Source organism: Egibacteraceae bacterium (genome assembly GCA_035540635.1).
Taxonomy (GTDB): domain Bacteria; phylum Actinomycetota; class Nitriliruptoria; order Euzebyales; family Egibacteraceae; genus DATLGH01.
In genome coordinates, this window is sequence record DATLGH010000099.1 from 1 (window position 1) to 44,419 (window position 44,419).

Consider the following 44,419-nt stretch of genomic DNA (forward strand, 5'->3'; position numbering starts at 1 on the left):
GCGCCCCACATCAGGCATGGGCCGGTGCCCGACCCCGGCGAGCCCCGGCCCATGCCTGATGTGGGGCGCTACCGCTTCGCTGCCTGAGCGCCGGTCTGGGGCGCTACCGCTTCGCTGCCTGAGCGCCGGTCTGGGGCGCTACCGCTTCGCTGCCTGAGCGCCTACCACCCGAGGGCGTCGAGACGGCTGGTGACGCCCCCGACGTAGCCGGCGCCGAAGTGCTCGACGTGCACGAGCAGGTGGTAGAGCTGCAGGGCGGGACGGCGAGCCTGCCAGCCCGGCTCGAGGGGCCACGCGGCGATGTAGGCGTCGACGAGGGCCGCGGGGAAACCGCCGAAGCAGTCCATGAACGCGAGCTCGTACTCGCGGTCGGCGTAGCACACCGCGGGGTCGACGAGCCAGCGCCCGTCGACGACGTTGCCGCTCCACAGATCGCCGTGCACGAGGCTCGGCTCGGGGTCGTGGTCGAGCAGCGCCTGCAGCGGCCCCTCGCAGGCGCGCTCGAGTCGCCGGCGCACGTCGACGGGCAGCGCCGACGCGCCGAGCCACGGGCGGATTCGGTGGTTGACGTAGAAGTCCGGCCAGTCCGGGCAGGGGTCGTTGCGCTGCGGCAGCCAGCCGATGAGGTTGTCGCGGTGCCAGCCGAACGCTGTCCCCGTTGACCGGTGCATCCGCGCGAGCGCCGCGCCCAGGCCGGGCCAGTCGGGCGGGCCCCCGACGGCGGCCAGGACGAGGACGTCGTCCTCGGCCGCGAGCACCTCGGGCACCGGCGCGCCGGCCTCCGCGAGCGCCGCGAGGCCGTCGGCCTCCACCTCGACGGGGTAGGGAGCACGCTTCACGACGACCTCCCGGCCGTCGGACAGCCGGGCGCGCCACACCTCGCAGATCATCCCGCCGCCGAGGGGCCGCCCTCCGCCGGCCACGAGGCCCCCCGGCAGGCTCGGCACGCTCATGAGCGGGGCCGGGACTCCTGCTCCTCCTCCAGTGACTGGAGGTGGGCGACGACGCCGCGGGCGCCGGCGCGCACGATCTCGACCACGCGCGGGAAACCCTCGTCGCCGCCGTAGTAGGGGTCGGGCACGTCCTCGCCGTCGGCGTCGGGATCGAACGACCGGAAAAGGGCGACCTTCGCCTTGCTCTCCTCATCCGGCGCGAGGGCGCACACGTCGGCGTAGTTCGCGCGGTCCATGACGAGCACGAGGTCGAAGCGGTCGAAGTCCTCGGCCGCGATCTGGCGGGCCGTGCCGCTCAGGGTCAGGCCGACGGCGGCGGCTGCTGCCCGCATCCGCTCGTCAGGGGGATCACCGACGTGCCAGTCCCCCGTTCCCGCGGAGTCGATCTCGAGGTCGAGCCTGGCCTGCTCCGCCGCCTCGTGCAGCGCCGCTTCGGCAGTCGGCGAGCGGCAGATGTTGCCGAGGCACACGAGAAGGACGCGCATGCCGACAGGCTATAGGCTCCCGCCGATGACCCTTACCGAAGGCGCTGCCGCTCCCCTGTTCACGCTCCTCGACCAGCACGGCGACAAGTGGTCGCGGGCGCTGGGGGTCGCGCGGTCGCTGTAGCGCTGCGCCCCCGCACGCTCGAACCGGGCGACACGGTCGCCGTCGTGGCGCCGGCGTCGCCCGTACGGTTCCCCGACCGCCTCGAGGCGGGTATGGCGCTGCTCGCCGAGTGGGGTCTGCGGACCCGGGTCATGCCGCACGTCCACCACGAGGACGGGTTCCTCGCCGGCAGCGACGAGGACCGTCTCGCCGACCTGCACGCCGCCTTCGCCGACCCGGAGATCCGCGCGGTGTGGTGCGCCCGCGGCGGCTACGGCTGCTCCCGGCTCACCGATCGCCTCGACGGCGGGCTGCTGCGCGCCGACCCGAAGCCACTCGTCGGCTTCAGCGACGTCACGGCGCTGCACCTCGCCTTGCACCGGCACGGCGTCGTGAGCTTCCACGGCCCCACCGGCGAGTGGAACGAGCGGCGCACCGGCGGCGCCTCCGCCGCGTCGCTGCGCCGGGCCCTCACCGATGCCCGCCCGCTCGGGGCGCTGCCGACCGGGCCGCTGGAGCGGCTCGTGCCCGGGCGGGCGGCCGGTCCGCTCGTCGGCGGCAACCTGTCGCTCCTCGCCGCCGCCGTCGGCACCCCCGACCAGCCGGACACCCGCGGGTGCCTCGTGCTGCTCGAGGACGTCGGCGAGCGGCCCTACCGCATCGACCGGATGCTCCGCCAGCTGCTGCGCGCCGGCCTCGTCGAAGGCGCGGCCGGCCTCGTATTCGGGGCGTTCTCCCGCTGCGAGGAGCCCCGCGGTCCCTGCGCCACCGTGGACGAGGTGCTCGCCGCCTTCGCCGCCGAGCTCGGTCTGCCCACGGTCGGCGGGGCACCGATCGGCCACGGCCCGGGCCAGCTCACCGTGCCCCTGGGCGTGGCCGCCGAGCTCGACGCCGACCGCGGCACCCTCACGGTCATCGAGCCCGCGACGTCCCCCTGAGCGGATCGGGGCAGGGCGCCGTCAGGCGCCGGGGATCGGCATGCCCTCGCCGACCCGGCGGAGGACCCGGCCGGTCACGCCGTCGGCGGTCACCCACTCGGGCACCCGGCCGTCGCGGTCGACCGGCAGGAGCGCGAGGGCCACCGCGCCGTCGTCCGTGGGGGCCGTGCTCGTCACGGTGCCCGGTTTGGCCCCGCCCTCGGCGGCCAGCGACGCGCCCTCGCTGACGGGGCCGTCGAAGGCCACAACCGCGAGCGTGCGCCGGGGCCGGCCGAGGTTGTAGATCTTCGCGATCGACTCCTGGCCCGGGTAGCAGCCCTTCTTCAGGTGCACGTGGGTGGGCAGCAGGCCGAGCTCCTGGGCGCGGCGTCCGGTGGAGATCTCCGTGCGCCACCCTGGCACGCCGTGGCGGATCCGCCACGCCTCCCACTCAGCCATGGTCGCGTCGGGCAGACCGAGCCCGGCGACGCGCTCACCCACCCACTCGGGAGTGCCGAGCAGGTCCACCCCGCCGGAGCGGTCCCGCACCACGAGACCGTCGCCGTGCGGCACGGCCGTCATCGGCTCGTCACGGGCGGCGGACAGGGCGACGGGCTTCGGGCCGCGCACGCTGGCGAGGGCGAACTCGTCGCTCGCGTCGGCGGCCTCGACCTGGGTGAGGAACTTGAACTTCTCCAGGGCCGCGGCGAGGTCGGCGGCGACCTCAGGCGGGGTGACGAGCAGGACATGCTCGGCGTGGACGACGGCCCGGCCGGCGGCCTGCGGGTTGCCCTTCGCGTCGAGGTGGAGGAAGTCCGCGACGGTCCCGGGACGGGCGTCCTGCAGGTACTGGCTCAGCAAGGTGTGGAGATAGGTGAGGCGGTCCGGGCCGGTGACCCGGACGACCCCGGCGGGCAGTCGGACGACCGCGGTCTCGTCGAGCAGCAGCGCCATGTCCCGACCTTACCGCTTGGTAGGTCCCGGGTCGGACGGCCGGCCAGCGAAGTTTCTTCGCGGCTCGTTGCCGCGGGCGCTGGCCGATGGCATCCTTGCCGGACGACAGAAAGGAGGTGGTCCTAGCACATGATTTCTGATAGTCGCTCCGTGACCGTCGAGGTGATGAGGCGCTAGGCCTCACTCGGTCCTACCTGTGGCATCCCGACCGACACCACGTGATGCCTAGCGAATCCCAACTTCGTCGCCCGCTCGTCTCGTCCGTGGGAGCTGGTCACGCCCACCCACCCGGCCTCGCAACGCGACGCTCCGGGGACGCGACATAGACGGCGAGTGTTGGATGCCGGCCGCCCGGGCCTGGGGACCTCCCCGCCCGGGCGGCCCTCCTTTTCGCCCCCTCCCCGCAGCGGTAGGGTGAGCCCTATGGGCCGGTCGATGGTTGTGAAGGTCACCCATGCGCTCGACGATCCCGAGCGCGCGCACATCGGCTGCAACGTCGCCGCGGTGGCGCTGGCCAGCGGCGTCGACGTGCACCTGTTCCTCGCCATTGAGGGCGTCACCCTCGCGCGGGACGAGGTGGCGGGGGAGCTGGAGGTCCCCGACGCTCCGCCGATCACGGACCTGCTCGCCGCGCTCTACGCCGGCGGCACCGTCACGGTGTGCACGCCCTGCGCCACCCGCCGGGGCCTCGCCGAGGCCGACTTCCGCCCCGGTACGCGGATGGCCGGTTCGGCGCTGTTCGTGGAGCTCGCGACCGCGGAGGGCACCCAGGCCCTCGTGTACTGACGCCTCAGGCGGCGCGGCTGCTGTCGGGCACGGCACCGGCGTCGAGCAGGGCGTGGACGTCGGCGGCGGTGGGGACGCCGGCGACCCGGCCGAGGACCGTGCCGTCGACTTCCAACGCGAAGGTCGTCGGCGTGCGCAGCACCCCGTGCGCGCGGGCGAGGTCGAGGTGGTCGCCGACGTCGGCGGCCCGCACGGCCACGTCGTCACGGTCTCCGGCGACCTCCTCGAGGACGCGGCGCGCCATGGTGCACGGGGCGCACGACGGGGCGGTGAACGCCACGAGGAGGCGCCGCTCGGGCGGGGCGCCGATCGCGGCGAGCTCCTCGCCGGTGAAGCGATCGTCGACCGCGCGCACCTTCCCGTCGTGCGCCCGCCACCACAGTGCGAAGGCACCGGTGGCGGCCACGACCGTGGCCAGGACGAGCCACTCGCTCATCGCGACCTCGTTACGACCCGCCCAGCGCTCACGCCGGGCTCCCGCGGGAGGACGACCGCTCGTCGCCCGCCCGACGCGTGCCGAGCGCGCGCCGGCCGATCGCGTACACCTCGCAACCGACGCAGAGGCCGGTCGCGGCGAGCAGCCCCGACAGGGCAACCACGACGAGCACGAGCCCCCACCCGAGGGTCGTTGCGCCGGTGAGCACGGCGGCCAGCCCCGCACCGGTGAAGATCAGGCCCATGAGCTGGGAGAAGCGCGGGCCCGCCTCGGGCTCGGTCGCCGGCGGCGGCCCCCAGTCGAGGCGGCGCTTCAAAAAGCGGAAGACGTTTCCGTAGGGCGACCAGCGCAGCCCTGCGAGCGCGGCCACGGCGAACACCGCAACCTGGAACGCGAGCAGCGCCGCCGACTGCGTGAGGAACGCGGCCGCGAGGACGAGGAAGGTCAGAGCGGCGGAGAACCGGGGACCCCGGACGTCGATCTCCATGGTCGTTGCTCCTTTGCTCACCAGTCGATCACCGCGTCGGCGGTGCGCAGCGCCTCGGCGAGGTCGCCGTCGTCGCACAGCGCGACGCCGGGGACGAGGTCGTCGGGGGCGAGGCCCAGGCGGTCGAGCTCGGCCCCGGTGACGAGCACCGCGACCCCGCTCTCGATGAGGCCACGCAGGTCCTGGGCGCTGGCCGCCGGCGGCAGCCCGACCCCGGCGAGCTGGCCGGGCCGGGTCTCGCCCCCGGCCACGGCGAGCTCGACCGCCGGCCCGCGCAGCACGAGCGTGAGGTCGACGTCCTCAGCGACGGCGTACGCGTTCGCCTCGAGGGCGGGCTCGGTGGCGAGCAGCGCCCCGGCGACGCCCTGCAGCAGGCTGACCACACGACGGGCCATCCCTACGCCTCCCCCGGTGCGCCGCCGGTGCTCATGGCGCACCTCCCGCGGACAGCACGACGTCGGCCGTGCGCACGAACGCCCACAGGTCTGCGTGGTCACCGGTCACGACGCCGGGCGCCTGGCGGTCGGCGACGCCGAGGCGGCGGGCGGCGTTGCCGTCGACGACCCAGTCGAGGGTGCCGCCGTGGACGCCGCGGCGCAGCAGCGCGGCGACGGCCCGCCCGACCTCGCCCGAGCCGGCCGACAGCACCGTCGCGTCGTCGTGGGCGAACACCGTCACCCGGTGACCGCGGTTGAGGACCCGCTCGGCGAGCCTGAGGGCGGTAGCGGTGCGCTCGGTCGTGACGCCGCCGGCGAGGACGAGGGCGATGGTGCGGGGCATCAGCGGGCCACCTCCACTGACGCGCACGCGGCGGTCACAGCCACACCGCCCGGTCGGCGCCGTCGGTGACGAGGTCGGCGATCTCGTCGAGGTCGACGGTCTTGCACCCTTCGGTGACCCGCCGGGCGGCGAGTCCCCGGCGGCGCAGCGCGTCGTCGTGCACGCTCACCTCCACGCCCGCGGCGAGGGCCTCCACGACCGCGTCGGCGTCGGCGTGCCCGGGCCGTGCGAGCGCCGCAGCGCGGTCGAGCAGGACGACCGCGACGGTGTCGCCCGCGCTCGACCAGGCGCGAGCGAGTGCGAGGGCCCAGCGCGGGTCGCGGGAGACCAGGACGGTGTGGCGCATCTACGCGCCCTTCCTGATGAGCAGGCGGATGCCGGGGCGGCCGGCTGCGTCGGTGGCACGCTCCACGCCGAGCAGCTGATGACCCGCACGGTCCGCCCACCGGGCGAAGGCCGCGGGGGACCCCGGACCCTCGGCGAGCACCTCGAGGACGTCGCCGGCACGCAGGCGCGTGACGGCCCGCATCGCCCGTACCACGCCGGTCTCCCGCGGCTGGCCGCGGACGTCGACGCCGTCCACCGGCTGCACGGCGGGTCGGGCAGCCGCCTGTCCCGTCGCGCGCGCACGCCAGACGCGCCCCCGGCCGGGGACCTCCCCGGCGTCGGCGAGCGTGACGGGGACGCCGGCGCCCGCCAGCGCCCCGCAGAGCAGGCCGCGCTCGAGGGCGTCGGCGAGGTCCGGACGGGCCTCGGCGAGCAGGGAGAAGGTGCCGTGCAGCCCGGTGACGTCGACCCAGTCGCGCCCGGCCCTCGCGACCCTGGTGTCGGGGGCCAGCTGCCGCAGGGACCGCAGCGCCCTCTCGGCGACCTCCTCGAGCGTCTGCGCAGGGTCGAGCTGCTGGCGCTGGTGGTCGGCGAGCACGAGGCGGCGGGCCTCGGTTGCGGCCGCGTCGTGCGCGCGGCTGGCGAGGGAGGCCGACTGGCCCTGCTGCCCCGCCGGGGCGTCGAGAAGGCCGGCGAGCAGTCGCACGAGCAGGGAGGCGCTGGCCGAGCCGCCGGGCCCGTTCGCGCCCAGGCCCTCGGCTCCGTCCGGCACGTCGCTGTGCGCCTGGTACAGCTTGGCCGGGCGTCCACCGCCGGGGTGCTTGCGGAGACCGACGCCGACGAGCCCCGCGTCCGCGAGGGTCTCGAGATGGGTGCGGGCGACGTTGGGATGCAGGTCGAACGCGCCGGCCACGTCCCGAACGGTCAGTGGCCCGTCCACGGCCTGCAGGTGCGCGTAGATCGCCGCGCGGGTCGTCGAGCCGAGCGCCCGCGCCACGCTGACCGCCCGTCGACGGGCGGTCGGGCGCTCGGCGAGCGCACCGGACGCGGGGGCCATGGGTTCCTCCTCGGGCAGCGCACAGAGTTTGCACTGACCGGGCCAGTGTTATCCGTTCGGCTCCCACCTTCAAAGGGCAAGTGGTAGTGTAAACAGAGAAAACCGGGTTGTGGACGGGGCGCCGCCGTGGCGGGAAGGGCCCGCCGGCCCGGCGCGCTACAGCGAGGCGAGGCGGGCGAGGGCGTACGCGGCCGGCGCGGCGAGCAGGACCGGCGTGGCGGCGGCGGTCAGCAGGCCCACAGGCAGGCGCGGCGATCGTGTTACCGCCTCCGGGGTGGCCGCGTCGGCGCGGGCGTTCGCGACGGCGTCGTCGACGGCCTCGCGGAGCAGGCCCGCCGCGGCGGCGGCGAGCAGCGCAACCGCCGCGACCCCGGCGGCGCTCGACAGGTTGAACGGCGGATCGGCCGCGAGCGCGAGCCCGCCCGCGAGCAGCAGTGCGACGGCGACGGTCATGGCGCCGGCGGGGACGGCCTTGACCCGGGTGGCGGCCTCCTGGCGCACGGCGTCGACCGCGGTGGCCAGAAGCAGCACCCCGAGGATCCAGCGCCAGCCCTCGGGGAGCCCGCTGAGCAGCAGGAGGCCGCTCGCGCCGAGGCCCACCGCCAGGCCGGCGAGGGCGGTGCCGCCGAGGGCCGCCGTCACCCCGCGACGGCGGCCGAAGGCAAGGGCCATCGCGAACGCGGCGAGGACCCCCGCGGCGACGAAGTCGGGCACCGCCGTCCAGGCGTTGTCCGGCTGGAAGGCGATGGCCGCGGGCAGCCCCACGCCCGGCACCGCCGCGGCGAGCGTGATGGGTCGCGGGCCCGCGCGCGACAGCACCGCAGCGAAGTCGGCGAGCACGACCCCGGCGACGACGAGCACCACGACGGCGAAAACCAGAGCGCCCGCGGCCAGGGCGGCGAGCGTCACCGCCGCGAGCACGGCTGCCGCCGCCGTGTTCGTCATCGGCTCACCCTATACGAACCGGTTGCGGGATGGGCCGTCACGCAGCGACGAGCACACGCCGGGGGCGGACGCCGTGTCAAGCCAGCCAGACGGCTCTCGCCTCGCACCCCCGCTGAACGGCGGCAGGAGCGCAACCTCGCCGCCGTCGGGCACGTCGACCGGGGCGTCGAGCGGGGTGGGGTTGCCGTCGACGAGCACGGCGCACACGGCGAGGCGCGCGGCGAAGCGCTCGTCGTAGCGGGCGCGCAGCTCGTCGAGGACGGTTGGCAGCGGGCCGGGGCTCGCGGTCGTCTCGCTCGTGCCCGCGGCCTCGCGCAGCGCCGCGAACAGCCGCACCCGCACCGCCATCCGCTGCCGCTCCTGTCCTGTCAGGCGTGCCGGTGACACCGTACGGCATCCGGCCATCGGAGGGCCGCCCGCGTTCCGTCAGCGGCCCGGGGCGCTGCGCTAGGCTCCTCGTGCAGCCCCACGTGGACTGGAGGCCGCCGGTTGCATCTCATCGTGCTGTCCGACGCATCGGGGGCGGGCAAGGCCCTGCTGCCCGCGCTCGAGTTCCTCGACCACACCGTCGCGGCCGCGCGGCTGGCACCGGAGTCGCTCGCCGCCGCGGCGCCCGCCGACCTCGTCGTCGTCGACGCGACCGGCGACCTCGCGGCCGCGTCGCAGGTCTGCCGCGCGGCGGCGTCGGCCGAGTCTCCCCGGCCCGTCCTGCTCGTCGTCGGCGACGGGGGCCTGGCAGCGGTGAAGGCGAGCTGGGGGTTCGACGACTTCGTGTCGCCCTCGGCCCAGCCCGCCGAGGTGGAGACGCGCCTGCGGCTGGCCGCCGACCGGGCCCGGGCCGCGCACCGCCAGCACACGGCGAGGGTCGGCGACCTGCTCATCGACGAGGACACCTACATCGTCCGCCTGCGCGGACGGCCGCTGGACCTCACCTACCGCGAGTTCGAGCTCCTGCGCTACCTCGTCGCGCATCCCGGGCGGGTCTTCACCCGCGGGCAGCTGCTCCAGGAGGTGTGGGGCTACGACTACTTCGGCGGCACCCGCACCGTCGACGTCCACATCCGCCGGCTGCGCGCCAAGCTGGGCCCCGAGCACGAACAGCTCATCGGCACCGTCCGCGGCGTCGGCTACAAGCTCGACCCGCAGGGCGTCGGTGAAGGCTCGGCGCGGCGCGACCCCGAACAAGGGGACGGAGGCACGCCCGCTCCCTGAGCGGTCGTCGCCAGGACCTACGCGGGGCGGAGGAGGTCCTCCCGGGAGACGCCCGCCGGAGGGATCTTCTTCTCGTAGCAGACCTCGGTCGACACGGCGGTGAAGCCGGCGGAGCGGTAGAGGGCCACCGGGCCCGCGTGCGAGGCGTCCACGTAGAGGATCGCCTGGCGGCAGCCGCGGTCGTGGAGATGGGCCAGCCCGGCGGCGAGAAGCAGCCGCCCGAGCCCGCGGCCCTGCGCGGCGGGGTCGACGGCGAGGACGTAGACCTCCCCGACGGGCTCATGGGCGGCGACGGGCCCCGCGTCGTGGCCATGCCACTTCGTCCAGTGGAAGCCGAGCAGGTCGTCGGCCCCCCAGGCGAGGATGACGCCCTCGGCGGAGAACCACGGCTGGCGGCGGCGCTGCTCGAGCGTCGACCGGTCCCAGCCCCCCTGCTCGGGATGTCCGACGAAGGCGGCGTTGTTCACCCGCAGTAGCGCGCCGTCGTCGGCGCCCGGCCGGTAGGCGCGGAGCGTCACCCCCTCCGGCGGGCGCTCTACGGCCGGGCGGTCGGGCAGCGCGCGGGTCATCAGCAGCAGCTCGCGCTGGACCCCGAAGCCGGCCCGCGCGGCAAGCGTCGACCGCGCGTCGGCGACCCGGCGCACCCAGAGGAAGAGCGGGCCGCCGCCCGTGCGGGCGATGAGGGTCTGGGTCGCGTCGAGCAGGCGCAGGGCGAGCGCCTCACGGTCCTCGCGGTCGGGGCGCACGACCACCTCCGCGGCCGCCCGCGGTCGGGCGCCCGCGGCGTTCCAGCGCACGTGGGCGTAGCCGACGAGGTCGTCGCCTTCGTGTGCGAGCACGCCGGTCCAGTCCCGGGCACCCGCGACGAGGTGGGCGTACTTGTGCTCACCGACCGGCGCGTGGCCCTCGAGGCGGGTCACCTCGTCGATGAGGGCACGCACCTCGACGAGGAGCGGCTCGTCGAGGGTCGCCGACACCTGGATGCGCACCATCGGCCGCAGCGTACGATGCCCCAATGGACGTCGGCCATCGCCTCCGCGACGAGGGGTACCGCCTCACCCCCCAGCGCCAGCTCGTCTGGGATGTTCTCCGGCGCGCCGACCGCCACCTCACCGCCGAGGACATCCACAGCGCAGTCACCCGGGTGGTGCCCGACTTCAACCTCGCGAGCGTGTACCGCACGCTCGCGCTGCTCGCGGCGCTCGACCTCGCGAAGGAGGTCCGCCTCATCGACGGCAAGGGTCACTGGGAGGTCGCCCACCCCGACGAGGAGTTCCACCTCGTGTGCCGTTCCTGCGGCAGCGTCACCCACCACCGCGGGGGTCTCGTCGCCCAGACCCGCGAGCACCTGGCGACGAGCCACGGTTTCACCGCCGAGAACGTCGATCTCGTCGTCCGCGGCGTGTGCCGGGACTGCGGGCCCCGCTGAGGCCGCCCCCCTGGCTCGCTAGCGGGTCCCCGCGCCGGTGGGTACACTGCGCGCAGCGCGCCGCCGGGAGGTAGTCTGCTCATCCACGGGCCGTTAGCTCAACGGGTAGAGCTCCGGACTTTTAATCCGGCGGAGCGGGTTCGAGTCCTGCACGGCCTACGAGCGTCGGGGCCGCGCAGGAGCAGCACACGAGGACCTGTGGAGCAGCTAGGAGTGCTCGTCACCCTGTCAAGGTGAAGGTCGCGGGTTCAAATCCCGTCAGGTCCGCTCGACTCCCCCCGTCCTGGTCAGGTAGCTCAGTCGGTAGAGCGCTCGACTGAAAATCGAGAGGTCGGCGGTTCGACCCCGCCCCTGACCACAAAGCCACTCCCCGCAAGGGTTTCCCGCTCTCTCGCCCATAACGCGGGCTAACATCGCGCACACTGAGCGGATGTTCTAGACTGAGTGGACCTGTTCGACCCTCTGCTACGCCAGCGGTCGCGCTCGCTGCGGGCCTGCAACCGCTCCCCACGCACGATCGAGACGTACACCGACTCGGCCCGCCAGCTCGCCGCGTTCGCTGCCGCCCATGGTCGGACCGACCTCGACCGGGACCTCATCACCGACTACCTCGCCGGACCTCGCCGACCGCCGGAAGCCGACGACGGTCGCCTTCCGCTACCGCAGCCTGCAGCAGCTCACAAAGTGGCTCGTCGCCGAGGGCGAGCTGACCGCCGACCCGATGGCGGGCATGCACGTCCCGCACGTCCCCGAGCAGCCCGTACCGGTGCTGACCGACGACGACCTGCGCGCCCTACTCGCCGCCTGCAAGGGCACCGGCTTCGCCGAGCGCCGCGACACGGCGATCATCCGAAGCGCCGGGCGGGACTGCCTCCGATCCTGTGCAGGCCGTGGAGCTCAGGACCCGCCGAGGTGCCCGTCCACGAACCCTCGCGGGTTCAGGACCGCCGGTTCCGAGATCTCGGCTTCGAGCAGATCGAGATCGCCGGAAACGAGCATCTCGGCCCCCGCGGTGCGCGCCAGCGCGATCAAGTAGTCATCGCCGGGATCGCGCGTGACGGCCGGCACCTCGGTCGGATCAGCGGCGCTCTCACAGGCAGCCAGTCCGTCGAGCACCCGATCGACCTCCTCGCGATCCAGCCACTCGAACTTCGGACGAGCGGTGACCTCGCGAACCTCTTGCAACAGCTTCGGCGACACGATGACGGTGATCGTCCCGCCGAGGGCGGCCTGCAGGACACGGTCCGGAGCGCTGCCGGGGGTCAGCATGGCCGACACGATCACGTTCGGGTCGACGACGACCCGCACAGGTCAGGACGCGTGGGCACGCCGCTGGGCACGAGCAGCCTTCTGCTCAGCGACGACGATGTCCATGACCTCGCCTTCGGACAGGTCCTGCCACGGGCTCGCGGCCTGCAGACGGCCCAACGCCCGCAGGGCGAGCAACCGACGCAAAGCCCGCTCCACGAGCTCCTCGGTCGCCACGGCGTCCTCGGCCGCGGCCGCGGCCGCACGCTCGTACAGCGCTGAGTCGATCGAGACAGAACGACGGGATTGGCTCACAGCGGAAGTCTACCGGGTCGCCCTTGCACGGACTCTCACTCCCGCCCCGAGCGAGATGCGACCGTGACAACGGCGCTCTCCGCGAGTCCGACGAACAGCTCCAGCCTGGCCGCTTCGGGGTCTTCGACCGCCGGCGCCGGGGCGCGTCCATGGTAGGAGTCAGGCGCACGATCGCGGTCGCATCCCGGGCATCGGCGGGAGGCCAGGGATGAGCTGTCGTCATGGCCAGAGGCGGGCGCCGTGCCGGCGTGGCACGAGGTCCACGCGACATCGAACCCGCCGTCCGGCGAGGTGTGGACGACGAGCTGATCGAGGCCTTCTCGTCCCGCCGCCGCGCGATCACCGCTGCCGTCCAGGACCTGGCCGCCGCCTATCGCGACAAGTACGGCGTGGACGCGCCGCCAGCGGTGCTATCGGCGATGGCCCAGACCGCCTGAGCCCAGACCCGCCAACGCAAGCGCGACCTGGATCCCAGCGAGGCGCTGGAGCGGTGGGAGGCCACCGCCCGCCGCCACGGACGCCAGCTCGCCCGCCTCCCCGAGCAGGTGCTCGCCCGGGCGCAACCTCGCAATCCTGCAGACCACGCCGACCCGCTGGAACGGCTCCTGGCAAGCCTCGCGGACAGCGGCCGGGCGACGTTCACCTGCCACGACCTGCTGCGCGCCGCCCTCGACGTCCTCCCACCCAGCGCGCTGCCCAAGGCAGAACTCCACGCCCAGGTGAGCGGCTGGTCGCCCGGGCAGTCAGCCACCCGGCGCTGGTGGGCGTCACGACGCCGGACGTTCTCGACGCGCCCGCCGAGCTGCAACGCCGGGACGGCACCAGCGTCTATCAACAACCCGACCGGCAGCGCTGGACCCTGGCGGCCACGCTCGACCAGGAGGCCTGGCTGCTCGCCGTCGCCGCCGAACCCACCGGGCGCACACTCGAACGCGACGTCGTGGAGAGCGCCGTCGTTGCGCACGGCCTCGGGCAGGATCAGGCAGGCGCCGTCCGCGAGCTGCTGGGCTCCGACCGCGTAAGTTGACGAGGCGTCCATGGTTGCCACCCCCGACCTGGTCGAGATCGTCGAGCAGGCACGCCGCGCCGGCGGCAAGGTCCTGCTGAAAACGAGAGGTCGGCGGTTCGACCCCGCCCCTGACCACGAGAACTCCCCGACGGGTGGCGCGCGACCTTCTTCAGGAGCGGGCCGGCTCGACCACGACGAGCAGGTCGCCCGGCTCGACGTTGGCGCCCGAGCGGACCGCGACGCGCCGGACCTTCCCGTCCACCGGCGCGCTCACCGCGGACTCCATCTTCATCGCCTCGATGGTGGCGATCGACTGGCCGGCCCCGACCTCGTCGCCCTCCTCGACGGTGACGGTGACGACCCCGGTCAGCGGGGCGGCGACGTGGCCGGGGTCGGCGGGGTCGGCCTTCTCGACCGGCGCGGTGGCCGGCTCGATGCTGCGGTCGCGGGCGTCAGCCGGCCGCGTCTGGCCGTTGAGCGTGCAGAGCACGGTGCGGATTCCGCGCTCGTCGGGTTCGCCGATCGCCTCGAGCGCGATGAACAGGCGCACTCCCGGGCCGAGGTCGACCTCGACCTCCTCCCCCGGCTCCAGGCCGTACAGGAACGCCCGGGTGGGAAGGACCGCGAGGTTCCCGAAGCGCTCGACGGCCTCGGCCCGCGACGCGGCGGGGCCGGGGAACAGCATCCGGTCGAGCAGCGCCCGGCGTGCGGGGCCGGGCTCCGCCAGCCCGGCGCGCTGCTCTTCATCCAGGGCCGCTTCGCTGCTCGAGCGGCTGTGGGCGGACGGTGACGTGGGCTTGCCGCGCAGCGCGGCGGTGCGGAACGGCTCCGGCCATCCCCCCGGCGGCTCGCCGAGCTCGCCCTGCAGGAAGCCGATGACCGACGCGGGGAGGTCGAAGTGGCCGGGGTCCTCGGCGAGGGCGTCGGGGTCGATGCCGCTCGAGGCGAGGTACAAGGCGAGGTCACCGACGACCTTGCTCGTCGGGGTGACCTTGATGAGGCCACCGAGCAGGTCGTCGCAGCGGGCGTAGAGTCGCTCGACGTCCTCGAAGCGGTCGGCGAGGCCGAGCGCCGTGGCCTGCTGGCGGAGGTTGGACAGCTGGCCGCCCGGGATCTCGTGGTGGTAGACGGTCCCGGTCGGTGACCGCAGACCCGACTCGAACGGCGCGTAGAGGTTGCGCACCGCCTCCCAGTAGGGCTCGAGCTCGCCGAGGGCGTCAAGCGACAGGCCGGTCGCGCGGTCGGTGTGGTCGGTCGCGGCGACGATGGCGGCGAGGTTGGGCTGGCTCGTCATGCCCGACAGCGGCGCTGCGGCGCCGTCGACCGCGTCGACCCCCGCGTCGAGCGCCGCGAGGTACGTGCCGAGCTGACCGCCGGCGGTGTCGTGGGTGTGCAGGTGCACGGGCAGGTCGAACGCGGCGCGCAGCGCCCCGACGAGACGCCGCGCGGCCGGGGCGCGCAGCAGACCGGCCATGTCCTTCACGCACAGCACGTGCGCCCCGGCCTCGACGAGGCGCTCGGCGACACGCAGGTAGTGGTCGAGGGTGTAGACCTTCTGGGCCGGGTCGGACAGGTCGCCGGTGTAGCACAGCGTCCCCTCGGCGACGCCGCCGGCCTCCAGGGCCGCTTCGATCGCCGGGCGCATCTGGGCCACGTCGTTCAGCGCGTCGAAGATGCGGAAGATGTCGACCCCCGCAGCCGACGCCTCGGCGACGAACGCGCGGACCATGTCGGGGGGGTAGCCGGTGTAGCCGACGGCGTTCTGACCCCGCAGGAGCATCTGCAGACAGATGTTCGGCACCGCCTCACGCAGCTGCGCGAGCCGCTCCCACGGGTCCTCGTGGAGGAACCGCAGCGCGACGTCGTACGTGGCCCCGCCCCACGCCTCGAGGCTGAGCAGCTGCGGTAGCCGGTGGGCGACGGCCGGGGCCGCCACGAGCATGTCGAAGGTCCGCATCCGCGTGGCCAGCAGCGACTGGTGGGCGTCGCGCATGGTCGTGTCGGTGACCTGCAGGGCGGTCACCTCGCGCAGCCAGCGGGCGAAGCGTGCGGGTCCGAGCTCGGCGAGCCGCTGGCGGGAGCCGGCGGGGGGCTCGGTGGCCCGGAGCTCGTCGAGCTCCGGGAGCTTCGTGCGGGGGTCGGAACCCGCGGGGGTGGTCCCGTGCGGGCGGTTGACGGTGACGTCGGCGAGGTAGGCGAGCAGGCGGCTCCCGCGGTCGGCGCCGGCGCTCACCTTCGTGAGGTGCGGGCGGTCGTCGACGAAGCTCGTGTCGGTTCGCCCGGCGAGGAAGTCGGGGTCGCTCAGCACCGCCCGCAGGAACGCGACGTTCGTCGCGACGCCCCGGACCCGGAACTCGGCGAGCGCGCGGCGGGCGCGGGCGGCGGCGGCCGGCAGGTCGCGGCCCCGGGCGGTGAGCTTCACGAGCAGGGAGTCGAAGTAGGCGCTCACCTCGGCGCCGACGAAGCCAGAACCCGTGTCGAGGCGGATCCCCGCTCCCGCCGCGCTGCGGTAGCCGGTGATGCGCCCGGTGTCGGGCCGGAAGCCGTTCGCGGGGTCCTCGGTCGTGACCCGGCACTGGATGGCCACGCCGCGGGGGCGGACCGCGTCTTGCGACAGCCCGAGGTCGGCGAGGCGCATGCCGGTGGCGATCTGCAGCTGCGCCTGCACGATGTCGACGTCGGTGATCTCCTCGGTGACGGTGTGCTCGACCTGGATGCGGGGGTTCATCTCGATGAAGGCGTGACGCCCGGCCGCGTCGACGAGGAACTCCACGGTCCCCGCGTTGCGGTAGCCGACGACCTCGCCGAAGCGGACGGCGTCGGCGCAGATCCGCGCGCGCAGGTCGGGGTCGAGGTTCGGCGCGGGCGCCATCTCGACGACCTTCTGGTGACGGCGCTGCACGGAGCAGTCGCGCTCGTAGAGGTGGATGACCTCGCCGGCCGCGTCGGCGAGCAGCTGGACCTCGATGTGGCGGGGGCGCACGAGCGCCCGCTCGAGGAACACCGTCCCGTCACCGAAGGCGCCGGCGGCCTCCCTCGAGGCGGTCTCGACGGCGGCGGCGAGGTCATCGGGGTGCTCGACCCGCCGCAGCCCCCGCCCGCCGCCGCCCGAAGCGGCCTTCACGAACACCGGGTAGCCGATCGCCTCGGCGGCTTCGGCGGCCTCGGCGGGATCGTGAAGCGCCTCGGACGCACGCAGCACGGGGATGCCCGCGGCCGCGGCGGCGCGGCGGGCGGTGCGCTTGTCACCCGTGAGCGCGAGCACCTCCGGCGGCGGCCCGACGAACACGAGGCCCTTCTCGGCGCACGCGCGGGCGAACTCGGTGCTCTCCGACAGGAACCCGTAGCCCGGGTAGATCGCGTCGGCGCCCACCCGCTGCGCCGTCGCGACGAGCGTGGGGATGTCGAGGTAGGCGCGGACCGGATGGCCGGGCTCGCCGATCGGGTAGGCCTCCCCGGCCTTCACCCGGTGCAGGGCGCCGCGGTCCTCGTGGGTGTACACGGCGACGGTGGCGATGCCGAGCTCGTAGGCGGCGCGGAAGGCCCGGATCGCGATCTCGCCGCGGTTGGCCACGAGGAGCTTGTCGAGCATGCGCCGCCTTTGCCGCGTCGGCCGCCAGATGCCGACAGGCTAACAGCCCCCGGGTCAGCGGCCGTTGGCGGAGAAGTGCATCCAGTCCTTCGCGCTGCGCCAGTTGCCGCCCCACGGCCAGCCGACGCCTGCGAACGCGGTGGTGACCGCGTCACCGGGCTGGATCATCCCGGGGCGGTGGTGAGCGCGGTCGACGTAGGAGGAGGCGAGCTCGGGCAGGACGACGTCACCGCGCGCGTAGGGGTTGTGGAACGGGTTGATGTCGACGGCCAGGCCGTAGGCGTGCTGCGACCACGAGCCCGACGACACTGTCGAGCGGCACACGAACGCCGTGGTGTTGTTCCCGTCACCGGTCGGGGGCAGGTCGAGCTCGTGCGCCGCGACCACGCGCATCTCCTCGATGGGGAAGCGCGCCTCGTAGATCCGGCGGAACACGCCGACCATCGCGTCGGCGACGCTGGCGTGCACGAGGAGCTCGCCGGCGTGCGGGCGGTCGTCGAACCCCCAGAAGGTGACGGTGAGGTACCGCAGCTCCTCGCGGGCGACGGGGCACCCGGGCGACCACGTCGAGCGGGCGAGCACGGCGTCGTTCGCCGGCTCGATCGTGCCGGCGAACGCGTCCGTCGCAGGGGCAGGCAAGCCGCCGGGGGGCGGGGGCAGCCGGCGGTCGGCGAGCTCCGGCGGGGTCGGCTGGATCTCGCCGAAGCCGTCGGGGCGCCGCGGCAGCACCCGCGTGCCGAGCCACGCCGGGCGGACGGCCGCCGCGGCGGGGGGCTCGGCCGAGTCCGGCTGGGCCGGCGCCGCCGGGGCCGGCTCCGGCGCCGCCCGGGTCGGCGGCGCATCCGCGGGGCCGTGCACCTCCGCCGGCGCCCCTGCTCCACCGGGTGCCACCGCGTCGCCGTCCACGACGTCGCCCGCGGCCGGCTCGGTCGCGGGCGCAGAGGAGCAGCCCGCCACGACGAGGCAGACGAGCACGCTCAGGGCGACGAGACGCCGGGGAGGCGGGGACCGCACGCCCCAACGGTAGGTGGTGGTCGGTCCACGCGCACGTGGCCGCCTCCCGCTGCCTGGGGGGCGCGAGCCCGGGGGCGGCTATCCTCCTCCCCGTCTGCTCGACCTCCGAGCGTCGGCCGCGACGTCGTCCCAACGCGTGCGCGCCAGCCCAGGAGCCCAGAATGCGCTCAGCCGCCGGCGAGACGACCCCAGCCGCCGGCGAGACGACCCCAGCCGTCGTCGTCGCCGGGGACGCGCTCGTGGACCTCACACCGGCGACGACCGTGCGCGGTGGCCGCGCCTACGAGCCCCACCCCGGCGGTTCGTGCCTGAACGTCGCGGTCGGCCTCGGGCGCCTCGGCGTGCCGACGGCCTTCCTCGGGCGCCTGTCGACGGACCGCTTCGGCGGGCTGCTTCGCGAGCACCTCGCCGCCTCCGGGGTGTCGGCACGCTACGTCCTGCCCACCGACGACCTCACGACGCTTGCGATCGTCCACCTCGTCGAGGGGCAGGCGACCTACGCGTTCCACGCCGCCGAGGCCGCCGACCGGGGCCTGCTGCCCAGCCACCTCGCCGGTCTCCCGGGCGGCGGCGCGCTGCCTGACGGCTCGGCGCTCCACGTCGGTTCGCTCGGCCTCGTCCTCGAGCCGGTCGCCTCGACCCTCGAGGGCCTGCTTCGCCGGGAGTCCGGGCGGCGGCTCGTCACCCTCGACCCGAACGTGCGCCCCGGGCTCGTCGCCGACCGCGACGCGTACCGGCGGCGGTTCGAGCGGCAGGTGGCGCTCGTCGACGTCGTGAAGGCGAGCGAGGAGGACCTCGCGTGGCTGTACCCCGGCGTCGCCGAGGAGGACGTCGTCGCCCGCTGGCTGGCCGCCGGCGTGCGGCTCGTCGTCGTGACCGCCGGCGGCGAAGGCGCCCGCGCGACGACACCCGCCGGCGCGGCGCGGGTCGGCGCCCCGCCCGTGGCGGTCGTCGACACCGTCGGCGCCGGCGACGCCTTCACGGCGGGTGTGCTCGCCCACCTCCACGACCACGCCGCGCTCGACCGCGAGGCGGTCGGCGCCCTCGGCACGGACGGCCTGGCCGCGCTGCTCGACGCCGCGGCGGCCGTGGCCGCCGACACCTGCACGCGGCCCGGCGCCGACCCGCCGCGGCGCGCCCAGCTCGGCCGGCCCCCGCGGGGCGGGGGGCCGCCTGAGGCGACGATGCGGATGACCGACCTCGTCGAGCGGGCACGGGCGCTCGCCGTGCCCGGGCAGCGGCGCCTGCTCGGCGTCACCGGCCCCCCCGGCGCCGGCAAGTCGACCGTCGCCGCGGCGCTCGTCGCGGCCCTCGGGCCGCACAAGGCGGTCCTCGTGCCGATGGACGGCTTCCACCTGTCGAACGAGGCCCTGCGGGCCCTCGGTCGGCAGGGGCGAAAGGGCGCCTGGGACACCTTCGACGCCGGCGGCTTCGCGCACCTCCTTCGCCGGCTGCGCGCCGGTGACGAGGCCGTCGTCTACGCTCCCGACTTCGACCGCGACCTCGAGGAGCCGATCGGCTCTGCCCTGCCGGTCCCCCGTGAGGTCGCCCTCGTGGTCACGGAGGGCAACTACCTCCTGCTCGACCGCGGGCCGTGGGCGGGCGTCGGCGGCCTGCTCGACGAGACGTGGTACCTCGACGCCCCCGACGACGCCCGGCTCGCGCGGCTCGCCCGCCGCCACGAGCAGCACGGAAAGCCCCCCGAGCAGGCGCTCGCGTGGGCCCATGGCAGCGACCAGGCCAACGCCGAGCTCATCGCCGCCACCCGCCCGCGCGCCGACCTCGTCGTGCGCCTCGCCGGGTAACCCCCGCCACGCCGCCCGCAGCGCGCCGCCACGCCGGCGAGCGCGACGGCGTAGGCTGGACAGACCGGACACGGTCGGGATGCCGGGAGGCGGGGCGTGGAGACCTGGGTCGTCGTTGGGCTCGTCGCGGCCGTGCTCGTGTGGCTTGCGGCCGTCTACAACCGCCTCGTCGCGACCCGCAACAAGGTGGAGGAGGCATGGTCGGGCATCGACGTGCAGCTCACCCGCCGCGCCGACCTCGTCCCCCAGCTCGTCGAGACGGTGAAGGGCTACCAGCTCCACGAGCAGCAGGTGCTCGCATCGGTGACCGACGCGCGCACCCGAGCGGTGCAGGCGGAGGGTCCACGCGCGTCGGGCCGCGCGGACGACCTGCTCGAAGGCGCCCTGCAGCGGCTGTTCGCCGTCGCCGAGGCCTACCCCGACCTCAAGGCGAGCGAGAGCTTCCTCTCCCTGCAGCGCGACCTCGTCACGCTCGAAGAGGACATCTCGTTCGCCCGGCGCTACTACAACGCGCTCGTCGAGCGGCTCAACACGGCGATCCAGCGGTTCCCCACGATGCTCGTCGCCGGGCCGCTCGGGTTCCGGCCGGCCGAGTACTTCAAGGCCGACGCCGACGCCGCCCACGCGCCCGCGGCGGGGTTCCGGCCATGACGGGCAGCCGCCGTGCCGTCTTCGCGCTGCTCGCGTCCCTGCCGCTGGTGCTCCTCGCCGCTCCCGCAACCGCGCAGGACACCGGCTGGGTGATCGACCGCTTCGACACGACCATCCGGGTCCGCCCCGACGCCGCCGTGGAGGTGACCGAGGTCATCGCGGTCGACTTCCAGGGGCTCGAGCGCCACGGCATCTTCCGCGTCATCCCCGCCCGCTACCGGCTGTCCACCGACGAGGAGCGCGCGCAGGTGCCGGCCGGCCTCGACCCCCAGGACTTCCTCCGGGCGATCGACATCTCCGGGATCCGCGTGACCTCCACCGCCCCCGCCGACACCGAGATCACCCGCCCCAACCGCCTCGGCGAGGCGAACGTGCGTATCCGCATCGGCGACCCCGACGTTACCGTCACCGGGCGGCAGGAGTACCGCATCAGTTACGAGGTACGGGGCGCGCTGAACCGCTTCGACGACGTCGCCGAGCTCGCGTGGAACGCCACGGGCGACGACTGGCCCGTGCCGATCCGCCGGGCGCACGCGGTGGTCGAGGGACCGGAGATCCTCCGAGCGTCGTGCTCCCGCGGCCCGCAGGGTTCCTCGCAATCTTGCGAGGAGACTCCCGTCGCGCCCGCCGGCGGGAGCGTCACCTTCGCGACGGGCGAGCTGGCACCCGAGGAGGGCATGACCGTCACGGTCGGGTTCGCGGCGGGAGCCGTCGACGTGCCACCGCCGATGCTGATCGAGCAGTGGGACCTCGGACGCTCGCTCACCGGAAGCCCCGCCGCTGTCCCGCTAGCCGCCCTCACCTCCCTGCTCGGCTTCGGCGCAGTCGGGCTCCTCGCCTACCGGCAGGGCCGCGACCAGGGCACGAGGGGCGGGCTCACGGTCGACGGCCGGCCCGACCAAGACGCACCGGCCCGGCGCAGCCTGATCGGACCGCGGCCGACGCCGGTGCGCTACCGCCCTCCCGAGGACCTGCGACCTGCGCAGCTCGGGGTGGTCGTCGACGAGCGCGTCGACCCCGTCGACGTGAGCGCGACGATCGTTGACCTCGCCGTCCGCGGCTACCTCACCATCGAGGAGACGCGCAAGGGCCTGCTGGGGCGCAAGCGCGACTGGACCCTGAAGCGCACCGACAAGGTCGACGCCGGACTGCTCGACTACGAGCGCACGTTGCTCGGCGCGCTGTTCAAAGAGGGCCACCGCGTCGAGCTGTCCGACCTCAAAGGCTCGTTCGCCTCCGACTACGAGAAGGTGAGCAAGCGGCTCTACACCGACGCGGTGGCGCGCGGCTGGTTCCCCCGCAGTCCCGAGCACACCCGGACGCTGTGGCTCGGCCTCGGGATCGTGGCGCTCGTCGTGACGGGCGGGCTCGCGGTGCTCGCCTCGCTCTACACGACCGCGGCGCTCGCGGTCGTGCCCCTCGTCGCCGCGGCGCTCGTCCTCACGCTCGCGCACCGGTGGATGCCCCACCGCACGCCGGAGGGAAGCCGCCTGCTCGCCGAGACGCTGGGGTTCCGGGAGTTCATCAGGACGGCGGAGGCCGGCCGCATGGAGTTCGCCGAGCAGGAGAACCTCTTCGTGACCTACCTCCCCTACGCGGTGGTGTTCGGCGCGGTCGAGCGGTGGGCGGCAGCGTTCAGGCACCTCGGCACGGCGGCGGCCACGGGCGTCGGCACGTGGTACGTCAGCCCGGGCGGCTACCACGACTTCGGCGCGCTCGCGGGCGGGCTGGCGAGCTTCTCGCACAGCGTCGGTTCCGACCTGTCGTACTCGCCGTCGAGCAGCTCGGGTGGCGGCTCCGGCGGCGGCTTCGGCGGGGGTGGCGGTGGATCCTGGTAGCCCGCCGGTCGCGCCGCGACCGTGGCCGCGGCGCCCGTAGGATGCCGTTATGGCCTCCGACCGCTTCGCCGCCTTCACCACTCGCCTGCGTCAGCTGGGCCAGGCGTTCTCGAACACCCGCAAGGTCGACCCGAAGCTCGTGCCGCTCGTCGTCGGCATCCCCCTCGCGGTGCTCGCCGTGTGCGTCGGGCTGGGGCTGCTGCTCGATCGGCCGGTCGGCGCGACGGTGCTTGGCGTCCTCCTCGCCCTCATGACGGCCCTCGCCGTGTTCGGCCGGCGGGCCTCGAAGGCGATGCTGAGCTCGATAGAGGGTCAGCCCGGCGCTGCGGCAGCGGTGCTGCAGACCATGCGCGGCAAGTGGCGCGTCACCCCGGCGGTGGCCTTCACGCGCAAGCAGGCGTTCGTGCACCGGGTGGTCGGGCGGCCAGGAGTCGTCCTCGTCGGCGAGGGCGCTCCCGCACGGGTGCGCTCCCTGCTCCGGCAGGAGGCCCGCAAGGTCGCGCGGGTGGTGGGCGACACGCCCGTGCACGAGGTCAGCGTCGGCGACGGCGAGGGGCAGGTGCCCCTCGACAAGCTCCAGGCGCACCTCGCCAAGCTTCGGCGCGCCGTGCGCCCCCGCGACCTCCCGGCGCTCGACAACCGGCTGAAGGCGCTCGGCGACCGCGACGTGCCCCTGCCGAAGGGCCCGATGCCCCGGGGCAAGCGCCGGATGTAGGCCCTCAGGGGGTCGGCGCCGCCGCGGCGGGCGGCACGCGGGGGGCGGCGCCCACGGACCGGGCGGCGCGCACCGCCAGGGGCAGTCCCACCGCGAGGACCGCCACCGCCTGGGCGCTGTGGAGGACCGCCAGTCCCGGCTCGAACGCCGCTCCGGCGGTGAGGGTGTACTCGACGAGCGACACGACCCGCAGGACCAGCAGGGTGGCGGCGAGGAGGGCGAGGGCGAGCGCCCACTCCGGCGCCCTGGCGGGCCGGCGCCTCCCGCTGGCGGCGAGGTGCGCGCCGCCGACGACCACCAGGGCGATCGACCACATTCCGGGCAAGTCGAGGGCATGGTGGTGGACGACCTGCCGGCCGAGGGCCAGGAAGGTCACCGCCGTGTCGGCGGCCACTCCGGCAGCCAGGGCGAGCAGCCACGGGCCCGGGCGCAGCGGCGGCGCGTCACGGTGGAACCCGGCGACCAACGCGAGCACGACGACGCCGGTGGCGACGATGGCCATGAGCCAGGTGTACGGCATCGACGTCGGCGGGAACGGGTCCGGGGTCGCCACCGCGAGGAGGAGATCGAGCGCGAAGGGCATCAGCAGGCCGAGCCCCGCGAGCGCGCCCGCCCAGCGCCGCCGGCCCGCCACGAGGGCGAGGTAGGCGAAGACCCACGGCAGCCATGCGACGGTCCCCGCCACCTGCCAGCCCGCCCACGGGTGGGTGAGGTCCATGACGTCGGCGGGCAGCGCCGGCCAGGGCAGCCAGCCGGCGTGCCACAGCAGCTGCCACCCACCTCGCGCCGCGGGAACCGCGAAGGCGAGCAGCGCCACCACGGCCGCCAGCCGGACCGCCTGCCCCCACAGCCGCGATCGCGGGGGGGCGTCCATGCCCCCGAGGCGCAGCCGGACGGCCAACCCGACGATGCTCGCCACCTCCGAGCGTGGCGGACGCCCGCAGCAGTCGCGGTACTCCGCTTCCTCCGGGTCGTCGGTGGCCATCCTCGCGAGGAGGGTGGCGACCATCTCCTCCTCCCACGCCCCCCGGTACGCGGCGGGCAGGAGCCGCAGCACCCGGCGGTAGCGGCGCTCGAGCTCGCTCACGCGGTGCCGCCCGCGTGCTGTGGCCGCCACGCCCGCAGCCGCTTGGCAGCCACACGCGCGTTGGCGGCCTGCCGCTCGGCCTCGGCGGCGAGCGCCTCGCTGCCCGGCTCGGTCAGCCGGTAGTAGCGGCGCAGCCGCCCGTCATGGATCTCCTCGCGGTCGAGCTCGACGAGGCCGTCGGATACGAGGCGGTCGAGCACCCCGTAGAGGGTGCCGACCTTCAGCTCCACCCGCCCGCCCGACAGTGCGTCGACCTCGCCGAGGATGCCGTAGCCGTGGCGCGGCTCGTCCACGAGCGCGGTGAGCACGAAGAACGCCGGCTCGGTCATCGGCCTCGTCGTCATACCCGAAGTATATTGCCTTCCAAGGTATTGGCAAGCCCTGGATCCCGGGCCTGCGCCGGCCGGTGCGTCAGCGGGGCAGCCAGAACCGCTTCAGCCGACCGATGCTGGCCATGCGGCGCTCCGCGAAGCGCTCGGCGGCCTCGGCGGTGGAGCACCCCTCCTCGGCCGCGAGCGCGAACACGGCGTGCAGGCGGTCGGCGATCGTGGCCACCCGGCGCTCCGCGCGCTCGGCGCTGTACCCGCCGGGGTGGAGCTCGTCGGCGACCTGGATGAGCCCCCCGGCGTTGATGACGTAGTCGGGCGCGTAGAGGATGCCCGCGTCGGCGAGGGCCTCGCCGTGGCGCGGTTCGGCCAGCTGGTTGTTCGCGGCTCCCGCGACGATGGCGCACGCGAGCTCGGGCAGCGTCGCGTCGGAGATCACGCCGCCGAGCGCGTTCGGGCTGAACACGTCGGCGTCGACGGCGTGGACCCTGTCGACCGGGACGAGCTGCGCCCCGTACCGCTCGGCGCAGCGGGCGGCGGCGGCCCCGTCGACGTCGGCGACGGTGAGCTTCGCGCCCTCACCGGCGAGGTAGCCGGCGAGGCGGTAGCCCACCTTGCCCACCCCCTGTATCGCCACATGCCGGTCGGCGAGCGAGGAGCTCCCGAAGGCGCGCTCCACGCATGCGCGAATCCCGACGAAGGTGCCGTAGGCGGTGAGCACGCCCGAGTCGCCCGACCCGCCCTCCTCGACCTCGGCGCCGGTGGCCCAGCGCGTCTCGCGGGCGACGATCGACATGTCGGCCGGATAGGTTCCCACGTCGCAGGCGGTGACGTAGCGCCCGTTCAGCGAGGCGACGACGCGCCCGTAGGCCCGCAGGAGCGCCTCGGTCTTGTCCCGGGCGGGGTCGCCGATGATGACCGCCTTGCCGCCGCCGAGGTCGAGGCCTGCGCACGCGGCCTTGTACGCCATCGCCCGGGACAGCCGCAGGACGTCGACGAGGGCTTCCTCCTCGCTCGCGTAGGGGAAGAAGCGGGTCCCCCCCAAGCCGGGGCCCAAGGCGGTGGAGTGGATGGCGATGATGCAGCGCAGCCCGGCCCCCTCGTCGCCTCCGTAGACCACCTGCTCATGGCCGTCGAGAAGGCTGAACGGGCCTTCCACGGGCTCCTCCGTCGTCGTGCGGGCCTTCCGGGAGTGGTGCCGCCCGCGAGTCCAACCGGATATCACCTGATTGGGTATACCCTTCCCCCCGACCGGGGGTTACACTATGTGACGAGTGCACGGAGTTATACGGTGTGCGCGGTGGACTGTAACGCTCTTGACGACGACTCGAGCGCGGCTCGGAGGGGAGCACGATGACGACGATGATCAACCAGGATGAGGACCTCTTGACCCCCTCCGAGGTGGCGAAGCTGTTCCGCGTCGACCCCAAGACTGTGACGCGCTGGGCGAAGGCGGGCAAGCTCTCCTCGATCAGGACGCTGGGAGGCCACCGGCGCTATCGCGCGTCGGAGGTGCACGCCCTGCTCACCGGACAGGCGACGGGGGTCCCCTCAGGGGACTAGTCCAGGCGGGGGGCGGAGCGGTCGGAACGCGCGGCCCCCCGACCGCCGCAGAACCAGGGGCGGTCAGGCCGCCATCCCGGCGAGCGTGACGCCGGCGGACTCCGTGACGCTGCCGCAGACCCAGGCGTCGACCCCCCGGTCGCGCAGGACCGCGACGGCGTTCTCGCCTGCGGGCACGACGGCGAGCATGCCGGCCCCCATGTTGAACACCCGCCACATCTCTGCGGGGTCGACGCCGCCCCGCTCTGCGAGGAACGCGAAGACGTCGGGTGGGGTGAACGTCGCGGTGTCGACGACCGCGCCGAGCCCGCCGGGCAGCACCCGTGGGAGGTTGCCGGGGATGCCGCCGCCGGTGACGTGACAGAGGCCGTGGACCTCGGTCGCCTGCGCGAGCGCGAGGCAGTCGGGCGCGTAGATGCGCGTGGGCCGCAGGAGCGCGTCCCCGAGCGACTGCAGCCTCAAGCCGTGGTCGTCGGCGAGGTCGAGCCCCTCGACGATCCGCCGGACGAGCGAGTAGCCGTTCGCGTGCAGCCCGTTGGAGGCCATGGCGACGACGTCGTCGCCGGGTCGCACGAGGTGCGGTCCGAGCAGCCGCTTGCGCTCCACGACGCCGACGCCGAAACCCGCGACGTCGTACTGACCGGCGGGAAGCACGCCGGGATGGGCAGCGGTCTCCCCGCCCACGAGGGCGCATCCGGCGACGGCGCAGCCGTCGGCGATTCCCTTGACCACCTGCGCGACGTGCGCCGGCTCGAGCCGCCCGACGGCGATGTAGTCGAGGAAGAACAGCGGCTCGGCGCCGGCCACGACGAGGTCGTCGACGACCATGGCGACGAGGTCGATGCCGATCGTGTCGTGGCGGTCGAGCGCCCGGGCGATCTCGAGCTTCGTGCCGACGCCGTCGGTGGCGCTCACGAGCACCGGGCTCTTGTAGCGCCGCGCGGGGAAGGAGAACAGCGCCCCGAAGCCCCCGACCGCGTCGAGCACCTCGGGGCGGCGCGTGCGCTCCACGTGAGGCTTGATGGCCTCCACCGCGGCATCCGCTGCGTCGAGGTCCACCCCCGCGGCCGCGTAGGTGGCCCCCTCCTCGTTCACGAGCCCGCAGGCACCCGCGTGCCCTCGTGCTGCGCCAACGGCACCGGGATGGGGTACTCGCCATCGAAGCAGGCGCGGCAGAGGGTCGCCTTCGCTCGCCCGGTCGCCGTGACCATCGCGTCGAGGGACAGGTAGGCCAGCGAGTCGGCTCCGACGAAGTCGCGGATCTCCTCGATGGACAGGCCCGACGCGATGAGCTCGGCGCGGGTGCCCATGTCGACGCCGTAGAAGCAGGGGTGGCGCACGGGGGGTGAGGTGATGCGGAGGTGCACCTCGCTGGCTCCCGACTGGCGGAGCATCGCCACGAGCGGGCGGGAGGTGTTGCCCCGCACGATCGAGTCGTCGACGACGACGAGACGCCGGCCCTCGATCATGTCGCGCAGCGGGTTGTACTTCAGGCGGATGCCGAGCTCGCGGACGGACTGGGACGGCTGGATGAACGTCCGGCCGACGTAGCGGTTCTTGACGAGCGCCTCCGCGTAGGGAATCCCCGAGGCCCTCGCGTAGCCGGCGGCGGCCGCGCTGCTCGAGTCGGGCACCGGGATGACAAGATCGGCCTCCACGGCGGCCTCGCCGGCGAGCAGCTCGCCCATGCGGTGGCGCGCGGCGTACACGCTCGTCACGGCGGTCCCCGTGCCTGGGGAGCCGTCGCCCGCGGCGGCGCGGTGGTCGGGGCGCGCGAGGTAGACGTACTCGAACACGCAGAGCGACGGGGTCGCCTCCGCGTAGCGACGGCTGCGCAGCCCCCCGTCGTCGACGATCACGATCTCACCGGGTTCGACCTCGCGGAGGAGGTGGGCGCCGACGATGTCGAGCGCGCACGTCTCGCTCGCGAGCACATAGCCGCCGCGGGGCAGGCGCCCGATGACGAGGGGGCGCACGCCGTGCGGGTCGCGGAAGCCGAACATCGTCGACTCGTCCATGGCTACCACGGAGAAGGCGCCCCGCAACCGGGAGGCGACCTGCACGATCGAGTCCTCCAGGGACGTGGCCGCGTCCCTGGCGAGCAGCGTCGTCAACAGCTCGGAGTCGCTCGTGCAGCGCTGGCCGGCGTCGCCGAGGTCCGCGGCGAGCTCACCGGTCGCGACGAGGTTGCCGTTGTGGCCGAGCGCGATGGCTCCGCCGCTGGGGGTCACCTTGAAGGCCGGCTGGGCGTTGTCCCAGGTCGACGCGCCGGTGGTCGAGTAGCGCACGTGCCCGATGCCGAGGTGGCCGTCGAGGCCGGCGAGGCGGGACTCGTCGAAGACCTGCGCGACCAGGCCCATCTCCTTCGTGACGAGGATGTGCCGGCCGTCGGACACCGCGATGCCCGCCGACTCCTGCCCCCGGTGCTGCAGGGCGTAGAGCCCGTAGTAGCAGAGCTTTGCGATGTCCTCCCCGCGGGCGTAGACGGCGAAGACGCCGCACTCGTCGCGCGCGCCGGTGCGCAGATCGGGCATGAGGGTCACCAGGGCTCGAGTGGAGGGGAAGACCCTCCCAGTCTACCGGCGCGCGCCGGGGGGCGAGGGGTCCCGACGGACCCCGGCGGTAGGCTCGGCGCGCGATGCCTCCCCCCGCGTCGCCGCCAGCCGCCGACCGGGCGGCGCCAGGTTAGGGGTGCCGACCGGCGGGTACTCCGGCGGGACACAGCGAGCGGCTGTTGGAGGAGCGGATGGGACAGCAGGACCCCCTGGCGAAGACCGACTACAGCAACCACACCGACGACGAGCTGCGCGAGGCCATCACGAAGGCCGACCGGGAGGAGGGCCGGCTGACCGACGAGAGCTCCGGTGAGGCCGTCGAGGCGGCCCGCCGCCAGCAGGAGGAGATGCGCGCCGAGCTCGAACGCCGGAGCGACGGATGATGGCCGCGAACCTGCTGCGCAAGGCTGCCGCCGGCGTCCTGTCGCTGACGTCCAGGGCCATGGCCGCCGGCTCGCGGCTCGCCGACCAGGTCGCCACGGGCCTGCGCGACGAACGACGGCCGTCGTCGGAGCGGTCGACCCCCACCGCGACCGCGCGCGAGGTGCTCGAGGAGGTCGGGCAGGCTCCGGTCACCGAGGCGGTCGAGCGCTCCCGGGTGTCGTCCCCGCCGTCGGAGCCGGTGCCCGAGGGACCGTCACACCTGCGCGCGCCCGAGACTCACACCGAGGCGCTCGCCTCCCGGTCCGCCGCGGACGTCCTCGCCGCCATCCCGGACCTGTCGACCGACGAGCTCGGCCGCCTCTACGAGTACGAGGCGGCGAACAAGAAGCGCAAGACCGTCCTCGCCGCCATCGAGCGGGCGGTCGACCCCAACGACGCACCTCCGGGGGAGACGGAGACGATGTCGGAGGCCGGCGGCGTCCCCACCACGGGCGGCCCCGCCGCCCGCTAGAGGAAGGGCTGTCGGGCCCTCTCTCAGCCCTCCGGTCCCGCGAGGCCGAGGGCGGCGGGCAGGGCGGCGCGGTGCACGGCGGCGAGCTCGTCGAGCCCGAGGTCGAGCAGGCCCGCGATGCGCAGCGCCCCGGTCCCCACGACCCGTCCGAGGCGGCAAGCGCGGACCCCCTCGTTGCTGCACAGGGCGGTGAAGGCCGCGGCGGCGTCGGGGGCGACGCTCGCGACGACCCGGCCGGGAGACTCGCTGAACAGCCACTGGTGCGCCGCGACGGCGTCCTCCGGGGTGACGTCCGCGCCGAGGCCGGCGGCGAGGCAGCACTCGACGAGGCACGTCACGAGCCCGCCGACCCCGACGTCGTGGGCGCTGCGGAGCAAGCCGCCAGCGGCCGCGGCGGCGAGCAGACCGTGCAGGCGTCGCTCCTCGACGAGGTCGACGCGGGGCGGCCTCCCGGCGATGCGCCCGGAGGTCCTCCACAGGTACTCCGAGCCGCCGAGGCCGGCGCGGGTGCGCGCGCCGACGAGGAAGACGTCGTCCCCGGCCGCCGCGAAGCCGGCGGGAACCGCCCGCGTGACGTCGTCGATGACGCCGAGCACACCGACGACCGGTGTGGGATGCACCGCGGCGTCACCCGTGGCGTTGTAGAAGCTCACGTTGCCGCCGGTGATCGGCGTGCCGAGCGCCGCGCAGGCCTCGGCCATGCCCCGGATCGTGTCGCGGAACTGGCCCATGATCTCGGGCCGCTCCGGCGAGCCGAAGTTGAGGCAGTTGGTCGCCGCGACCGGTCGTGCGCCGGAGCAGGCGACGTTGCGGGCGGCTTCGGCGACGACGAGGCGCGCGCCCTCGGCGGGGTCGAGGACGCACCAGCGGCCGTTGCCGTCGGTCGACACGGCGATCCCCCGACGGTCCGCACCTGGAAGGCGGACGACGGCCGCGTCCGCACCCGGCCCGGCGACGGTGCCCGACCCGACGATGGAGTCGTACTGCGCGTAGACCCACGCGGCGCTCGCCACGCTCGGACTCGACAGCACGGCGATGACCGCGGCCCGGAGGTCCTCCGGCGGGTGCTCGGCGTCGACGTCGGCGCCCGCGCCGGGATGAAGCCAGTCCGCGACGGGGCGCTGGTACACCGGCCCCTCGTCGGCGAGTGAGGTGGCCGGCGCGTCGTGGACGACCTCGCCGCGATGGGAGAACACGAGCCGGTCGCCGTCGGTGACCTCGCCGATCGGTGTGGCGTCCACTCCCCACTTCGCGCAGATCGCGAGCACGGCCGGCAGCCGCTCGGGCGACACGAGCGCGAGCATGCGCTCCTGCGACTCCGAACAGAGGATCTCCCAGGCGTGCATCGACGGTTCCCGCAGCGGCACGAGGTCGAGGTCCACGCGCATCCCGAGACCGGCCTTCGAGGCCATCTCCGCGGTCGAGCAGGCGATCCCCGCGGCGCCCATGTCCTGGATGCCCGACAGGAGGTCGGCGGCGTAGAGCTCCAGGCACGCCTCGATGAGGAGCTTGCCGGCGAAGGGGTCACCAACCTGGACGTTCGGCCGCTTCGCCTCCTCGAGCCCGCCCGCCCCGAACTCGGCGGAGGCGAGGACCGACGCGCCGCCGATCCCGTCACGGCCGGTGCGCTGGCCGATGAGCACCGCGACGTCGCCGGGCGCCTCGGCGCGGGCGAGCTGGATGCGGTCGGCCGGCAGCACCCCGACGCACAGGACGTTGACGAGCGGGTTGCCCGCGTAGCAGGGGTCGAAGACCGTCTCCCCGCCGACGGTGGCCACGCCGACCGAGTTGCCGTAGTGGCCGACGCCGCGCACCACCCCGTCGACGACCCAGCGCGTCGTCGGGTCGGCGGGGTCCCCGAAGCGCAGAGGGTCGAGCAGGGCGATCGGGCGGGCGCCCATGGTGAGGATGTCGCGGATGATGCCGCCGACGCCGGTCGCCGCCCCCTGGAAGGGCTCGACGAAGCTCGGGTGGTTGTGGCTCTCGATCTTGAAGGTGACGGCCAGCCCCCCGCCGACGTCGACGACGCCGGCGTTCTCGCCGGGGCCGACGAGCACCGCGTCGCCCTCCGTCGGCAGGTCGCGGAGGTAGACCCGTGAGGACTTGTACGAGCAGTGCTCGGACCACATCACCGAGTAGGTGCCGAGCTCGGCGGTCGACGGCTCGCGCCCGAGCGTCGCGACGACCCGGTCGTACTCGTCGTCGGTGAGCCCGAGCTCCTTGGCGAGCTGGCGGGGGTCGGCTGCGGGAGCGGGGATCGCGGTCACGTCCCCACGCTAGCCGATGCCCGTGGCCGCAGGTCAGCGCCCGTCCGGGGGGAACCGCATCTCTAGTCGTCACCCATGACGAGGCCCTCGATGGTGTGGCGCTGGCGGATCGGCTCGAGGGTCTCCACGATCCTCGTGACGCGGAGATGGTCGCGGACCGCGGCCGGCAGCGCGTCGTAGTACCGGCGGGTGACCTCGAGGTCGTGACCGGGTGTCTGGACCGATCCATCGACCGCGCCGAGGATGAGGACCGGCCGCGCGACCGTGGTGGTGTTCGCCGTGCCCCTGTGGACGGTAAGGCCCGTGCGCACGCTCATGTCGCCGCGTTGCGGCAGGCGCCGGACGCCGAGGGGGTCGAACTGCCCCTGGTCGACGGGGAACATCCCGTAGCGCCAGTCGTCCCCGTTGGTGAAGTGTGTGCCGGGGGCGACCTCGAACGGGGCCATGTCCGGAGTGACGTCGATGGTCGTGAAGTTGAACGCCAGCGACGACAGGTGGCGTCGGTGCCGTGTCTCGTCGGGGGTCGCGAAGTCCCTGTGCCAGGGCTGGGTGGTCGCTCCCGGGAAGGGGACGTCGAACCCGATCTCGCAGATCTGCCAGTCCGGGCCGAGTATCGTCGCGCACAAGGACGTGATCGTCGGGTGCGTCGCGAGGTCGAGGAAGCCGCGCAGGCTCTCGGGATGCACGGCGAGGTAGCGGCGGTTGCGTCCGCGGTTGACCGTCCCGTCCGGGATCCGGCGCTGCCGCGCGTAGATGGCGTGGAAGTCGTCCAGCGCGTCTTGCGCCCAGCCCCTCGGCAAGGCGTCCGGGACGCCGACGATGCCCTCTTCGTACAACACGTCGTACAAAGTACGGACCCGGTCTTGGGTATGCACCTCTCGCTCCGCTTCGCTCTGCTCCGCTCCCGCAACCCGCGTTAGGCCGGCGCCCAATACCGGCGCCGTGCCTACGCATCAAGCGTACTCGCCAATCGCCCTTCGCGATAGCCCGTCAGTGCCCTGCCAGGCCGTCTGTCAAGATGATCGGCATGGCGCCGCGGACCTTTACGAACCCCGTGTACCCGGGGTATTTCGCCGACCCCTTCGTCCTGCGGGTCGGCGACGTCTACTACGCCTACGGGACCGGTTCCGTCATCGGCGGGCGGGTGTTCGAGATCCTGCGCTCAACCGACCTCGTGCGGTGGACGAGCCTCGGCGGCGCGCTCGAGCCGCTGCACGATTCCGGGGCGCAGGACTACTGGGCCCCCGAGGTCGCTGCCGTGGGCGGGCGGTACTTCATGTACTACTCCGTCGGCGTGGGGGACACCAACCACACGCTGCGCGTGGCCATGGCCTTCTCGCCGGAAGGACCGTTCGTGGACGCGGGGACGGTCCTCACACCCGACGAGCGGTTCGCCATCGACCCCCACCCCTTCCAGGACGTCGACGGCCAGTGGTACCTGTTCTACGCGCGTGACCTGCTCGACGGTGAGCGTGTCGGGACGTCGCTCGCCGTCGACCGGCTGCTGGAGATGACGCGCGCCGAGGGCGCACCGCGGACGGTCGCGAGGGCGACCGCCGACTGGCAGCTGTTCGCCGCGCGGCGTGCGATGTACGGCCAGGTCTACGACTGGTACACCCTCGAAGGCCCGTTCGTCGTGCGGCACGACGACCGCTACTACTGCCTGTACTCCGGAGGGGCGTGGGAGCACGGAGACTACGGCGTGTCGTACGTCGTCGCCGACCATCCCCTCGGCCCCTACCTCCACCCGGAGGAGGAAGGGCCCGTCGTCCTGCGGTCGGTCGAGGGGCAGGTCCTCGGGCCGGGCCACAGCTGCGTCGTCACCGGACCCGACGGCAGGCACCGGATGGTCTACCACGCATGGGATCCGGCGCGGACGGCGCGACGGATGTGCGTCGACGCGCTGGTGTGGGGTCCCGACGGACCGCGCTGCGACGGGCCCTCGTTCTCCCCGAGGCCCGTGCCGGAGCGGCGTTGAGCCTGCTCGACCAACCCCACCGGCGGTTCAACCCCCTGACCGGGCGGTGGGTGCTGATCTCGGCGGAGCGGACCAGGCGCCCGTGGCAGGGCGCGGTCGAGGCGGACCCGAAGGGACCCCGACCGGCGTACGACCCGCAGTGCTACCTGTGCCCCGGCAACGAGCGGGCGGGCGGTGCCCGCAACCCGGCCTACGACCGCACCTACGTGTTCACCAACGACTTTCCCGCGCTCGTCCCCGACACCGCGGCGGGCCTCGAGGAGGCGCATCCGCTCCTTCGTGCCCAGGGTCAGCCGGGCACGAGCCGGGTGCTGTGCTTCTCCCCCCGCCACGACCTCACGCTGGCGATGATGCCGCCTGCCGACGTCAGGTCCGTGGTCGACCTGTGGGCCTCGCAGGTCGCGGAGCTGTCGGCCGACTACCCCTGGGTGCAGCTGTTCGAGAACCGCGGGGCCATGATGGGCGCATCCAACCCCCATCCGCACGGGCAGCTGTGGGCGACCCGCACGGTTCCCGACGAGCCGGCGCACGAGGACGCGCGTCAGGGCCGCTGGCACACGGAGCGCGGCAAGCCGCTCCTGCTCGAGTACGCCGAGGTGGAGGCGCAGCGCGGCGAGCGCGTCGTGGCCGCCAACGCGCACTGGCTCGTGGTCGTGCCGTTCTGGGCGGTCTGGCCGTTCGAGACGCTCGTGGTGCCCCGTGCGCCCGTGCAGCGGCTGCCCGAGCTGTCCGACGAGCGGCGGGATGCACTGGCCGGGGCGCTCAGCGCCCTGCTCATCCGCTACGACAACCTGTTCGGGGTCCCCTTCCCCTACTCGATGGGGTGGCACGGCGCGCCCGGTGCCGGCGGGGACGCACCGCACTGGCAGCTCCATGCGCACTTCTATCCGCCGCTGCTGCGTTCTGCGACGGTGCGCAAGCACATGGTCGGCTACGAGATGCTCGGGGAGCCCCAGCGCGACGTCAGCACCGAGGAGGCGGCGCAGCGGCTGCGTGAGCAGTCACCGGTGCACTGGTCCACTGCGGGCGGCGGGCAGGCGTGACCACCGTCCCGGCGAGGCTGCGGGCCCGGCAGCTGTTCCGCCGTGCGTACGGCTCGGCGCCTCCGCACGCCGTCCGCGCGCCCGGCCGGGTCAACGTCATCGGCGAGCACACCGACTACAACGACGGCTTCGTGCTGCCCGCGGCCATCGACCGGGAGGTCGTCCTCGCTTTCGAGCCGGCGGAGGACGGCTTCGTCCGTGTGGCCTCCGAAGCGTTCGGCGACGATGCGGCCTTTCGCCTGGGATCGTGGGACGAGCGCGCCGAGGGCTGGGCGTCCTACGTCCAGGGGGTGGCCTGGAGCCTCGCAGCACGGGGCCTGGAGATCCGGGGGTGGCGGGGGGCGCTGGCCAGCGACGTGCCGGTCGGCGCCGGCCTGTCGTCCTCGGCGGCGCTGGAGCTCGCCGTGGCGCAGGCGTTCCACGTCGTCGGTGGGTGGCCGTGGGATCCCGTGGAGATGGCGGGGGTGTGCCGACGGGCGGAGAACCACTGGGTCGGGGTCGCGTCGGGGATCATGGACCAGCTGGCGTCGGCGGGCGGTGTCGCCGGTCACGCGCTGCTGGTGGACTGCCGCTCCCTCGACGTCGAGCCGGTGCCGGTGCCGGAGGGGCTGAGGCTCGTCGTGCTCGACACCTCCACGCGCCGCGAGCTCGGTTCGTCCGGCTACAACGACCGGCGGCGCGAGTGCGAGACGGCGGCACGGGCGCTCGGGGTGGGATCGCTCCGCGACGTCACCACCGCGATGCTCGACGAGCGCGGTTCGACGCTGGACGGCCTGCTGCTGCGGCGCGCCCGCCACGTCGTCAGCGAGAACGACCGCACGACGCGCGCGGCGGCGGCGATGCGCGAGGGCGACCCGGAGCGGCTGGGCGCGCTCGTGTCAGAAAGCCACCGCAGCCTGCGGGACGACTTCGCGGTCTCCTCCGGCCCGCTCGACGCGATCGTGGCGATCGCCGAGGACGTCGCCGGGTGCTACGGGGCGCGGCTGACCGGCGGTGGGTTCGCCGGCTGCGCGCTGGCGCTGGTCGCCGGCCCGTCGGTGGCGTCCTTCGCCGACGACGTGCAGGTCCGCTTCGCCGACGAAACCGGCCTCCAGGCCCGCCTGCACGTCTGCGAGGCGGTCGCGGGAGCCGGCCCGGTCGACGGCTGACACCGTCGCGCAGCGCCGCTGCGTCGCCGACCACCAGCGCTCCATGCGCGCGGATGCCCGCGGCTCGAGCGCCGGGCGCCGGGCGCCCATGGCCACGCGTCAAGCGGTACCCTTCACCGACCATCACCCTGGGGGGCGGGGGGGCGAGCACATGGCGTGGGCGAAGCGGGAGCAGACGGATGGCGGGCGCACGCGACGAGGCACGGGCGGAGCAGTTCGCCGAACGGATGCTCGACGTGGTGAACCACAGCTTCGTCGCGCTGCTGACCAGCATCGGCCATCGCACCGGCCTCTTCGACACCCTTGCCGCCTTGCCGCACTCGACCAGCGAGCAGATCGCCACGGCCGCGGGTCTCGACGAGCGCTACGTGCGGGAGTGGCTGGCGGGGATGACCGTCGGTGGCATCGTGGAGTACGCACCCGAGGACGGCACCTACGCGCTACCGGCCGAGCACGCCGCGTTCCTCACGCGGGCCGCCGGGCCTGACAACATCGCGGTGCTCACGCAGTACGTGAGCTGCATGGGCGAGGTGGAGGACGGCATCGTCGAGTGCTTCCGACGGGGCGGCGGGCTGCCGTACTCCGCGTACGAGCGCTTCCACGCGATCATGATGGAGGATTCCGGTCAGGTCTTCGACGCCACGCTCTTGACGAGCACGCTCGACCTCATGCCCGGGATGCGCGAGCGGCTGTCCGCGGGCATCGACGTGCTCGACGTCGGGTGCGGGTCCGGACGTGCGGTGCACCTGCTGGCGCGCGAGTTTCCCCACAGTCGCGTGACCGGCTATGACTTCTCCGAGGAGGCAGTTGGGCGCGCACGCCGCGAAGCGGCCGACCTGGGGCTGGCGAACGCGACGTTCGTGCTGACCGACGTGGCGGAGATCACCGACGTCGCGGCGTTCGATCTCATCACCGCCTTCGACACCATCCACGACCAGGCTCATCCCGACCGGGTTCTTGCGGGGATTGCCCGGGCGCTGCGCGACGACGGCACGTTCCTCATGGTCGACATCGGCGCGTCGAGCAACGTCGAGGACAACCTCGACCACCCGCTCGGACCGTTTCTCTACGGGGTGAGCACGATGCACTGCATGTCGGTGTCCCTCGGCCTCGGCGGGATGGGTCTCGGGACCATGTGGGGCGAGCAACGGGCGCGCGCGATGCTCGACGAGGCAGGCCTCGACGTCGTGCGGGTCCAGCAGGTCGAGGGCGACATCGCCAACAGCTTCTACGTCGCGAGGAAGCGACGGTGAACGCCAGGACCGCTTTGCATGCTGCATGACCGCCCCTTCCTGCCGGGAAGGGCGGGACCGAAGGCGCTCGTGCCGTCGCGAACCCGCCCGCGTCATAAAACAGCGGTCGACAGAATACGGACATTTAATCCCCCGCCAGCACTATTTTCCTCCAAGGCCTGGTCCGGGAGGCCTTCGCGCTGTAGGGTCCGTGTCCTCAACTCTTTCGGGGGAGGCCCACATGCGCAGGTTTCTTGTCACCATGGTTGTCGCCGCACTCGCGACGCTCGGCTTTGCCGGGCCGGTGCTCGCCGCAAAGGTCCAGGGGGCCGACCACGGGGGGCGGCCGTTGCGCGCGACGCTGACCGGCGCGGAGGAGGTGCCGAGGCCTGGGGATCCCGACGGCACCGGGACGGCGCTCGTCACCGTGAACAGAGGGCAGCGGGAGATCTGCTTCGAGCTCGCCGTCGCCGACATCGACCGGGCGACCGCAGCGCACATCCACGTGGGTGAAGCCGGGACGGCCGGCCCGGTCGTCATCGGCTTGACGGCCCCGAGCGACGGCTTCTCGAGCGGGTGCGTGGACGACGTCGATCTCCAGCTGATCGACGCCATCCGCAAGAACCCGGCCGGCTTCTACGTCAACGTGCACAACCAGGCCTTTCCCGCGGGTGCGTTGCGGGGACAGCTCGCGAGGTAGGTAGGCCTGACGCGACGGGCGCTCAGCCGAAGGGCGTCCACCCGCGGTCGGCCATGGTGGTGAGGTCGCTCGCCTTCACGCCCCGCTCGGAGACGGTGTAGAGCACGTCGCCGATCACGACGCTGCGCCGGATCGACGGCGTGGACCAGAAGTCGGCACCGTCGCGACCCTCGGCGTGGGTGACACGCCCGGCCTCCCGGATACCCGCGCCCGCGTCGACGTCGAACCCGACCACGCCGATGAAGCCGTCGGTCGCGCCCGTGCGCTCGTCGTCGGAGAAGACGTGCAGCGGCAGGACGGCGCGCCCGAGGGGCGCCCACCAAAGGAAGGCCCGGTGGTCGAACTCCACCTCGCTGAAGGCGTCGGCGACGACGGCCTGATGCAACCGCCGCGGGTGCGCCGGGTCGCTGACGTCGAACAGGGACACCTGGGTGCCGAGCCGAGCCCCGGCGTCGTCGGCGTCCACGCCGACGCCGAGCAGCAGGCGCTCGCCCACGGGGTGGAGGTAGGCCGAGTAGCCGAGGATCTTCAGCTCGCCTCGGACGGTCGGGATGGTGGGGTTCGACAGGTCGACGGTGTAGAGCGGGTCGACCTGGCGGTAGGTGACGACGTAGCCGAGGTCACCGATGAACCGCACCGCCTGGATGCGCTCGCCGCGTCCCAGGCCGCCCACACGGCCGACCTCCTCGAGCGTCGAACCGCGGCGTCGCAGCACGACCACCTGGCTCTCCGCGTCCTCCCCGCCCCCGGGTGGCTCCGACGTGGTCGCGACCCGCAGGACGCCCGCGTGCTCGGAGAGCGAGAACTGATCGAGGACGAATCCCCCCACCTTTCCCGAGGCCGTGTAGACGGCCGCGCGGGGTTCGCTGATGTCGAACGCGTGGATCTCGGTGGTGACGTCGGTTCCATCCGGCGCGTCCCCCCTGACGAAGTCCCCGCGTGCGGTCGCCACGTACAGTCCGGTCTGCGAGGCGTACACCGTCCGTCCGTCGGCCAGCACGCTGGTGGAGGCATCGGGCGTGAAGTCGCCGGCAAGGTCCACGGTCACCACCGAGAGCAGGTCGAGCCCCGAGAACTCCGGCGGCCGGGCGACGCCGTCGCAGGCGACGAGGGGGCCCGCGGCGGTCGCTTGCGCGCCCTGGCCCCTGCGCGTGTAGCCGGGCAGCCAGTCGGCGATCGTCGAGTTCTCGACGACCTTGCGGTTGTGCCGGGCCGCGACCGCCTCGCCGTCCACACGGCGGTGGTCGGGGAACGCGAACGGAAGGTCGGGCGACGAGCGGACCACGACCCGCGCGACGCCGTCGACCAGGCGCGCCGACAGCGGGGAGCCGTCGATCTGCAACGTCGCCGCGACGCGCATGTCGGCGCCCTCGCCGACGTCGACGAGCTGGAGCAGGGCCGTCTGGTGGTGGGAGCCGTCGGACCGCCGGCCGGCCGTGCTCGAGAGCACGAGCGCGCGGTCCGCGGCCAGCAGCAGCTCGCCGCCGTGGCCGCCCACCGCCAGGGAGCCGGCGGGCACGGGCGTACCGCCCGTGACGTCGGTCCGGTGGAGCCGGCCGCCCGCGACCGTCAGCAGGCGCCGCCCGTCGGTCTTCACGACGTCGGACTCGTCGACGCCCTCCTCCTGCACGTTCGTGCCCGAGAAGCCCACCCCGCGCTCCGCGGGCGCCGGCTCGGGAGCGTCGTCGGCCGGTCCCTCGAGGACAGGAAGACCCACGAAGCCGCCCCCGAAACCGTAGGGCCCGACGAGCTCCAGGGCCTCCTCCTTGTAGTACGCGAGCAGGTCCTCGCAGGCGTCGAACGCGCGCAACGCCGACGCGCGCCGCAGGGTGCCCGGCGAGTCAGCAACGTGGCCGCCGTCCACGAGCAGCGCGAGACCCCGGACGAGGAACGACGCCATCTGTGCCCGGGTGACCGCGGCGTTGGGGGCGAAGCGGTCGGCTGCCACACCGAGGGCCAGCCCCGCCTCCGCCGCCTTGTTGATCGCCGGCTCGTGCACCGAACCGTCGTCGTCGGAGAAGTGGTCGCGGGTGGCGGCAAGGCGCCGGCCGGTCCGCTGCTCGAACGAGCGCACGAGGAAGCTCGCCATCTGCCCGCGGGTGACCGCAGCCTGTGGCCGGTAGAGCCCGTCCCCCCGGCCCCGCACGAGCCCGACGGCGGCCAGCCGGTTCGTGGCGTAGTGGTGGACCGACCCGTCGTCGTCGGTGAAGGCGTCGACGGGGGAGGCCGGCAGCGGCCCGCCCGACGCGCGGACGAGCCGGGCGACGAACGACGCCGTCTGCGCCCGGGTGACGTCACCGCGCGGACCGTAGCGGCCCTCCCCGACACCCTTGGCGATGCCCCACCAGGCGGCACAGTCGATCGCCCGGGCGTGCGCCCCGCCCGCGTCGACGTCGCCGAACCGCCCCCGCCCCGCCTCGGTCGGGCAGGCGTCGGTGACGGGCTCGCCGGTCGCAGCGGCCGCAACGTCGTCGACGCGCTCGCTGGCCTCGGCGGCCGTACCGTCGCCGTGCGGCCCGACGGACAGCCCCAGCGCCAACGTCACAGCCAGGATGGCGGCTGCGGCGCCGCGTCCTGCGTCCCACCTCATGACACGCCCCTCCCGCGCGCAGGTTCCGCGCACTTGGACGCCGCCGACAGCGCCGCGGTTCCGCCGGCGATGACCGATTTCCGCTCGGGCCGTACAGGACGGTGATCCGTCTCGAGCCGCCTGAGGTTGATCGGGCGACGGTCGCCGCCGTCGGCGGGGATCATAGGTCAGACGCCGCCGCCGTGGCGTCGCCGGGGTCGGCCTCTTCGCGCAGGCCGCCACCGTCGCGACGACCGCCGGGGCGACGCGGATCGCCTGGACGGCGACGAACGCCCTGCGCGAACGCGCGACCGCGCACGCCCTGCGACTGGACCTCGCCTACCACGGTGCGACGTCCCCGGGGGTCCTCGTCGAGCGCGTCGACGGCGACGCCACCGCGATCACCAAGCTGCTCACCGACGTCGTCCTCAAGGTGGCCGGCGGCGCCGTGACCCTCCTCGGAGCGGTCGTGCTCGTCACCGTCGAGGACTGGCGGGTGGGGCTCGGGATGGCGGTCTTCGTGGCCGCCGTGGTCGGACTCGTCGCGCGGCTGCGCGACCGCGCGGTCCCGGCGGCCGCCGCCGAGCGCGGCGCCTACGCCGACGTCATCGGCCTCGTCGAGGAGCAGCTCGCCGGTGTCGAGGACCTCCGCGCCCTCGGCGGCGGCGGCCTCGCCCTCGAGCGCCACGAGCGCGCGAGCGCGCACCATGCCCGCGCGCTGCGGCGCGCGTGGCGGGCCAGCGCCGGGGTGTACGGCGCGACGACCGGGGCGTTCGCGTACGGCGGCGTCGGCATGCTCGCCGGGGGGTGGCTCCTGCACCGCCAGGGTGCGATCACGATCGGCACGGTGTTCCTGCTCTTCCAGTACGTGCAGATCCTGCGCCGGCCCGTGGAGGTCATGGCCGAGCAGCTCGAGCAGGTCCAGCGCGCCGGCGCCGGCGCCTCGCGCCTCGGGGCGCTGCTCGCCGAGCGTCCCGCGCTGGACGTGCAGGGCGACGCGGGCCTGCCCGACGGTCCGCTTCGCCGACGTGGCGTTCGCCTACCCCGACGACGGCCAGGTGGTGCTCGACGGCGTTGACCTCGACGTGCCCCCGGACACCACGCTCGGGCTCGTCGGTCGCACCGGCAGCGGCAAGACGACCCTCGCCCGACTCGCCGGGTTCGTCGCCGGGCTGCCCGAGGGCCTCGACACCGTGGTCGGCCCCGACGCGGGCCTGTCAGGGGGTCAGGCGCAGCTCATCGGCATCGGCCGCGCGCTCCTGCGCGATCCCGGGCTCGTGGTCCTCGACGAGGCATCGTCGCGGGTCGACCCGGTCACCGCGGAGCTCGTCGAGGCCGCCCTCGACCGGCTCCTCGCGGGCCGCACCGTGATCGTCATCGCGCACCGCCTGCGCGCGGTCGACCGGGCTGACGTCGTCGCGGTGCTCGAGTCCGGCCGGGTCGTGGAGGTCGGCCCGCGGGGCCACGCTCGTCGCCGACCCGTCGAGCCGGTTCCACCGGCTGGTGGACCTCGAGGGCGTGCACGCATGACGAGGCGAACGGCCCCGCCCGGGCACCGCCGGCCGAGGGCCGGGCGTGTGGCGCTCGGCCTGGCTCGTCGCTGGCCGGGCCGCTACCTCGCCGGCTCGATGCTCTGGGCGGGTTGGTGGGTCGTTCCCGTCCTGCTCGGCCTGCTGCTCAAGGCCACCTTCGACGCCATCGGCGGGGCCTCACCCGCCGGCCTCGACGTCGCGAGCCTGATCGCGCTCGTCGTCGCCGTCGAGGGGATGCGCCTCGCCGTGTTCGTCGGCGCGTTCGTCGTGTGGTCGCGCTGGTGGGCCCGCGCCCACACGCTGCTGCGCACGAACCTGCTCGCCGCGCAGGTGGCGAGCGGCGGTCCCGCCGCGGGCGCCCCCGTGCGCGCGAGCGGCGAGGTCATCGCGGTCTTCCGCGACGACGCGACGGACGTCGTCGAGTACACCGACGGCTGGGTGGACCTCGCCGGCACCGCCGTGTTCGGCCTCATCGCCGTCGCGGTCATGCTGCGCGTCGACGCGCTTCTCACCCTCGTGGTCGTCGTGCCGCTCGTCGCGGCGTTCGGCGTCACCGGGCTGCTCGCCGAGCGCATCCGCCGGGTCCGCCGCGCCGACCGGAAGGCGACGGCCCGTGTCACGGGGCTGCTCGGCGGTCTGTTCTCCGCGGTGCTCGCCGTCAAGGTGGCCGGCGCCGAGGACCAGGCCGTGCGCCGGCTGCGCTCGCTCAACCGCGACCGCCTCCGCACGTCGCTGCGCGACCGGGTCCTCACGCAGACCCTCGACGCGTTCAACGGCTCGACGGTCGACCTCACCATCGGCCTCGTGCTGCTGCTCGTCGCACCGAGGATGCGCACCGGTGCGTTCACCGTGGGCGACCTCGCGCTGTTCGCGAGCTACCTCACCTGGCTCGCGAGCCTGCCCCGGTGGGCGGGGCTCGTGCTGACCCGCCACCGCCACGCCGAGGTGGCCGCCGGGCGGATGGCGGAGCTCCTGCCCAACGGCGACGAGGCCGCTGCGGTCGCGCCCCGTCGGCTGCGGATCGACCAGCCCCCACCGCCCGCACCGCGCCCGCCGCGCCCGTCCCGCCGACCCGGCGCACGCGCGCCCGCGGCCCCCGACGTGGAGCTCCGCGGCTTCGGCGTGCGGGGCCGGCTCGGCGGCGTCGACCTGCGCCTGGCGCCGGGGTCCTTCACGGTCGTGACCGGGCCCGTCGGGGCCGGCAAGAGCACGCTGCTGCGGGGGCTGCTCGGCCTCACGGGGCCTGTCGAGGGGACGGTGGTCGCCGACGGCGTCGTCGTCACCGACCTCGCCGCGCATTTCGTACCGCCCCGGTGCGCCTTCGTGCCCCAGGCACCACGGCTGTTCAGCGCGACCCTGCGCGACAACCTCGCGCTGGGGCGAGCCGTCGACGACGCCGCTGTCGAGGCGGCGCTGCGGACGGCGGCCCTCGACGAGGACGTCGCGGCGATGCCCGACGGGCTCGACACGCTCGTCGGGCCCCGCGGCGTGCGGCTGTCCGGGGGGCAGCTCCAGCGCGCCGCCACCGCCCGCGCGCTCGTTGCGGGCGCGCCGATGCTCTTGCTCGACGACCTTTCGAGCGCCGTCGACGCACCGACCGAGCTCCAGCTCTGGAGGCGGCTCGTCGACAGCGCCGGCGGCAACCGGCCCACCGTGCTCGTGGTCTCGCACCGGGCCGCGGCGATCGAGCGCGCCGACCAGGTCGTGCGCCTCGACGCCGGCCGCGTTGTCGCGGTCGAGACGACGCTCGTCAGGCGGTGACGCGCGTGAGCACCGCGCCGAGCAGGCGGGCGCCGTCGGTCGAGCCGAGCAGCGGGTCGACGGCGTGCTCGGGGTGGGGCATCAGCCCGGCGACGTTGCCGGCGGCGTTCGTGACGCCCGCGATGTGGGCGACGCTGCCGTTGGGGTTCGCCGACTCGTCGACGGCGCCGTCGGCGTGGCAGTAGCGGGCGAGCACCTGGCCGTTCGCCGCCAGCGCGTCGGGATCGGGGTGCACGTAGCGACCCTCGCCGTGCTTCACGGGGAGGTCGAGGACCGTGCCGGGGACGATGCCGGCGGTCCACGCGCCGGCAGCCTCCACGCGGACGTGCTGGCGGCGATGGAGGAACCGCAGGCCGGCGTTGCGGGTGAGGGCCCCAGGCAGCAGGTGGGCCTCGCAGAGCACCTGGAAGCCGTTGCAGATGCCGAGGACGGGCCCGCCCCGCCCCGCGAACGCCGCGATCGCCCCCATCACCGGCGAGAAGCGCGCGAGCGCCCCGGTTCGCAGGTAGTCGCCGTAGCTGAACCCACCCGGCAGGACGACCGCGTCGACGCCGGCGACGTCGGCCTCGGCGTGCCACAGCGCGACCGGCTCGGCGCCGAGGAACGTGAGCGCATGGGCGGCGTCGCGGTCGTCGCAGGACCCCGGGAACGTCACGACACCGATGCGCATGCCCCCAATCGTAGCGGCCGCCCCGTCCGCCCCCG

44 protein-coding genes, 3 tRNA genes and 1 pseudogene are annotated in these 44,419 nt (G+C 74.3%); 23 read left to right on the plus strand and 25 right to left on the minus strand.

The genetic code is table 11. From position 1 onward, the window contains the following. Nucleotides 1–161 precede the first annotated feature (161 nt). Both VM324_15065 and VM324_15070 read right to left on the minus strand, forming a co-directional pair. Complete coding sequence (locus tag VM324_15065) at nt 162–953, minus strand: fructosamine kinase family protein (GenBank protein ID HVM00611.1); 792 nt, start codon at nt 951–953, stop codon at nt 162–164. Then, nucleotides 950–1,438, minus strand: a complete 489-nt coding sequence (locus tag VM324_15070; GenBank protein ID HVM00612.1) for a low molecular weight protein-tyrosine-phosphatase — start codon at nt 1,436–1,438, stop codon at nt 950–952. The genes VM324_15065 and VM324_15070 overlap by 4 nt, the downstream gene beginning before the upstream one ends. A gap of 168 nt (nt 1,439–1,606) precedes the next feature. Here VM324_15070 and VM324_15075 point away from each other — a divergent pair, with 168 nt between their 5' ends. Continuing rightward, complete coding sequence (locus VM324_15075; GenBank protein ID HVM00613.1) at nt 1,607–2,479, plus strand: LD-carboxypeptidase; 873 nt, start codon at nt 1,607–1,609, stop codon at nt 2,477–2,479. A 21-nt stretch (nt 2,480–2,500) separates the two neighbouring features. On the opposite strand, the gene VM324_15080 is transcribed toward VM324_15075, so the two are convergent. Continuing rightward, nucleotides 2,501–3,412, minus strand: a complete 912-nt coding sequence (locus tag VM324_15080) for a hypothetical protein (protein ID HVM00614.1) — start codon at nt 3,410–3,412, stop codon at nt 2,501–2,503. A 423-nt stretch (nt 3,413–3,835) separates the two neighbouring features. Here VM324_15080 and VM324_15085 point away from each other — a divergent pair, with 423 nt between their 5' ends. Next, a complete protein-coding gene (locus VM324_15085) occupies nt 3,836–4,198 on the plus strand; it encodes a DsrE family protein (protein HVM00615.1) in 363 nt (120 codons plus the stop codon). Nucleotides 4,199–4,202: 4 nt separating this feature from the next. On the opposite strand, the gene VM324_15090 is transcribed toward VM324_15085, so the two are convergent. The 8 genes from VM324_15090 to VM324_15125 form a co-directional block, all read right to left on the minus strand. Beyond that, nucleotides 4,203–4,634 (minus strand): thioredoxin family protein, encoded by a 432-nt coding sequence (locus VM324_15090; GenBank protein ID HVM00616.1) that lies wholly within the window; start codon nt 4,632–4,634, stop codon nt 4,203–4,205. A gap of 28 nt (nt 4,635–4,662) precedes the next feature. Further along, nucleotides 4,663–5,121: a DUF4395 domain-containing protein gene (locus tag VM324_15095; GenBank protein HVM00617.1), complete on the minus strand. Its 459-nt coding sequence runs from the start codon at nt 5,119–5,121 to the stop codon at nt 4,663–4,665. A 17-nt stretch (nt 5,122–5,138) separates the two neighbouring features. Further along, on the minus strand, nt 5,139–5,516 hold the full coding sequence (locus tag VM324_15100; GenBank protein HVM00618.1) for a DsrE family protein: 378 nt from the start codon (nt 5,514–5,516) through the stop codon (nt 5,139–5,141). 31 nt (nt 5,517–5,547) lie between these two features. Next, nucleotides 5,548–5,901: a DsrE family protein gene (locus VM324_15105; protein HVM00619.1), complete on the minus strand. Its 354-nt coding sequence runs from the start codon at nt 5,899–5,901 to the stop codon at nt 5,548–5,550. A 34-nt stretch (nt 5,902–5,935) separates the two neighbouring features. Then, nucleotides 5,936–6,247 carry a DsrE family protein gene (locus VM324_15110; protein ID HVM00620.1) on the minus strand — a complete coding sequence of 104 codons (312 nt, stop codon included), beginning with the start codon at nt 6,245–6,247 and terminating at the stop codon, nt 5,936–5,938. Next, on the minus strand, nt 6,248–7,285 hold the full coding sequence (locus tag VM324_15115; protein ID HVM00621.1) for a helix-turn-helix domain-containing protein: 1,038 nt from the start codon (nt 7,283–7,285) through the stop codon (nt 6,248–6,250). Nucleotides 7,286–7,441: 156 nt separating this feature from the next. After that, on the minus strand, nt 7,442–8,230 hold the full coding sequence (locus VM324_15120; protein HVM00622.1) for a hypothetical protein: 789 nt from the start codon (nt 8,228–8,230) through the stop codon (nt 7,442–7,444). Between the two features lie 9 nt (nt 8,231–8,239). Further along, nucleotides 8,240–8,578 carry a MoaD/ThiS family protein gene (locus tag VM324_15125; protein HVM00623.1) on the minus strand — a complete coding sequence of 113 codons (339 nt, stop codon included), beginning with the start codon at nt 8,576–8,578 and terminating at the stop codon, nt 8,240–8,242. 153 nt (nt 8,579–8,731) lie between these two features. Here VM324_15125 and VM324_15130 point away from each other — a divergent pair, with 153 nt between their 5' ends. Continuing rightward, nucleotides 8,732–9,442: a winged-helix domain-containing protein gene (locus VM324_15130; GenBank protein ID HVM00624.1), complete on the plus strand. Its 711-nt coding sequence runs from the start codon at nt 8,732–8,734 to the stop codon at nt 9,440–9,442. Nucleotides 9,443–9,459: 17 nt separating this feature from the next. Here the strand turns inward: VM324_15130 and mshD are convergent, their stop codons facing one another. Further along, nucleotides 9,460–10,434, minus strand: a complete 975-nt coding sequence (gene mshD, locus VM324_15135) for a mycothiol synthase (GenBank protein HVM00625.1) — start codon at nt 10,432–10,434, stop codon at nt 9,460–9,462. 23 nt (nt 10,435–10,457) lie between these two features. On the opposite strand from mshD, the gene VM324_15140 reads away from it, so the two are divergent. From VM324_15140 to VM324_15155, 4 genes are all read left to right on the plus strand, one after another. Then, nucleotides 10,458–10,871, plus strand: coding sequence for a Fur family transcriptional regulator (locus VM324_15140; GenBank protein ID HVM00626.1), 414 nt, complete (start codon nt 10,458–10,460; stop codon nt 10,869–10,871). An 87-nt stretch (nt 10,872–10,958) separates the two neighbouring features. Further along, a tRNA-Lys gene (locus VM324_15145) sits at nt 10,959–11,030 on the plus strand. 33 nt (nt 11,031–11,063) lie between these two features. Beyond that, nucleotides 11,064–11,138 (plus strand) — tRNA-Asp (locus VM324_15150). 18 nt (nt 11,139–11,156) lie between these two features. Beyond that, a tRNA-Phe gene (locus tag VM324_15155) sits at nt 11,157–11,229 on the plus strand. A gap of 539 nt (nt 11,230–11,768) precedes the next feature. Here VM324_15155 and VM324_15160 read toward each other — a convergent pair. Together VM324_15160 and VM324_15165 are read right to left on the minus strand one after the other, a co-directional pair. After that, nucleotides 11,769–12,179: a putative toxin-antitoxin system toxin component, PIN family gene (locus tag VM324_15160; GenBank protein ID HVM00627.1), complete on the minus strand. Its 411-nt coding sequence runs from the start codon at nt 12,177–12,179 to the stop codon at nt 11,769–11,771. 3 nt (nt 12,180–12,182) lie between these two features. Further along, nucleotides 12,183–12,434, minus strand: coding sequence for a hypothetical protein (locus tag VM324_15165; protein ID HVM00628.1), 252 nt, complete (start codon nt 12,432–12,434; stop codon nt 12,183–12,185). A 293-nt stretch (nt 12,435–12,727) separates the two neighbouring features. Between VM324_15165 and VM324_15170 the strand changes: the two genes are divergently transcribed. Continuing rightward, nucleotides 12,728–12,871: a hypothetical protein gene (locus VM324_15170; GenBank protein ID HVM00629.1), complete on the plus strand. Its 144-nt coding sequence runs from the start codon at nt 12,728–12,730 to the stop codon at nt 12,869–12,871. A 323-nt stretch (nt 12,872–13,194) separates the two neighbouring features. Then, entirely contained in the window at nt 13,195–13,461 is a 267-nt protein-coding gene (locus VM324_15175) for a hypothetical protein (protein HVM00630.1), read from the plus strand. Nucleotides 13,462–13,612: 151 nt separating this feature from the next. Here the strand turns inward: VM324_15175 and VM324_15180 are convergent, their stop codons facing one another. After that, a complete protein-coding gene (locus VM324_15180; GenBank protein ID HVM00631.1) occupies nt 13,613–17,035 on the minus strand; it encodes a pyruvate carboxylase in 3,423 nt (1,140 codons plus the stop codon). A 54-nt stretch (nt 17,036–17,089) separates the two neighbouring features. Continuing rightward, a complete protein-coding gene (locus tag VM324_15185) occupies nt 17,090–18,049 on the minus strand; it encodes a M15 family metallopeptidase (protein HVM00632.1) in 960 nt (319 codons plus the stop codon). Nucleotides 18,050–18,210: 161 nt separating this feature from the next. Between VM324_15185 and VM324_15190 the strand changes: the two genes are divergently transcribed. The 4 genes from VM324_15190 to VM324_15205 all read left to right on the plus strand — a co-directional run bounded on the left by VM324_15190 (nt 18,211) and on the right by VM324_15205 (nt 23,058). Then, nucleotides 18,211–19,854 (plus strand): nucleoside/nucleotide kinase family protein, encoded by a 1,644-nt coding sequence (locus VM324_15190; protein ID HVM00633.1) that lies wholly within the window; start codon nt 18,211–18,213, stop codon nt 19,852–19,854. 96 nt (nt 19,855–19,950) lie between these two features. Continuing rightward, a complete protein-coding gene (locus VM324_15195) occupies nt 19,951–20,505 on the plus strand; it encodes a LemA family protein (protein HVM00634.1) in 555 nt (184 codons plus the stop codon). After that, entirely contained in the window at nt 20,502–22,343 is a 1,842-nt protein-coding gene (locus tag VM324_15200) for a DUF2207 domain-containing protein (GenBank protein ID HVM00635.1), read from the plus strand. The genes VM324_15195 and VM324_15200 overlap by 4 nt, the downstream gene beginning before the upstream one ends. Nucleotides 22,344–22,392: 49 nt before the next feature. Continuing rightward, on the plus strand, nt 22,393–23,058 hold the full coding sequence (locus VM324_15205; protein HVM00636.1) for a DUF4191 domain-containing protein: 666 nt from the start codon (nt 22,393–22,395) through the stop codon (nt 23,056–23,058). Nucleotides 23,059–23,062: 4 nt separating this feature from the next. Here the strand turns inward: VM324_15205 and VM324_15210 are convergent, their stop codons facing one another. The 3 genes from VM324_15210 to VM324_15220 form a co-directional block, all read right to left on the minus strand. Continuing rightward, a complete protein-coding gene (locus VM324_15210) occupies nt 23,063–24,145 on the minus strand; it encodes a hypothetical protein (protein HVM00637.1) in 1,083 nt (360 codons plus the stop codon). After that, complete coding sequence (locus tag VM324_15215; protein HVM00638.1) at nt 24,142–24,489, minus strand: PadR family transcriptional regulator; 348 nt, start codon at nt 24,487–24,489, stop codon at nt 24,142–24,144. The genes VM324_15210 and VM324_15215 overlap by 4 nt, the downstream gene beginning before the upstream one ends. Before the next feature lie 67 nt (nt 24,490–24,556). Next, complete coding sequence (locus tag VM324_15220; GenBank protein ID HVM00639.1) at nt 24,557–25,630, minus strand: Glu/Leu/Phe/Val dehydrogenase dimerization domain-containing protein; 1,074 nt, start codon at nt 25,628–25,630, stop codon at nt 24,557–24,559. Nucleotides 25,631–25,824: 194 nt separating this feature from the next. Between VM324_15220 and VM324_15225 the strand changes: the two genes are divergently transcribed. Beyond that, entirely contained in the window at nt 25,825–26,034 is a 210-nt protein-coding gene (locus VM324_15225; GenBank protein HVM00640.1) for a BldC family transcriptional regulator, read from the plus strand. Between the two features lie 63 nt (nt 26,035–26,097). On the opposite strand, the gene purM is transcribed toward VM324_15225, so the two are convergent. Together purM and purF are read right to left on the minus strand one after the other, a co-directional pair. Continuing rightward, nucleotides 26,098–27,129 (minus strand): phosphoribosylformylglycinamidine cyclo-ligase, encoded by a 1,032-nt coding sequence (gene purM, locus VM324_15230; GenBank protein ID HVM00641.1) that lies wholly within the window; start codon nt 27,127–27,129, stop codon nt 26,098–26,100. Continuing rightward, nucleotides 27,126–28,568, minus strand: coding sequence for an amidophosphoribosyltransferase (purF, locus tag VM324_15235; protein HVM00642.1), 1,443 nt, complete (start codon nt 28,566–28,568; stop codon nt 27,126–27,128). The genes purM and purF overlap by 4 nt, the downstream gene beginning before the upstream one ends. A 212-nt stretch (nt 28,569–28,780) precedes the next feature. On the opposite strand from purF, the gene VM324_15240 reads away from it, so the two are divergent. Both VM324_15240 and VM324_15245 read left to right on the plus strand, forming a co-directional pair. Continuing rightward, the gene (locus tag VM324_15240) at nt 28,781–28,972 is read left to right on the plus strand and encodes a hypothetical protein (protein HVM00643.1); all 192 of its coding nucleotides are present in this window, start codon (nt 28,781–28,783) and stop codon (nt 28,970–28,972) included. Continuing rightward, nucleotides 28,969–29,484 (plus strand): hypothetical protein, encoded by a 516-nt coding sequence (locus tag VM324_15245; GenBank protein ID HVM00644.1) that lies wholly within the window; start codon nt 28,969–28,971, stop codon nt 29,482–29,484. Before VM324_15240 ends, VM324_15245 begins: the two co-directional genes overlap by 4 nt. Before the next feature lie 23 nt (nt 29,485–29,507). Here the strand turns inward: VM324_15245 and purL are convergent, their stop codons facing one another. Both purL and VM324_15255 read right to left on the minus strand, forming a co-directional pair. After that, nucleotides 29,508–31,751, minus strand: coding sequence for a phosphoribosylformylglycinamidine synthase subunit PurL (purL, locus tag VM324_15250; protein ID HVM00645.1), 2,244 nt, complete (start codon nt 31,749–31,751; stop codon nt 29,508–29,510). Between the two features lie 62 nt (nt 31,752–31,813). Further along, nucleotides 31,814–32,590, minus strand: coding sequence for a phytanoyl-CoA dioxygenase family protein (locus VM324_15255; GenBank protein ID HVM00646.1), 777 nt, complete (start codon nt 32,588–32,590; stop codon nt 31,814–31,816). A gap of 188 nt (nt 32,591–32,778) precedes the next feature. On the opposite strand from VM324_15255, the gene VM324_15260 reads away from it, so the two are divergent. The 5 genes from VM324_15260 (at nt 32,779) to VM324_15280 (ending at nt 37,852) form a co-directional block, all read left to right on the plus strand. Beyond that, nucleotides 32,779–33,729: a glycoside hydrolase family 43 protein gene (locus tag VM324_15260; GenBank protein HVM00647.1), complete on the plus strand. Its 951-nt coding sequence runs from the start codon at nt 32,779–32,781 to the stop codon at nt 33,727–33,729. Then, nucleotides 33,726–34,772 (plus strand): UDP-glucose--hexose-1-phosphate uridylyltransferase, encoded by a 1,047-nt coding sequence (locus tag VM324_15265; protein ID HVM00648.1) that lies wholly within the window; start codon nt 33,726–33,728, stop codon nt 34,770–34,772. The genes VM324_15260 and VM324_15265 overlap by 4 nt, the downstream gene beginning before the upstream one ends. Continuing rightward, nucleotides 34,769–35,920: a galactokinase gene (gene galK, locus VM324_15270; GenBank protein ID HVM00649.1), complete on the plus strand. Its 1,152-nt coding sequence runs from the start codon at nt 34,769–34,771 to the stop codon at nt 35,918–35,920. Before VM324_15265 ends, galK begins: the two co-directional genes overlap by 4 nt. A 179-nt stretch (nt 35,921–36,099) precedes the next feature. After that, a complete protein-coding gene (locus tag VM324_15275) occupies nt 36,100–37,173 on the plus strand; it encodes a class I SAM-dependent methyltransferase (protein HVM00650.1) in 1,074 nt (357 codons plus the stop codon). Nucleotides 37,174–37,393: 220 nt separating this feature from the next. Continuing rightward, complete coding sequence (locus VM324_15280) at nt 37,394–37,852, plus strand: CHRD domain-containing protein (GenBank protein ID HVM00651.1); 459 nt, start codon at nt 37,394–37,396, stop codon at nt 37,850–37,852. Between the two features lie 22 nt (nt 37,853–37,874). Here VM324_15280 and VM324_15285 read toward each other — a convergent pair whose 3' ends face one another. Continuing rightward, nucleotides 37,875–40,442, minus strand: coding sequence for a beta-propeller domain-containing protein (locus VM324_15285; protein HVM00652.1), 2,568 nt, complete (start codon nt 40,440–40,442; stop codon nt 37,875–37,877). Between the two features lie 199 nt (nt 40,443–40,641). On the opposite strand from VM324_15285, the pseudogene VM324_15290 reads away from it, so the two are divergent. Next, nucleotides 40,642–41,499 (plus strand): annotated as a pseudogene (locus VM324_15290) (ABC transporter ATP-binding protein). Beyond that, the gene (locus tag VM324_15295; protein HVM00653.1) at nt 41,450–43,714 is read left to right on the plus strand and encodes an ATP-binding cassette domain-containing protein; all 2,265 of its coding nucleotides are present in this window, start codon (nt 41,450–41,452) and stop codon (nt 43,712–43,714) included. Before VM324_15290 ends, VM324_15295 begins: the two are co-directional and overlap by 50 nt. Here VM324_15295 and purQ read toward each other — a convergent pair. Further along, nucleotides 43,704–44,384: a phosphoribosylformylglycinamidine synthase subunit PurQ gene (gene purQ / locus VM324_15300; GenBank protein HVM00654.1), complete on the minus strand. Its 681-nt coding sequence runs from the start codon at nt 44,382–44,384 to the stop codon at nt 43,704–43,706. The genes VM324_15295 and purQ overlap by 11 nt on opposite strands. Between the last annotated feature and the right edge of the window lie 35 nt (nt 44,385–44,419).

Coding starts and splice junctions, on each gene's coding strand:
- VM324_15065 (HVM00611.1), bottom strand. CDS start 953: ATGAGCGTGCCGAGCCTGCCGGGGGGCCTCGTGGCCGGCGGAGGGCGG.
- VM324_15070 (HVM00612.1), bottom strand. CDS start 1,438: ATGCGCGTCCTTCTCGTGTGCCTCGGCAACATCTGCCGCTCGCCGACT.
- VM324_15080 (HVM00614.1), bottom strand. CDS start 3,412: ATGGCGCTGCTGCTCGACGAGACCGCGGTCGTCCGACTGCCCGCCGGG.
- VM324_15085 (HVM00615.1), top strand. CDS start 3,836: ATGGGCCGGTCGATGGTTGTGAAGGTCACCCATGCGCTCGACGATCCC.
- VM324_15090 (HVM00616.1), bottom strand. CDS start 4,634: ATGAGCGAGTGGCTCGTCCTGGCCACGGTCGTGGCCGCCACCGGTGCC.
- VM324_15095 (HVM00617.1), bottom strand. CDS start 5,121: ATGGAGATCGACGTCCGGGGTCCCCGGTTCTCCGCCGCTCTGACCTTC.
- VM324_15100 (HVM00618.1), bottom strand. CDS start 5,516: ATGGCCCGTCGTGTGGTCAGCCTGCTGCAGGGCGTCGCCGGGGCGCTG.
- VM324_15105 (HVM00619.1), bottom strand. CDS start 5,901: ATGCCCCGCACCATCGCCCTCGTCCTCGCCGGCGGCGTCACGACCGAG.
- VM324_15110 (HVM00620.1), bottom strand. CDS start 6,247: ATGCGCCACACCGTCCTGGTCTCCCGCGACCCGCGCTGGGCCCTCGCA.
- VM324_15115 (HVM00621.1), bottom strand. CDS start 7,285: ATGGCCCCCGCGTCCGGTGCGCTCGCCGAGCGCCCGACCGCCCGTCGA.
- VM324_15120 (HVM00622.1), bottom strand. CDS start 8,230: ATGACGAACACGGCGGCGGCAGCCGTGCTCGCGGCGGTGACGCTCGCC.
- VM324_15125 (HVM00623.1), bottom strand. CDS start 8,578: ATGGCGGTGCGGGTGCGGCTGTTCGCGGCGCTGCGCGAGGCCGCGGGC.
- mshD (HVM00625.1), bottom strand. CDS start 10,434: ATGGTGCGCATCCAGGTGTCGGCGACCCTCGACGAGCCGCTCCTCGTC.
- VM324_15140 (HVM00626.1), top strand. CDS start 10,458: ATGGACGTCGGCCATCGCCTCCGCGACGAGGGGTACCGCCTCACCCCC.
- VM324_15180 (HVM00631.1), bottom strand. CDS start 17,035: ATGCTCGACAAGCTCCTCGTGGCCAACCGCGGCGAGATCGCGATCCGG.
- VM324_15190 (HVM00633.1), top strand. CDS start 18,211: ATGCGCTCAGCCGCCGGCGAGACGACCCCAGCCGCCGGCGAGACGACC.
- VM324_15200 (HVM00635.1), top strand. CDS start 20,502: ATGACGGGCAGCCGCCGTGCCGTCTTCGCGCTGCTCGCGTCCCTGCCG.
- VM324_15205 (HVM00636.1), top strand. CDS start 22,393: ATGGCCTCCGACCGCTTCGCCGCCTTCACCACTCGCCTGCGTCAGCTG.
- VM324_15215 (HVM00638.1), bottom strand. CDS start 24,489: ATGACGACGAGGCCGATGACCGAGCCGGCGTTCTTCGTGCTCACCGCG.
- VM324_15225 (HVM00640.1), top strand. CDS start 25,825: ATGACGACGATGATCAACCAGGATGAGGACCTCTTGACCCCCTCCGAG.
- purF (HVM00642.1), bottom strand. CDS start 28,568: ATGCCCGATCTGCGCACCGGCGCGCGCGACGAGTGCGGCGTCTTCGCC.
- VM324_15240 (HVM00643.1), top strand. CDS start 28,781: ATGGGACAGCAGGACCCCCTGGCGAAGACCGACTACAGCAACCACACC.
- VM324_15245 (HVM00644.1), top strand. CDS start 28,969: ATGATGGCCGCGAACCTGCTGCGCAAGGCTGCCGCCGGCGTCCTGTCG.
- VM324_15260 (HVM00647.1), top strand. CDS start 32,779: ATGGCGCCGCGGACCTTTACGAACCCCGTGTACCCGGGGTATTTCGCC.
- VM324_15275 (HVM00650.1), top strand. CDS start 36,100: ATGGCGGGCGCACGCGACGAGGCACGGGCGGAGCAGTTCGCCGAACGG.
- VM324_15280 (HVM00651.1), top strand. CDS start 37,394: ATGCGCAGGTTTCTTGTCACCATGGTTGTCGCCGCACTCGCGACGCTC.
- VM324_15285 (HVM00652.1), bottom strand. CDS start 40,442: ATGAGGTGGGACGCAGGACGCGGCGCCGCAGCCGCCATCCTGGCTGTG.
- purQ (HVM00654.1), bottom strand. CDS start 44,384: ATGCGCATCGGTGTCGTGACGTTCCCGGGGTCCTGCGACGACCGCGAC.